57 protein-coding genes, 1 pseudogene, 1 riboswitch and 1 other annotated feature (2 of these 60 running past the window's edge) are annotated in these 57,671 nt (G+C 43.8%); of the genes and pseudogenes, 13 read left to right on the forward strand and 45 right to left on the reverse strand.

Going from position 1 to position 57,671, the window contains the following annotated elements; genetic code table 11:
• On the forward strand, nt 1–153 hold the end of the coding sequence (locus tag KFV11_RS07465) for an MFS transporter (protein WP_254249601.1). 1,029 nt of this gene lie to the left of the window's left edge; the window shows 153 of its 1,182 coding nt (coding positions 1,030–1,182); its start codon lies off the left edge, out of view; the stop codon is at nt 151–153.
• Here KFV11_RS07465 and KFV11_RS07470 read toward each other — a convergent pair.
• Nucleotides 115–885: a helix-turn-helix domain-containing protein gene (locus KFV11_RS07470; protein WP_254249602.1), complete on the reverse strand. Its 771-nt coding sequence runs from the start codon at nt 883–885 to the stop codon at nt 115–117. The genes KFV11_RS07465 and KFV11_RS07470 overlap by 39 nt on opposite strands.
• A gap of 493 nt (nt 886–1,378) precedes the next feature.
• Between KFV11_RS07470 and KFV11_RS07475 the strand changes: the two genes are divergently transcribed.
• The gene (locus KFV11_RS07475) at nt 1,379–1,564 is read left to right on the forward strand and encodes a hypothetical protein (protein WP_254249603.1); all 186 of its coding nucleotides are present in this window, start codon (nt 1,379–1,381) and stop codon (nt 1,562–1,564) included.
• Between the two features lie 101 nt (nt 1,565–1,665).
• Here KFV11_RS07475 and KFV11_RS11755 read toward each other — a convergent pair whose 3' ends face one another.
• The 3 genes from KFV11_RS11755 to yidC all read right to left on the reverse strand — a co-directional run bounded on the left by KFV11_RS11755 (nt 1,666) and on the right by yidC (nt 4,935).
• Nucleotides 1,666–2,982 carry a DUF2785 domain-containing protein gene (locus KFV11_RS11755; protein ID WP_367305161.1) on the reverse strand — a complete coding sequence of 439 codons (1,317 nt, stop codon included), beginning with the start codon at nt 2,980–2,982 and terminating at the stop codon, nt 1,666–1,668.
• Nucleotides 2,983–3,057: 75 nt separating this feature from the next.
• Nucleotides 3,058–4,068, reverse strand: a complete 1,011-nt coding sequence (locus KFV11_RS07490; protein WP_254249604.1) for a S66 family peptidase — start codon at nt 4,066–4,068, stop codon at nt 3,058–3,060.
• A gap of 135 nt (nt 4,069–4,203) precedes the next feature.
• Nucleotides 4,204–4,935, reverse strand: a complete 732-nt coding sequence (gene yidC / locus KFV11_RS07495) for a membrane protein insertase YidC (RefSeq protein ID WP_254249605.1) — start codon at nt 4,933–4,935, stop codon at nt 4,204–4,206.
• A 1,204-nt stretch (nt 4,936–6,139) separates the two neighbouring features.
• On the opposite strand from yidC, the gene KFV11_RS07500 reads away from it, so the two are divergent.
• The 3 genes from KFV11_RS07500 to KFV11_RS07510 all read left to right on the forward strand — a co-directional run bounded on the left by KFV11_RS07500 (nt 6,140) and on the right by KFV11_RS07510 (nt 7,624).
• Nucleotides 6,140–6,313 carry a VraH family peptide resistance protein gene (locus KFV11_RS07500; RefSeq protein ID WP_254249606.1) on the forward strand — a complete coding sequence of 58 codons (174 nt, stop codon included), beginning with the start codon at nt 6,140–6,142 and terminating at the stop codon, nt 6,311–6,313.
• A gap of 415 nt (nt 6,314–6,728) precedes the next feature.
• Nucleotides 6,729–7,031, forward strand: coding sequence for a PadR family transcriptional regulator (locus KFV11_RS07505; protein ID WP_149458411.1), 303 nt, complete (start codon nt 6,729–6,731; stop codon nt 7,029–7,031).
• Nucleotides 7,032–7,033: 2 nt separating this feature from the next.
• Complete coding sequence (locus KFV11_RS07510; RefSeq protein WP_254249607.1) at nt 7,034–7,624, forward strand: DUF2812 domain-containing protein; 591 nt, start codon at nt 7,034–7,036, stop codon at nt 7,622–7,624.
• A gap of 511 nt (nt 7,625–8,135) precedes the next feature.
• On the opposite strand, the gene KFV11_RS07515 is transcribed toward KFV11_RS07510, so the two are convergent.
• The 7 genes from KFV11_RS07515 to KFV11_RS07545 all read right to left on the reverse strand — a co-directional run bounded on the left by KFV11_RS07515 (nt 8,136) and on the right by KFV11_RS07545 (nt 11,775).
• Nucleotides 8,136–8,399, reverse strand: coding sequence for a transposase (locus tag KFV11_RS07515; protein WP_254249608.1), 264 nt, complete (start codon nt 8,397–8,399; stop codon nt 8,136–8,138).
• Nucleotides 8,400–8,456: 57 nt separating this feature from the next.
• Nucleotides 8,457–8,645 (reverse strand): hypothetical protein, encoded by a 189-nt coding sequence (locus KFV11_RS07520; protein ID WP_254249609.1) that lies wholly within the window; start codon nt 8,643–8,645, stop codon nt 8,457–8,459.
• Between the two features lie 391 nt (nt 8,646–9,036).
• The gene (locus KFV11_RS07525) at nt 9,037–9,339 is read right to left on the reverse strand and encodes a hypothetical protein (RefSeq protein WP_254249610.1); all 303 of its coding nucleotides are present in this window, start codon (nt 9,337–9,339) and stop codon (nt 9,037–9,039) included.
• Nucleotides 9,340–9,553: 214 nt separating this feature from the next.
• Nucleotides 9,554–9,799, reverse strand: a complete 246-nt coding sequence (locus tag KFV11_RS07530; RefSeq protein WP_254249611.1) for a hypothetical protein — start codon at nt 9,797–9,799, stop codon at nt 9,554–9,556.
• 20 nt (nt 9,800–9,819) lie between these two features.
• A complete protein-coding gene (locus KFV11_RS07535) occupies nt 9,820–10,335 on the reverse strand; it encodes a hypothetical protein (RefSeq protein ID WP_254249612.1) in 516 nt (171 codons plus the stop codon).
• A gap of 17 nt (nt 10,336–10,352) precedes the next feature.
• Entirely contained in the window at nt 10,353–10,772 is a 420-nt protein-coding gene (locus KFV11_RS07540; protein WP_254249613.1) for a hypothetical protein, read from the reverse strand.
• Between the two features lie 262 nt (nt 10,773–11,034).
• Entirely contained in the window at nt 11,035–11,775 is a 741-nt protein-coding gene (locus KFV11_RS07545) for a TrmH family RNA methyltransferase (protein WP_254249614.1), read from the reverse strand.
• Between the two features lie 169 nt (nt 11,776–11,944).
• On the opposite strand from KFV11_RS07545, the gene KFV11_RS07550 reads away from it, so the two are divergent.
• Complete coding sequence (locus KFV11_RS07550; RefSeq protein WP_149458392.1) at nt 11,945–13,324, forward strand: dihydrolipoyl dehydrogenase family protein; 1,380 nt, start codon at nt 11,945–11,947, stop codon at nt 13,322–13,324.
• 72 nt (nt 13,325–13,396) lie between these two features.
• Here the strand turns inward: KFV11_RS07550 and KFV11_RS07555 are convergent, their stop codons facing one another.
• The 10 genes from KFV11_RS07555 to nrdR all read right to left on the reverse strand — a co-directional run bounded on the left by KFV11_RS07555 (nt 13,397) and on the right by nrdR (nt 23,167).
• Nucleotides 13,397–14,473 carry a M42 family metallopeptidase gene (locus KFV11_RS07555; protein WP_254249615.1) on the reverse strand — a complete coding sequence of 359 codons (1,077 nt, stop codon included), beginning with the start codon at nt 14,471–14,473 and terminating at the stop codon, nt 13,397–13,399.
• 97 nt (nt 14,474–14,570) lie between these two features.
• Nucleotides 14,571–14,984: a YndM family protein gene (locus KFV11_RS07560; RefSeq protein ID WP_149458391.1), complete on the reverse strand. Its 414-nt coding sequence runs from the start codon at nt 14,982–14,984 to the stop codon at nt 14,571–14,573.
• 158 nt (nt 14,985–15,142) lie between these two features.
• Nucleotides 15,143–15,502, reverse strand: coding sequence for a 50S ribosomal protein L20 (gene rplT, locus KFV11_RS07565; RefSeq protein ID WP_149458390.1), 360 nt, complete (start codon nt 15,500–15,502; stop codon nt 15,143–15,145).
• A 29-nt stretch (nt 15,503–15,531) separates the two neighbouring features.
• Nucleotides 15,532–15,732 (reverse strand): 50S ribosomal protein L35, encoded by a 201-nt coding sequence (gene rpmI, locus KFV11_RS07570; RefSeq protein ID WP_012657249.1) that lies wholly within the window; start codon nt 15,730–15,732, stop codon nt 15,532–15,534.
• 12 nt (nt 15,733–15,744) lie between these two features.
• Nucleotides 15,745–16,281 carry a translation initiation factor IF-3 gene (gene infC, locus KFV11_RS07575; protein WP_149458389.1) on the reverse strand — a complete coding sequence of 179 codons (537 nt, stop codon included), beginning with the start codon at nt 16,279–16,281 and terminating at the stop codon, nt 15,745–15,747.
• A gap of 20 nt (nt 16,282–16,301) precedes the next feature.
• Nucleotides 16,302–16,420: a sequence feature (ribosomal protein L20 leader region), on the reverse strand.
• A 44-nt stretch (nt 16,421–16,464) separates the two neighbouring features.
• Nucleotides 16,465–17,946: an amino acid permease gene (locus KFV11_RS07580; protein WP_254249616.1), complete on the reverse strand. Its 1,482-nt coding sequence runs from the start codon at nt 17,944–17,946 to the stop codon at nt 16,465–16,467.
• A gap of 58 nt (nt 17,947–18,004) precedes the next feature.
• A riboswitch (Lysine riboswitch) is annotated at nt 18,005–18,176 on the reverse strand.
• 52 nt (nt 18,177–18,228) lie between these two features.
• Nucleotides 18,229–20,157 (reverse strand): threonine--tRNA ligase, encoded by a 1,929-nt coding sequence (gene thrS / locus KFV11_RS07585; RefSeq protein WP_254249617.1) that lies wholly within the window; start codon nt 20,155–20,157, stop codon nt 18,229–18,231.
• A gap of 285 nt (nt 20,158–20,442) precedes the next feature.
• Complete coding sequence (gene dnaI / locus KFV11_RS07590; RefSeq protein ID WP_149458386.1) at nt 20,443–21,363, reverse strand: primosomal protein DnaI; 921 nt, start codon at nt 21,361–21,363, stop codon at nt 20,443–20,445.
• The gene (gene dnaB, locus KFV11_RS07595; RefSeq protein WP_149458385.1) at nt 21,360–22,694 is read right to left on the reverse strand and encodes a replicative helicase loading/DNA remodeling protein DnaB; all 1,335 of its coding nucleotides are present in this window, start codon (nt 22,692–22,694) and stop codon (nt 21,360–21,362) included. The genes dnaI and dnaB overlap by 4 nt, the downstream gene beginning before the upstream one ends.
• Before the next feature lie 8 nt (nt 22,695–22,702).
• On the reverse strand, nt 22,703–23,167 hold the full coding sequence (gene nrdR / locus KFV11_RS07600; protein ID WP_149458384.1) for a transcriptional regulator NrdR: 465 nt from the start codon (nt 23,165–23,167) through the stop codon (nt 22,703–22,705).
• Between the two features lie 108 nt (nt 23,168–23,275).
• Between nrdR and KFV11_RS07605 the strand changes: the two genes are divergently transcribed.
• Nucleotides 23,276–23,980 (forward strand): GDSL-type esterase/lipase family protein, encoded by a 705-nt coding sequence (locus KFV11_RS07605; RefSeq protein ID WP_254249618.1) that lies wholly within the window; start codon nt 23,276–23,278, stop codon nt 23,978–23,980.
• 141 nt (nt 23,981–24,121) lie between these two features.
• Here the strand turns inward: KFV11_RS07605 and KFV11_RS07610 are convergent, their stop codons facing one another.
• The 10 genes from KFV11_RS07610 to KFV11_RS07655 form a co-directional block, all read right to left on the reverse strand.
• On the reverse strand, nt 24,122–24,718 hold the full coding sequence (locus tag KFV11_RS07610) for an alpha/beta hydrolase (protein ID WP_254249619.1): 597 nt from the start codon (nt 24,716–24,718) through the stop codon (nt 24,122–24,124).
• Nucleotides 24,719–24,723: 5 nt separating this feature from the next.
• Entirely contained in the window at nt 24,724–25,692 is a 969-nt protein-coding gene (locus KFV11_RS07615; protein WP_149458381.1) for a ring-cleaving dioxygenase, read from the reverse strand.
• A gap of 153 nt (nt 25,693–25,845) precedes the next feature.
• Nucleotides 25,846–26,880 carry a glyceraldehyde-3-phosphate dehydrogenase gene (locus KFV11_RS07620; protein ID WP_149458380.1) on the reverse strand — a complete coding sequence of 345 codons (1,035 nt, stop codon included), beginning with the start codon at nt 26,878–26,880 and terminating at the stop codon, nt 25,846–25,848.
• Nucleotides 26,881–26,958: 78 nt separating this feature from the next.
• Complete coding sequence (coaE, locus tag KFV11_RS07625) at nt 26,959–27,561, reverse strand: dephospho-CoA kinase (RefSeq protein ID WP_254250610.1); 603 nt, start codon at nt 27,559–27,561, stop codon at nt 26,959–26,961.
• 8 nt (nt 27,562–27,569) lie between these two features.
• The gene (gene mutM / locus KFV11_RS07630; protein ID WP_149458379.1) at nt 27,570–28,442 is read right to left on the reverse strand and encodes a bifunctional DNA-formamidopyrimidine glycosylase/DNA-(apurinic or apyrimidinic site) lyase; all 873 of its coding nucleotides are present in this window, start codon (nt 28,440–28,442) and stop codon (nt 27,570–27,572) included.
• A 57-nt stretch (nt 28,443–28,499) separates the two neighbouring features.
• Nucleotides 28,500–31,106, reverse strand: a complete 2,607-nt coding sequence (gene polA / locus KFV11_RS07635; protein ID WP_254249620.1) for a DNA polymerase I — start codon at nt 31,104–31,106, stop codon at nt 28,500–28,502.
• A 183-nt stretch (nt 31,107–31,289) separates the two neighbouring features.
• A complete protein-coding gene (pnpS, locus tag KFV11_RS07640; RefSeq protein ID WP_254249621.1) occupies nt 31,290–32,996 on the reverse strand; it encodes a two-component system histidine kinase PnpS in 1,707 nt (568 codons plus the stop codon).
• The gene (locus KFV11_RS07645; protein ID WP_149458376.1) at nt 32,993–33,703 is read right to left on the reverse strand and encodes a response regulator transcription factor; all 711 of its coding nucleotides are present in this window, start codon (nt 33,701–33,703) and stop codon (nt 32,993–32,995) included. Before KFV11_RS07645 ends, pnpS begins: the two co-directional genes overlap by 4 nt.
• Nucleotides 33,704–33,889: 186 nt before the next feature.
• Nucleotides 33,890–35,152, reverse strand: a complete 1,263-nt coding sequence (gene icd / locus KFV11_RS07650; protein ID WP_211359970.1) for an NADP-dependent isocitrate dehydrogenase — start codon at nt 35,150–35,152, stop codon at nt 33,890–33,892.
• A gap of 54 nt (nt 35,153–35,206) precedes the next feature.
• Entirely contained in the window at nt 35,207–36,325 is a 1,119-nt protein-coding gene (locus KFV11_RS07655; RefSeq protein ID WP_149458374.1) for a citrate synthase, read from the reverse strand.
• A gap of 280 nt (nt 36,326–36,605) precedes the next feature.
• Here KFV11_RS07655 and KFV11_RS07660 point away from each other — a divergent pair, with 280 nt between their 5' ends.
• Complete coding sequence (locus tag KFV11_RS07660; RefSeq protein WP_149458373.1) at nt 36,606–37,988, forward strand: amino acid permease; 1,383 nt, start codon at nt 36,606–36,608, stop codon at nt 37,986–37,988.
• 47 nt (nt 37,989–38,035) lie between these two features.
• Here KFV11_RS07660 and pyk read toward each other — a convergent pair whose 3' ends face one another.
• The 8 genes from pyk to KFV11_RS07700 all read right to left on the reverse strand — a co-directional run bounded on the left by pyk (nt 38,036) and on the right by KFV11_RS07700 (nt 48,697).
• Nucleotides 38,036–39,793, reverse strand: a complete 1,758-nt coding sequence (gene pyk / locus KFV11_RS07665) for a pyruvate kinase (protein ID WP_254249622.1) — start codon at nt 39,791–39,793, stop codon at nt 38,036–38,038.
• Between the two features lie 46 nt (nt 39,794–39,839).
• Nucleotides 39,840–40,799 carry a 6-phosphofructokinase gene (gene pfkA / locus KFV11_RS07670; protein ID WP_149458371.1) on the reverse strand — a complete coding sequence of 320 codons (960 nt, stop codon included), beginning with the start codon at nt 40,797–40,799 and terminating at the stop codon, nt 39,840–39,842.
• A 183-nt stretch (nt 40,800–40,982) separates the two neighbouring features.
• Nucleotides 40,983–41,930, reverse strand: a complete 948-nt coding sequence (locus tag KFV11_RS07675; RefSeq protein WP_254249623.1) for an acetyl-CoA carboxylase carboxyltransferase subunit alpha — start codon at nt 41,928–41,930, stop codon at nt 40,983–40,985.
• Nucleotides 41,914–42,789, reverse strand: a complete 876-nt coding sequence (gene accD / locus KFV11_RS07680; protein ID WP_254249624.1) for an acetyl-CoA carboxylase, carboxyltransferase subunit beta — start codon at nt 42,787–42,789, stop codon at nt 41,914–41,916. Before accD ends, KFV11_RS07675 begins: the two co-directional genes overlap by 17 nt.
• Nucleotides 42,782–43,204, reverse strand: a complete 423-nt coding sequence (locus tag KFV11_RS07685) for a FadR/GntR family transcriptional regulator (protein ID WP_246143104.1) — start codon at nt 43,202–43,204, stop codon at nt 42,782–42,784. Before KFV11_RS07685 ends, accD begins: the two co-directional genes overlap by 8 nt.
• A gap of 13 nt (nt 43,205–43,217) precedes the next feature.
• On the reverse strand, nt 43,218–44,447 hold the full coding sequence (gene ystJ / locus KFV11_RS07690; RefSeq protein WP_254250611.1) for an NADP-dependent malic enzyme: 1,230 nt from the start codon (nt 44,445–44,447) through the stop codon (nt 43,218–43,220).
• Between the two features lie 179 nt (nt 44,448–44,626).
• A complete protein-coding gene (locus tag KFV11_RS07695) occupies nt 44,627–47,743 on the reverse strand; it encodes a DNA polymerase III subunit alpha (RefSeq protein ID WP_149458368.1) in 3,117 nt (1,038 codons plus the stop codon).
• 12 nt (nt 47,744–47,755) lie between these two features.
• Nucleotides 47,756–48,697 carry a DHH family phosphoesterase gene (locus KFV11_RS07700; RefSeq protein WP_254249625.1) on the reverse strand — a complete coding sequence of 314 codons (942 nt, stop codon included), beginning with the start codon at nt 48,695–48,697 and terminating at the stop codon, nt 47,756–47,758.
• Between the two features lie 68 nt (nt 48,698–48,765).
• On the opposite strand from KFV11_RS07700, the gene KFV11_RS07705 reads away from it, so the two are divergent.
• Complete coding sequence (locus tag KFV11_RS07705; protein ID WP_254249626.1) at nt 48,766–49,116, forward strand: YtpI family protein; 351 nt, start codon at nt 48,766–48,768, stop codon at nt 49,114–49,116.
• A gap of 12 nt (nt 49,117–49,128) precedes the next feature.
• Here KFV11_RS07705 and KFV11_RS07710 read toward each other — a convergent pair whose 3' ends face one another.
• Nucleotides 49,129–50,424: a DRTGG domain-containing protein gene (locus KFV11_RS07710; RefSeq protein WP_254249627.1), complete on the reverse strand. Its 1,296-nt coding sequence runs from the start codon at nt 50,422–50,424 to the stop codon at nt 49,129–49,131.
• 60 nt (nt 50,425–50,484) lie between these two features.
• The gene (locus KFV11_RS07715) at nt 50,485–51,168 is read right to left on the reverse strand and encodes a metal-dependent hydrolase (protein WP_149458364.1); all 684 of its coding nucleotides are present in this window, start codon (nt 51,166–51,168) and stop codon (nt 50,485–50,487) included.
• A 94-nt stretch (nt 51,169–51,262) separates the two neighbouring features.
• Between KFV11_RS07715 and KFV11_RS07720 the strand changes: the two genes are divergently transcribed.
• Both KFV11_RS07720 and KFV11_RS07725 read left to right on the forward strand, forming a co-directional pair.
• Nucleotides 51,263–52,318: a M24 family metallopeptidase gene (locus KFV11_RS07720; RefSeq protein WP_254249628.1), complete on the forward strand. Its 1,056-nt coding sequence runs from the start codon at nt 51,263–51,265 to the stop codon at nt 52,316–52,318.
• Nucleotides 52,315–52,941 carry a copper homeostasis protein CutC gene (locus tag KFV11_RS07725; protein WP_149458362.1) on the forward strand — a complete coding sequence of 209 codons (627 nt, stop codon included), beginning with the start codon at nt 52,315–52,317 and terminating at the stop codon, nt 52,939–52,941. The genes KFV11_RS07720 and KFV11_RS07725 overlap by 4 nt, the downstream gene beginning before the upstream one ends.
• 48 nt (nt 52,942–52,989) lie before the next feature.
• Here KFV11_RS07725 and ald read toward each other — a convergent pair whose 3' ends face one another.
• Nucleotides 52,990–54,102, reverse strand: a complete 1,113-nt coding sequence (gene ald, locus KFV11_RS07730) for an alanine dehydrogenase (RefSeq protein WP_254249629.1) — start codon at nt 54,100–54,102, stop codon at nt 52,990–52,992.
• A gap of 133 nt (nt 54,103–54,235) precedes the next feature.
• Here ald and KFV11_RS07735 point away from each other — a divergent pair, with 133 nt between their 5' ends.
• The gene (locus KFV11_RS07735; protein WP_149458360.1) at nt 54,236–54,733 is read left to right on the forward strand and encodes a universal stress protein; all 498 of its coding nucleotides are present in this window, start codon (nt 54,236–54,238) and stop codon (nt 54,731–54,733) included.
• 64 nt (nt 54,734–54,797) lie between these two features.
• On the opposite strand, the pseudogene KFV11_RS07740 reads toward KFV11_RS07735, so the two are convergent.
• From KFV11_RS07740 to KFV11_RS07750, 3 genes and pseudogenes are all read right to left on the reverse strand, one after another.
• Nucleotides 54,798–54,905, reverse strand: a pseudogene (locus tag KFV11_RS07740) (hypothetical protein); the annotation flags it as partial.
• A 160-nt stretch (nt 54,906–55,065) separates the two neighbouring features.
• Nucleotides 55,066–56,325 carry an abortive infection system toxin AbiGii family protein gene (locus tag KFV11_RS07745; RefSeq protein WP_254249630.1) on the reverse strand — a complete coding sequence of 420 codons (1,260 nt, stop codon included), beginning with the start codon at nt 56,323–56,325 and terminating at the stop codon, nt 55,066–55,068.
• A complete protein-coding gene (locus tag KFV11_RS07750) occupies nt 56,325–57,095 on the reverse strand; it encodes an abortive infection system antitoxin AbiGi family protein (RefSeq protein ID WP_254249631.1) in 771 nt (256 codons plus the stop codon). Before KFV11_RS07750 ends, KFV11_RS07745 begins: the two co-directional genes overlap by 1 nt.
• A 286-nt stretch (nt 57,096–57,381) precedes the next feature.
• Between KFV11_RS07750 and KFV11_RS07755 the strand changes: the two genes are divergently transcribed.
• A protein-coding gene (locus KFV11_RS07755) for an NUDIX domain-containing protein (protein WP_149458357.1) crosses the window boundary here: on the forward strand, nt 57,382–57,671 show its 5' portion. It continues 139 nt past the right edge of the window; 290 of the gene's 429 nt are visible here — the first part of the coding sequence; it begins with the start codon at nt 57,382–57,384; the stop codon falls past the right edge of the window.

A 57,671-nucleotide genomic window follows, 5' to 3' on the forward strand; every position in this document is an offset into this window, starting at 1 on the left:
TTCAATGCTGTCTTACTCTATACTTCCAATACTTTATCACTGCTGTCTTTTGGATTTACTTCAGAAGTTTTTAATATTCAAGCGATCTATGTCATAGCCTCTTCATTAATGATGCTATCTTCTATATCTTTCTTCATATTGAGACGGACTTAAAAAAGTAAAATGCTTAAACCATTTGGAAAACTGATTATATGAGCTGTAGCCCACTATGTAAGAGATAGCTGTAAAGGTTAAGTTGTTTTTGTTTATCAACTCTAATGATTTTGTTATTCGTATTTGATTCAGATATTCTATAGGTGTCATATTAAAATAAACCTTAAAGATTTTAATGAGATGATATTTACTGTAACTAAATGTATCTGCCATTGACTGTAGTGTTAAGTCATCCATGTAATTTCCTTCAATATACTCTTTTATTTTCTGATGTTCATTATTTTTATAGATAATATTGAAATTCATCATTTTATCAATTAATAACTGGGTTATACAGGATTCTAGATACATATTCTTTGCTTTAACAGATATGTTAGAATCCATTAATCTCGCAAATCGTTTGAAATCATATGAGAAATGAGGAGAAGTCTTTACAGGTAAATCAAAGAAGTTAAGTTCACAATTTAATTCTTTTTTCATATTCGATATAAATAGTGGATTTATCTCAATTAAATATTTATTTTCAATGACTTTTAACTGTTTATGCTGCAAAAACGGACTAAGAGTTAAAAAACTCTCCAATCCAAATCTAGTATCTTTATTCTCAATTTGATAAAGATTATTGGGATGCTGATTAAATATTATTTTATATTTATCATCATTCCTAATAATCGATTCTTCCAAATTATTTGTTCTATTTAAGTACAGTGCATTTTCAGATTTTATAATCAATTAAATATCCCTTCCTTTTACCTTATATTTATAGTTTTGCAATAATCATTATTTAAATCTTGATCTCATTTTAAAACAATTCATATCTTATTATTTTTCATATTTTTAAGTAAGGAATCGATTAATGTAAGCACTATAATCATTAATATCGTTACTATTAAAATTCTGTTTTTTTCATTTTAGCAAATTATTTTTAAACTATGTTTTAATACCGTGTTCATATGACTGGCTTTTTTACGTATTATTTAACCGTAGAAATAATAAAATGACTTTTTGTATGACCGTATGGTTGCAGTAAATCAATGAATCCTTCTACTTTACTTATATTTTTTAATCTGACTTTGAACATATTTTAAAATCGATTCATTGAATATAGAGTACTTATGAAATATTAAGTTCAAGAAGAATAATTTTTCACTTTATCGTTAGTTAATTTATAACAATAATGCTAAAATTATCGTAACAAATTTAATTGTAAAGGAGAAAAGATATTATGGGCTTCTATTATGCCATCTTACTTGTACTTGGTATTTCATTAATGATTTTTGGTTGGAATTACAAAAAGAATATCAATGTTAAAGTCATCGCTCTTGTCTGCTCTGTACTCATGATTGCTTCTTCGTTATTACTGTTTTTACCTGGTTCTGACCTAATATTGGATATTTTAATTAATCAATAGCAATAAAAATTAATTCAAATTTAAAAGAAAGCTGGTTAATAATAATCAGCTTTCTTTTAATTTTATTTAACTTCTGTATTTCTCCATTCTCACAATTCCTTCTATGATTCAATAAGCGTTATTAGCATTTTCTGAAGGACCGGGTGATTCTTAGCACCAAAATAAAGTGATTTAATAAAATCATTCAAGTTCTTTGCTTTCCGGTAATATATAATATCTTTTACTTTAGTTGTTTCAAGTTTATTTTTTATCAATTTTATCCAGTCAACTATATACTGCTCTGTAACTAGACTCTTCTCTAAAAGTTCAATTACTATGTGAGACATCCTCATCTCTTCATCATCGATATAAGGGATATAATCATTTTGCAACCTTGCCAAATTTATTTCGATTCCCTCTAAAATTTCACCATTAAAATTCTTCATATAGTACTGTGATTTGATACATTCTACTATTAAATCAGAAGTATGCGCTGGTGCATGTGCCCATCCTTTTCCATCGACAAAACCTCTTACATCTTTTTCATTGATAAAATAATCAATACTACCTTTGATCAAAACATTATATTCCATTTCAGATAGAAATTTTTCCTGGTTATCAGAATAAACAATCGCATGCAGAAATAATGCACTGAAGCTTCTTTTAAACACATTATCATTATTTTTTTCATTGATTCTATAAGTAAGATTATCGAGACACTCTTTCATCACATTCCTTATTTGAATGACTGTTAATTTACCATTCAATATGATTTCGCAGAATTTGCTATAAACTAAAGCATCTCTAATATCAGGATCTGGATGTCCTATATTACTCATCATTTCATTTATGAGTTGATCCATATCATTTTCAGTTAAATTTGAATTTTCATCATATCTATCTATAAGTATTTTAATCACCTGGTAGCCATCTAATTCTTCAAAATACTTCAAGGCTCTCTTTTCAAGTTCCATCACATAACCTTTCTTAGCTTTACTGTACGCTCTTGTTTCTTCATATTTTTCAGCTAGCTCTTCTTTCTTTGCACTATAAGCGTAAACTTCATTAAGATTTTTCAATAAATAGTCTCTTACAGCAAGATGTCGATATATCTCAGGGTGATCATACTGATAGATATGAATATGATGACTTCTATTTTCCCCACCTTTTCTCAGTAATCTTCTTCCTGGAATCCCCCACTCACCTGCTACATCGTAACCTAACACTTCAAATATACTATTGTAAGTGTCAATTGTTGAAATATCTTTAACCAGCACCATCATATCTATCACTGGTTTTGCCTTCATTCCCCGTACAGCTGTGCTACCGAAATGTTCGAAACGAACAACTTCATCTTTTAAAATATCAAATAGCAACTTACATTCACGTTCAAATAACACTTTCCAGTTTAAATTATAATCTGAAAGCCTTACTTTCATATAAAGTCTCCCCTTTGATAAGAATACTTAAACTTTCAGAATTATATCAACAAACACTTAATCAAACAACTTAATTTAAATAAACATCTGCTTAATCTTTCCCTTGCCTTCTCTACACTCAACAATACCATAGGCACCATTGATAAAAGTGATTTGAGGCGGCATATGACCGCAGTCAATATCGTATATAATTGGTATATTAAGATCCTGAGCAGTATCATCGTATACATCTTGAATTGAATAATCCTCTGTACTCTCAGTCACTCGCGTTCGTCCGAATAAGATACCACTACAGTTATCAAACCATCCTGCGTATTGCATTTGCAGCAGCATCCTTCTGAACTCAGCCGGATTTGCTTCACAGTTTTCTAAATACCATATGACCGGCTCATCTTTAATATATTGTTCTCTGAATGTCTTTACATCACCATAAGGTGTACCAATCAAATGACTGATGACATCAATACAGCCACCTAACAGTCTTCCTTCTATTTTCACCGCTTCTTGATCTACTGATTTCCATTCTGTTGGTGTATCTAAATTAAAAACGCACTCAGTCGGCTGGTTATGGTTCCATTTACTTTGAAATTGTTGAGATGAGTATTGTGTTACTTCCTCATTAACTTTTGTTTTTAGAACTTCAAGCCACATCGCTGTCGTGTCATCAGAGTATTTACCTCGTAAATCGACAAGATTAGTCCCATGTGCTGTTGCTATTCCCGTCTTGAACGTAATAGCTAATAACACTGTACTGATATCAGAGTACCCAAGTACCCACTTCGGTCGGAGTCTGTCATAATCAATCTTGTTCAAAATCTCAAGAGCAAGCTCTCCACCAAAGGGAGGGATAATTAAATCAATTCTATCGGCAGTGAAGAAGTCATTTAACTCTTCTGCCCGCATGATAGAGTCTGTTGATTTTGCTTTATGCTGAGTCATCACCGATTGACCAATGACAATTTCATTTGTATTTTGGAACCTTTTCTTAATATCAACTAAATAATGATGCATAAAATCTGGAAGTCCTGATGAAGGTGCCGTCACACCAATAACCGCATTCTCATTTAATACAGGATATTTAATCATAATAATCCTCCTGGTGATTAATAAATTATTATGATTATAACATTACTTTTTCACTTAATATTCTTCTTATCAAATACAACAATTAAAAAAAGCCGATCTTTAAAGACCGGCTCTGACTTAGTTAACTTTATAGTTTTATGACGCTTCTTCATAATCAAAGTAGCGGTTCGACAAATATTGCTGCAGCATCGCTACAAATGCGCCGGCAGCCCAGTATAGAGGCATAGCTGCAGGAAGCGTTATACCTGGAATTAGTATCATTAATGGACTAATATACGGCAGCATCTTCATCTGCGCTGGTGTATCTTCCGGCATATACTGCATCGAGAGCTTCACTTGAATGTAATATAACAAGGCTGCTGTCAGTGCCATGAATATATCAGGTGTTCCTAAGTTAAACCAGAGAAAGCTCTGGCGTGCGAGTTCGTTGTTATGCGAGATTGCGAAGTACAGGGCGGTTAATATCGGCATCTGAATTAAGACCGGCAAACAGCCGCTGTTGATCGGGCTTGTACCGTTTTTTCTGTGCAGTACTAGAAGTTCCTGCGTATAAACCTTTCGTTCTTCAGGTGTAGCCGCTTCTTTCATTCTTTTGTTGATTGCATCAATCTCAGGTTTGAATTTCTTCATCTGAAACTGTGCTCGTCGCTGCTTCTTGAATGAATAGAACATTAAAGGCATCATCAGTATTCTGACACATAATGTCACGAGAATAATCCCTATCCCATAACTGCCATCAAAAAAGTCAGCAAAGAATTTGATTGATACAACAAAAGGTTCAACTAAAGTCTGATGAAACGCCCGGGGTCCGCATCCACTTAATATAAATACACTTATCACTAATATGACGCTGAATAATTTTTTCAATTTTTCTCCTCCAGTATATTAATTAATTGATTAATATACTGGAGACAGGTCTTCCTCATCTGATAATTTCGCTAGACACCGAATGCGCCACCTTAATATCGGAAACCTCCAGGCAGCGATACATTGGTGGACAATGATTACAGCAGACGGTAATTTGAAGCGGCAGATCAGATTAATCGTGACTTTAATATGAAAGAGAATGTAAAGCAGGGTTACGAGCAACGGCGAAAAAGAAATAAGATAATAAGCAATGCAGCTGAGCATCAGCCCTTCACTTATTAAACTCATCAACCATTCCAACATAAAACCCCTCCCTTCCACTTATTAAATTCATTTTAACATAACATTTACTGGTAATGATAAAGAATCATTATTAGTAAATTGATTGTCGTGTGTTACTTATACACTTTATGTTACAATATTTGGGGAAAGCTCTTAAAAAAGGAGGATGACCTGACATTACACCTGATGTTTTACTTGGAATTGTCACTATCGCAACAGCCATCATACTCATTTATATGATCCTAAAAAAAGTTGATTTTATTTATATTTTCTATACGTCATTTATCTCTTCCTCAATACTTTTTTGCATCCGTCTCTTTATGATGGATTTCACTGCAGGAAGAGCCTTTCTTAAATCATTCAATCCAGTGATTGTACTGATTATCATCATCGCAGCGGTTATACTGGTGAAGGACTTAATAAAAAAGAGACACTAATATGGATAGTATCCAATCAATCAGCACCTCTTACTAACTGTGCCGCTTATTCTCACAATCACCCGCCCGTTCTTATAATGACGACTAAACTCATTGTGATCAGGCACGTCAATTATTACACGAACGCATCAAGAGAAACATTACAATCCATAACGTTCATCAGTGTAGAAAGGACTAACATGAATATAGAAACTCAGAAATTATTTTTGCTGACTGTCTTAATAACTATCGCGAATTTTCTTGTCATCCTGTTCACTCAGGAACTTGATTCATTATATGCAAGAATCTCAAATTTTTTAATACTAGCTCTGTGGTACTATACCGTTATAAAAATCAGACGAGAGCGTCAAGGAAAATAACAGGCATCAGTTTAATTGGAAATAAATTCACTATGCAATGCAATCATCCATAATTTAAATGTAAGAGATATTATATATTAGCGTTTATATTACAAAAATGACATGAATTTTAAAGGAGAATTCGAAATGACAGTTAAAGAATTTTTTAATAGTTTATTAGAAAAAAAATGGACTATGGAAGATCTTTTGTATGTATTCTTATCTTCTTGTGTTGCTAGTATTATCGTTACACCATTATTTGCTTTACCTGTCGGGATTATAGTGTATTATTATTTCTTTTTTGATAATGATGAAGATTGAGATAATACGAACTAAAATACTCATAAATTTTGAAGAAGCATGTAAAGGGCAAACTATAATATTGCTTATCTGTTTTATTGGTTGTAATATTAGCTGATAAAATCAAAAAATAAATAACAATCTAAAGTAGTCACATCGTTGTGACTGCTTTTTATTTTACCCAAAAGGTAATACAAATGATTGTTTACTTTACTGCTAAAATGTCAGGTGATTCTACTTCAATCATAGTCTCTGACTTCTTTAACTTATCTCATATTATAATCCTGTCAATTATCCTTATAGGACAATTAATTATAAACAGTTGTTAATGTTACCAAAAAACTATAATTTCCCATTATTCAGTTGAACTTAGTATTGAAATCTGTTATCCTTATATTAAGTTCAACTGACTAGTCAAACTGCATGAGGAGAAATTATGAAGCATAAACTTTTACCGTTATCTGAAACCATGCACTATATATTACTTGCGTTACGTACACCGAAACATGGCTATGCTATTATGCAGGAAGTTCAGGAGATGAGTGATATGACTGTAATTCTGGCCCCTGGTACTCTTTATGGAGCATTGGACAATTTATCAAAACATCACTGGATTAAACAAGTTGATATCATGGATAGACGTAAAATCTATCATATTACTCACGAAGGATTGGAAGTTTTAGAACATGAGAAAAAACGATTAAATCATATTTTATCTCTGTATGAAATGGAGGATTAATAATGAAGGTTACGAAATGGTTTCTTGATCCTATGAAGCAGGAAGAATGGCTGAATCATATTTTGGCCCAAGGTTATTATCTGACTAAAAAATCCGCTCTTGATAAATATACTTTTCAGAAGACAAAAGAAGATTTTGTGATCAGATTGGATTATCGGGATCATTTTTCAGCGAAGGACTATAACGAGTATCTGATTCTTCACGAAGACATGGGATGGGAATTAGTGAGCGGCAGCAGATTGACAGGCATACATATCTGGCAGCGCATCCGCTCAGGAAACGATGTACTAAACTCTGATAGCTTCTCCAGAGTCCAATACTGTAAGAGAATGATGAACTATACAGGCATGATGGCACTCCTTTTCCTATTCTATTTTTACTTAGGTGCACCTCATTTAAATAAAATATTCTTAACGCCTGGGCTCTGGGATATGCCTAGAGAATGGTTCTGGAAGGCATTTCTATTTGAACTACCTTTCGCCTTAATGAGAATATCATTTCCAGTTTTATTGATTATATTCATCTTCTTCTTTTCGAATAGCTATTATAAATTCTATAAATTGAAAAAGGAAGCTGAGTCTAATTTAAATTAAGAACAGTTGGAACCTGATCTTTGATAAAATAACAATTCAGAAGCTAGCATCTAAAACCATATGTTTAATTGTAAGACTGAATTGTTTCGCTCAATAGTAGGTCTCCTATTCATCATTAGTTGCACAGTTGGTTACTTTACTTACTGGCTAAATAATAAGGATAAGCAAAATAAGTAGGTGACAAAGCCCACTAAAAAACCCATTTCTGTCCTACCAGAAATGGGTTTTGGTGAATCTATTCTTGAAATTTCCTTAAAAACATTGGTCTGTCAACAGATTATTGAACAGTTTTTATTTCTTGATTCTTCTAGTGCCATAACACTTACGGTTGGAGTTGAAGATTCGAACAATTTCATTACTGAGCTCACTGTCAGAATGTACCTTTCCTCCGCCAGTCTGTCTATTCATTTCATAATAATAAGTGCTTCTAGAGATCTGCAGGACTTTGCACATTGCTGATACTGAATATTTTTTGGCATTCTTTCGAATGACATCTATCTTCGTCCCATGATCAGCGCTGCAAGACTAAAATATCATTCTCCATCGTGAGCTGCTGGTTTTCTTTACGTAGTTTTCTCAGTTCTCTTTCTTCATCTGACAGATTGTCAATATGATTGAAAGAACCGGTGGACTGATGATTCTTCACCCATTTGTCCAATGCCGAAGGCGTCAGGTCATATTCGCGTACAATCTCAGACTTTGACTTACCATTTTCAAACAGTCGGACCATCTGTAATTTAAATTCGGGAGTAAATGTTCTTCTAGTTCTTTCCATAAAAAATCGCCTACTTTCTTTGATTTAACAATAACCTCCCTCATAGGAGTTGTCCAATCAAGTGTAGACGATCCAAACCCCGTTCCATTTCTCAAAATGCTCATTAATTGAAGTATAACTATTGATCTGCTCATCATTAAGACCAATTAATCTGCTCTGGTCTACCGCACTTAAAGAATCCCAGTAATGAATAGTAATGAGGTTATTTCCATCAATCATATTCGATCCTGCCTGTACTTGTTCCATTAAAAGTTCTCTTTGGAATGCAACTGTTTGTAGCTCATACCAACCTTCCTACGCAACAATGACAAATTCATAATTTATCTGCCAGGCTTTATAACAGCAGTTTGCATGAATCGAATTATAGATAGTATGGTTCTTAAACTCTGATTTCGGAACTATAACCATGTCCAGAAGCAGATCACTTATCTTATTGTAGAAACTCGATGAAACAAAAAATAAATCCCGCTGTTGTTTAAGTGTTCGGGTCATATTAATCTTCTCTTCTTTCTAGCATAGATTCTTTGAATAAAGCCACACTTAATCGGTTCGGTAACTTCCTTATTCCTTTTATAGATTTATTTTTCATGATTGGTTCTAATTATCAATGCTTCTTTATAAATGATTTTCTCATCAGTCATAATTTCCCTTCTTCTTTATCAACTGGTTTGAACGACTTATAATTATTAATTGTCGGAAATAATGTCATCATATAGAGATACATCACATATAAATCTACTGAAATATAATTGTCTGAATGACTCGCATGATAAATCATTATGCCGGCAATTATGGTATAAAGAACAATACCGGATAAATATAATAGAGGACTCTTCTGCAGAAAACGAAATCTTCTTATCTCACTTGCGATTGTAAACAGAAAAAAGACAAATGAGTAATAGTAGATATACAGAGCGAGTGTGGCATGTTCATCAATCATCGACTCTTTAGATTTAGCATCAAGTACACTGTCATAATCAGCAGAACTGATTATATGTGGAAGAACTAAGCAAATAAGCAACAACACCAAAGTAATCCATTGATGATACTTATAGCGGCTGTCATTGTCCCAGTCTTTGAAGTTAAATGTGTTGGAAAAGTAATAGCTAGTTGAGCTACGTAAATTATACTCGTCGTGAAATTTATCCATCTCATCAAATCCTGATTCCAATATTGATGATTATGATTACAAGGAGAAACACAAACGAGAGCATCACTTTTACTGTGCTTCTTTCAACCCAGGATAAGACAATAATCGTAATCGCTATTCCAAATACAGCAATATCACCCACAATACCTATTTTATAAGGTGTAAGGTTGTTAACGATGAAGCTGATGCCTAAGAGTGCCATGAAGAACATCAGCACTTTATCACCGCTTTTATTTGATTTCTCCTCCATTATGTCCTCTTCTCTATTTATCATGATTCTCGCCATCCCCTCTTTTTAATTTTATTGACGTAGCCAGTATTGGTCATGAAGATTGCGGCATATACAGGCAGCATAACCAGCAGGATCTGAGGCTGCATCTTCAACATCAGCATCGCCATCAGATAAACAGCACTGCCAATAACAGCAACCAAAACGACGGCTATATAAGGTCCAGCGTTCTTTCCCCGTTTATGAAACATCCTGAGTTCCGTCGGCAGAGTTGTTAAAATCAATATGCTTAAAAAGCCGATGATATATACACCCGTTCCAAACGAATCCCAGAACAACTGCCGATCCAGTTCCTTTTGCGGCAGATTATAGAACGCTTCATCGTGTAAGCCATATATAAAACTGTAGATCACCCAGCTTATAAATAGTATTGTAAACAGCGGTAAAAACATGGTTTTATGCTTATCATACATTTGATAGCTGATGGGTGCTTTCGGCTTGAAAAAGTTGCGTCTATAATCCTGCCAGGCCTCTTTGTAAGTGATTTTCTCTGTCATAATTTTTCTCCTGCCGCTTATTTAAAGTAATAGTTACCCAATGTCGTGAAACTCGGTATCAAATATGCCAACATAATTGCGAGCAACGTTAGTTGCTGGTGCGTCATCACTGCATAAATATAATAGCCAAGTATAGCGATAAAAAATATAAGATGCGTCACCTGATAAAGTAATGGCGATTTCCCCCGCATATGAAACATTCTCATTTCAGTCGGATAACTGACAATAGCAACAAGTATCACGGTCACTAGAAAGAACAGAAACCCATTTGAATTTAAATCTGAGGTCATTGTCAATCCAAACATCAAAAGTATGAAGGGCAGAATTGTCAACCGCCCTACCCAAAGCTGATTTTTATACGCTTCTTCCGTAATCGGCGCAGTGAAATTGACCAAATTGCGGAAGTAATCAAGCCATGCTGCTTTAAAGCTGTTCATTAAAAAGCCACCTCCATCCTTATACTGTTAGTATAAATGATAAAGGTGGTATTCAATAGTAATATTTGTATTTTTAAGGAATATTTAATGTTTATCCCACATTATTTAGTGCCTGTCTTATAGTATTGAGAGATGTGATAATGTTTTCTCTCCTATTTGTCTCCAGTCTGCCGACGACTACACCGTTCTATCAGTTATTGAATTAGTGTCTACTCTAATAAAGTCAGAGTTATTTGTCAGACATTTTAGCTGCGGCACTTGATCAGCCTTTGAAATGATACATCAGAATACCGGCGCAGACCCCGACATTCAGGCTTTCTGCCTGGCCGTAAATCGGGACATATAGATTCTCGTCCGCTGCCGCCAGAATCTCTTCGTCAACACCTTGTCCTTCATTGCCGAGCACAATCATGAATGACTCCGGCACTGCTGCGTCTTTATAGTTTTTTGCGTCCTTCAGACTTGTGCCGAATACTTTCCCCGAGAAGTCTTCCTTCACTTCACTGAAGTCTGCTTCTATGACCGGCAGATGGAAGACACTGCCCTGACTCGCGCGCAGCACTTTGTCGTTATAGATGTCGACTGTCCCTTTTGAGATAACGACGCCGTCCAGTCCTGCTGCGTCTGCTGTGCGGATGATCGTTCCGACATTGCCCGGGTCCTGGATGCGGTCAAGATAGACGAGCTGCTTGAAGTCAGCCAGTTCGTGCTGCGGCATATTACAGACGGCGTATATCCCTTGCGGTGATTCTGTCTGAGATAGTTTCTCGGCGATTTTGAATGTGATCTGATACTGCTCCTTGCTCGCTTCCACCATTTCTTCAGAGATATCATCGGGATTGACACTCAGTATGGTCTCCACTTCAAGGCCGCTCTTCACGGCTTCTTCCACCAGATGATAACCTTCCACAAGAAACTGCTGCGCCTTCTTGCGGTCCTTACGCGTATGCAGTTTTGCAATGTTCTTGATTCTCGTATTCTGTACTGATTCGATGAGTTCCATATCATCACTCCATTCACTCTATTGTTATCTTTATTATAAACTAATTCAAAGACGTGAGATACTCGTCATCTATTTCATTATATTGTTATTTTGTCACATTTTAACGGTTGATAATGGATTAAAAGGGAATAAATCTAAAGCAACCTATTTTATAAGGAGGAACCTAATAATGTATGATGTCATATTTATCGGTAGTGGTCATGCAGCCTGGCACGCAGCAGTGGCGCTTGCCAGCCAGAAGATGAAAGTCGCACTGATTGAAAAGGATACGCTAGCCGGCACATGCACCAACTTCGGCTGTAATCCGAAGATTTTGCTTGAGTCACCGTTTGAGGTGCTGGATGATATCGACCGTCTTGGTGATATCTTCACAAACCGTCCTGAGGTGAGCTGGGAGCATCTGATGCGCTACAAACATAAGGTCATTGATCCGCAGAAAGATAGACTCGCTGAAGTCTTCAACAAAGCCGGTATTGAGATCATTGAAGGCGAAGGCTTGATAACAGACGAACACACGGTGAAGGTCGGCGATCAGTCCTATCAGGCTAAATATATCGTCATCGCGACAGGTCAGCGCAGTCATCGGCTTAATATCCCAGGTCAGGAACATCTCCGTGACAGCCGTGACTTTATGGATCTAAAATCATTCCCTGAGCATATTACCTTCATCGGTGGCGGTTATATCAGTATTGAGTTCGCTTCTATTGCGAGCAAATTCGGCTCAGAAGTCCATGTCATTGTGCACTCTGACAAGATTCTGAAAGCCTTCCACCAGCCCCATGTCAAAATGCTGATCGACAAGCTGGAGGAGGAGAACGTTACCTTCCACTTCAATGAAGATACAGAGAAAGTCGAAGAGAAGGATGGCCGTCTGACCTTGACGACCCAATCAGGAACGACACTAGAGACTGACTATATCGTTGATGCGACTGGCCGTGTGCCGAACGTTGAGAACATCGGCCTTGAGACAGTGGGCATCGACTACAGTGATAAAGGGATCAAAGTCAACTCTCATCTGCAGACGTCTGTTCCGCATATTTATGCGAGCGGTGATGTGCTGGACAAATCCATTCCTAAGCTGACGCCGACTGCAAGCTTTGAATCGAATTATATCGCCCTTCAGATCATCGCACGTGAAGCCAAACTCTTCAGTCCGAAGAAAGCGCTCGAACTTCTGCCGATCAAGTATCCGGCGATTCCTTCAGTCGCTTATACTCTGCCCCGTCTGTCACAGGTCGGCATGCCGATCAGCGAGGCTGAGGATAAAGGTTATAAGATCAGGACCATTAAGTTCGGCGAATACATGCGCTTTGAGTATAAGAATGAACTGGATGCTGAAATGGTGATTGCTCTCGATAAGAAAAATCATGTGGCGGGTGCTGCTATCTTTGGTCATAACGCAGCAGATCTCATCAACATCATGACCTTTATCGTCGAGAAGGAACTGTCAGCGAAAGACCTCAATCTGATGATCTTCGCTTTCCCGAGTGAATCAAGCGGCATACTGGATCTCTTGAAGATTGAGATGCTGGACCTTGATATTGAGTGATAAAAAAAGACTGCCTCGGCAGTCTTTTTTTCGCGGTATCTTTTCATCCGATCAGTACAAAAATGATAGCACTTATGATAGATGCTCGTAAGTCTGCTCAATGATCTGGTCTACTCTATCATCCGTGAGTTCAGCGAGCACTGCATTGACCAGTTCGAGCGCACCATTATAGTCACGTCGGTTCATCATTGACACATTGGAGTGGATATAGCGCGTCGGGACACCGATAGATAGAGCAGGTATGCCGTCTAAACTTTGCGCGATGTTCCCGGCATCTGTATAGCCGCCGGTCAGATAATCGAACTGAACCTTGATGTCATGCTTCTCTGCCACATCTGTGACGAACCGTCTGAACGATGGATGCGAAATATGCCACGCATCGATCAGCACAACAATCGGGCCGTCACCCATCTTGGTGCTTCCGCTCATGCCGGGTGTCTTTGTACAGAGGCCGACGTCAAGCGCAATAGCAAGAGACGGCTTCACGGTGTGTGCTGCTGTCTTTGCGCCGCGTGACATCGTCTCCTCCTGCGTGACTGCTCCTGCCACTACTGTGATCTCCTCATTGCTGTATGTTTCCAGCGCCTCAACAGCGAGCGCACAGCCGAAACGGTTGTCCCATGCTTTCGCCAGCAGATAGTCGGGATTCGTCATCACTTCAAACTCACTGTACGGCGTCACGGCGTCACCGATCCGTATACCGGTAGCAAGCACCTCAGCTTTTGAGTCCACGCCGATATCTATGAACATATTCGGGACGCTGGCTGCCTGTTCTTTCTCCTGGACACCGAGTACATGCGGCGGCTTACCACCGATGACCCCTCTGACCGCTCCTCTGCTGCCGGTGATCGTCACTTTCTGGCTGAGCATGACGTTCGCCCACCAGTAGCCGAGGTTCGTGAACTTGATGAAGCCGTCATCAGTAATAGCAGTCACCATAAACCCGATCTCGTCCAGATGGCCCGCCAGCATGACAGCATGTTTCCCTGTCCCTTTCTTTCTGCCGAATATGCTGCCTGTATTATCCTGGATGATATCATCCGCGACCGGTTCCAGGTAGCTCTTCATGAGCCGTGTCATCGGTCCTTCAAATCCTGACGGTGCATTGCAGTCGGTCAAAGCCTTGAAACGCGCTAACTGTTGATCCAAAAAAACATCCCCTTTGTCTGTATTACTCCCAGTATAAAGAGTTATCTGATGATTGCCAACACAAAAAAGGAAGCACTATTGTGCCTCCTTGATCAAACTAGCGATGTGCATTATTGTGAGCGACTTCTTTACCCGGTCTGTTGAATACCGTGCGGTCGACGAATTTGTGGAAGAACAGCCATTCGCCGCCAGTGATTGCTAAAGCAGACAATAAAGAAGGCCAGAACATATCATCATTGTTCCCTGTCAATGCTCTTGCCATCAACCAGATGACTAAAAATGACAGGACTAAATCTGCTAATGATGCAAGGCCGTTACGTTTAGTGAATTCACCAGAACGTCCCGCTTTATTGAAGATGCCGAGGTCACCGAGCAGATAGGCAAGCAGTGTTGTCACTAAACTGATCCATAACGTGTCCATGAACGGCACATTGAAGATTAAAGTCAAAACAATAAACAGAACGAGCGCAATCACGATGAATTTCACGACTAATGCTTTTAAGTGGTCCATCATTTCCCTCCTCTCCTCATTGACGTCTTACTATCAGAAATACCCTGACATTGAGAGGATAAACGAAAAATCGGACATATTCATTCAGAATATATTTATTTTTACAGTTATTCCACATAAAAAAACCGCGGTGCACGTCAGCACTGCGGTTTCGTCTATTATTTATTTAAAGCGTTTTTCGCTTGAGTCACTAACTCAGCAAATGCTTTTTCGTCAGAGATTGCGATCTCTGATAACATTTTACGGTTGATGTCGATGCCGGCTACTTTAAGACCGTTCATTAAACGGCTGTAGCTGATGTCATTCATACGTGCAGCCGCATTGATACGTGCGATCCATAATTTACGGAAGTCACGTTTTTTCTGACGACGGTCACGGTATGCATATTGACCTGATTTCATTACTTGTTGTTTTGCTACTCTGTATAATGTATGTTTTGAACCGAAATAACCTTTTGCTAATTTAATGGTTCTTTTGCGACGGGCACGCGTCACTGTTCCACCTTTAACTCGTGGCATGATAATTCCTCCTTAGTATAATCCTATTATTATTTTACGTATGTTAACATTTGTGCAACGCGTTTTTGATCGCCTTTAGAGACTAATGACGCTTTACGTAATCCGCGTTTTTGTTTAGTTGATTTGTTTGCGAAAAGGTGAGAAGTATAAGCTCTAGAACGTTTCAATTTACCTGAACCAGTTCTTTTAACGCGTTTTGCTCCTCCGCGGTGAGTTTTCATTTTAGGCATTGTATTGTCCTCCTAGTTTTGTTTTTTGTCGACGATTGGTGCGAGCATCAGGAACATCGAACGACCATCCATCTTCGGTTTTTGTTCCACTGTAGCGATATCTTTACACTCATCAGCAAATTTCTCAAGCACTCGCTGACCAAATTCCTTATGCGTGATTGCACGACCTCTGAAGCGGATAGATACTTTAACTTTATCGTTCTTCTCAAGGAATTTACGACCGTTTTTCAACTTCGTATTAAAGTCATTATCTTCAATGGTCGGGCTTAATCTGATTTCTTTGACAACAACAATCTTCTGATTTTTACGTGCTTCTTTTTCTTTCTTCTGCTGTTCGAACTTGAACTTACCGTAGTCCATGATCTTAGCAACAGGCGGTTTAGCGGTCGGCGCAACTAGTACGACGTCCAAATTCACACGTTCAGCGATTTCAAGGGCTTCGAACTTAGTCTTTACACCCAGCTGTTCTCCATCATGTCCGATTAATCGAAGTTCTCTTGCACGGATTTTGTCATTGATTTGCGTTTGATCTTTAGCTATGATTGACACCTCCTATTGGATTTACTCGACGAACAAAAAAAACGCGGGTGCACAAGGCACCCGCAAGACATGTTTAATCATGTTATTTTACCCTGTAACGGCTCGTGGCGTCTTCAGGGTGAGAAGCGGGATGCTTCTACTTGTCCGTTTCGTATTCAACAGACTAAAGTATAACAGGATTAATGACGTATGTCAAACATTAATTTTTTCGTATTCGCTCATATCGTGGGACTGTGATAAGTCGACTTGTGTCAGTGGAATCTTCTTCGTTTTATATTTCAGTTTATGATAGAAGTAGAAGAACAGAAATACCGGGATTCCCATGTAAGTGATCAGGACAGACTTCCATTCAAACTTACCGCCGGTCACAAGATCCACATCCTGCCCCAAAATAACGAGCAGACAGAGCGCAAAGGCAAATAACGGGCCGAACGGGAACAGTTTCGCGCGGTATTTCAGTACAGATAAGTCTTTGTTCTGAGCGTAAAACGCGCGTCTGAAACGGTAATGGCTGACCGCTATACCGAGCCAGGCGATGAAGCCGGTCATCCCGCTTGCAGCGACGATATATTCATAGGCACCGTTAGCAAGGCGCTCGACCAGGAAGATCAGAATCACTACTACAAATGTTGCGAGCAGACTTGGAATCGGCACACCCTGCTTATTCACTGCTGAGAATTTCTTTGAGGCCAGACCGTCTTTACCCATGGCATACAGCATACGTGTCGATGCATACATCCCTGAGTTACCTGCTGACAGGATCGATGTCAGGATGACCGCGTTCATGAATGATGCGGCAAACGCAAGACCTGCATTCTCGAACACAAGCGTAAACGGTGATTTCGCGATATCATCTCCGCCCATCAAGTTCGGGTTGGTGTAAGGGATGATCAGACCGATGATCAGAATCGCGAGAATATAGAAAATCAGAATACGCCAGAACACCTGGTTGATCGCCTTCGGAATAGTTTTCTCCGGCTCTTCTGATTCACCGGCCGTGATGCCGACAAGCTCTGTCCCCTGGAAGCTGAATCCTGCCACAAGGAATACGCCGAGAATGGTCAGGAACGACTGCGTCATATTCTGTCCGAGAAACGGCGCATCTCCCGCTGTAAAGTTTGAGAAGCCGATATACTCGCCGCCGAGAATACCGAAGATCGTCAAGAGGCCGATTCCGATGAATAAAATAACTGTCACTACTTTGACGAGGGCGAACCAGTATTCGCTCTCGCCGTACACTTTCACGCTGAGTGTATTCAGACCGAAAATTATCGCAAGGAACACAAGGCTCCATGCCCATGCCGGCATGAAGTCAAAGACACTCCAGTACTTGATGACGGAACTTGCGATACTGACATCAGCGGCGACCGTGATCACCCAGTTGAACCAGTAGTTCCAGCCGAGGGCAAAGCCGAGGGACGGATCAACAAAGCGCGTTGCATAAGTTGAGAATGACCCTGAAATCGGCAGGTAGGTCGCCATCTCACCAAGACTTGTCATCAGGAAGAAGACCATAAGACCGATGACGGCGAATGCAAGCAGCGCACCGCCTGGACCTGCTTCCCTTATAGCACCGCCTGAGGTCATAAACAGGCCGGTGCCGATACAGCCGCCGATTGCGATCATCGAGATATGCCGGGGCTTTAATTTACGTTGTACTTCTGTATTACTCATATGTCACCTCTCGTCACACAAAAAGAGGTGCACATCCATAGATGCACACCAATATATTGGTTTAAGTAGCGCATCACGGATGTGACAGTCTGACATATCTTCTACGTCAGCCCAGCAGCTCCTTGTTATCATCAGGAGTCACTTCGGCAATGTCACCTTTCGTCCTGCGTCATTTACGTGATACCGTATCTGCAGAGTTACTCATCTTCATTGCAACCTCTACCTCTTTTTGAGGAATATTATATTTTGTTCTACTATACCGTATTAATTACGGTTTCACAACTATTTTTTCAGGCGGATTTCGTCGATGAGCTGCCAGATGAATTCATCGCGCTCCATCGTCAATGATTCTTTCTTGCCGTACTGACGGACATTGACTTCATTATTCTCCACTTCTTTATCGCCGACAACCACCTGATAAGGCACTTTGTTCATCTGCGCCTCACGAATCTTGTAGCCCATCTTCTCCTCACGGTCATCGATATGACAGCGCACGCCCTGTGACTTCAGTTCGTCATACAGCGCTCTCGCATAGTCGTAATGCACTTCGTTCGATACCGGGATGATCTCCAGCTGATTCGGCGCAAGCCAAGTTGGATAAGCGCCTTTATATTCCTCAGTCAGGAAGGCAACGAAGCGTTCCATCGTTGAGATAACACCGCGGTGGATGACGACCGGGCGATGTTCAGCCCCGTCGCTGCCGACATAAGTCAGGTCAAAGCGTTCAGGCAGCAGGAAGTCAAGCTGTACAGTCGATAATGTCTCTTCCTTGCCGAGTGCTGTCTTCACCTGCACATCAAGCTTCGGACCGTAGAATGCCGCTTCACCCGGCGCTTCCTCATAATCAAGTCCCATCTCATCCACTGCTTCTTTCAGCATGCGCTGTGCACGTTCCCACATCTCATCATCCTGGAAGTATTTCTCTGTGTCTTCCGGATCGCGGTAAGACAGGCGGAACTTATAGTCCTTGAACTTGAAGTCTTCATAGACATCAATGACGAGCTGCACGACACGCTTGAACTCATCCTTGATCTGATCCGGACGGACGAAGATATGGGCATCATTCAAAGTCATGCCGCGGACACGCTGCAGCCCTGATACAGCGCCGCTTGCTTCGTAACGGTGCATTGTACCAAGTTCTGCGATACGGATCGGCAGTTCACGGTAGCTGTGCTTCGCGTTTTTGTAGATCATCATATGGTGCGGACAGTTCATCGGACGCAGCACGAGTGACTCGTTATCCATCTCCATCACAGGGAACATATCTTCCTGGTAGTGATCCCAGTGACCGGACGTCTTATACAGATCGACTGACCCCATGACCGGTGTGTATACGTGGTCATAGCCGAGTGCGACTTCTTTGTCGACGATATAACGTTCCAGCTCGCGGCGGATCGTTGCACCATTCGGCAGCCAGAGCGGCAGACCGGCACCGATCAATGGGTTAGTCGCGAATAAATTCAGCTCTTTACCGATCTTGCGGTGGTCGCGCTCTTTGCGTTCCTCAAGAACCTGCAGATGTGCTTTCAGTGCTTTCTTGTCAAAGAAGGCAGTGCCGTAAATACGCTGCAGCATCTTGTTGTTCGCGTCACCGCGCCAGTAAGCGCCTGCAGTAGATAACAATTTGAACTCCTTGATCTTCGCTGTTGACGGTACATGGACACCGCGGCACAGGTCAGTGAATTCACCTTGAGAATATAATGTCACGTTCTCGTCTGCTGGAATCGCATCGATCAGTTCCTGTTTGTACGGATCATCTTTGAACACTTCTTTCGCCTCGTCACGTGAGACGACGCGGCGTTCAATCGCGATGTTCTCTCCGACAATTTGACGCATCGTCTTCTCGATATCCGCTAAATCTTCACTCGAAACTTTATGGTCAGTATCAAAGTCATAGTAGAAGCCTTCCTCAATGACCGGCCCGACACCAAAATGGACATTGCCATAGAGACGCTTCAGGGCCTGTGCCATCAGATGAGCCGTTGAATGGCGAAGGACTTCGATACCTTCTTTAGATTCCGGTGTAATGATTTCGATATCGCCGTCAGTCTCAAGCTGTGTGGACAGGTCCACCAGCTGACCATTGAACTTACCGGCCAGTGCCTTCTTCTTCAGCCCCGGACTGATTGAACCTGCGATCTCTTCTGTTGTCACACCGCTGTCAAACACTTTCTCATTACCGTCCGGAAATTTAATATTGATTTCGCTCATCATGAACACTCCTTTAAATGATTGATTATTTATGAATACAAAAAGACCCCATCCCAAAAGGGACGGAGTCTTCCGTGGTACCACCCTAATCGCCTTGCGGCAACTCTGCATAAGATAACGGTCTTGAGCCGGGCATCGTTTAAATGCCAATAGAAAAAGGGAGTAATGATGCTGCGCTCAGCCGGACTCACACCATCCTCCGGCTCGCTTGATAAGACATCAGCATCATCTTGTCCTCTTATTGTTAAATATTATAGTTCTATTATACACTGACTATTCTATTTTTCAAGAACGGCGATAATTTTTTCCGGACAGCTGATAAGGATCGCTCAGCGCATGAATCCGCTCCATCATCCGGAGCGCCTTTGTCTGCTCGACACCGTTCCTTGTGTTGGAGAAATGATGTTCAAGTTCATCCAGGTTGAAGTTCGACGAAAAGAACGTCGGCAGCTGGTTCATCATACGGTGATGCAGCAGCGGGCCGAGCACTTCATCGCGGACCCACGGCGTCAAATCTTCCGCGCCGATGTCATCGAGCATGAGCACCGGGCTTTTTCTGACACGGTCAAGCTTCTGCTCAAATGTATTGTCACTGAAGCCTGATTTCAGCTCGCGGATGAATTCAGGCACGTAGAAGATTGTCGTATACACATGCTTCTCTTTCAGCTGGTTGGCTATCGCTCCTAGAATGAAAGACTTGCCGGTGCCGAAGCTGCCGTGGATATACATGCCTTTCGCGGGCCTGCCTGCCGCGATATCGTTGCAGATCTGCATCGCCTGTCTGACGATGTTCAGCCGTTCAGTCGTCTCAAGGTCGACCGCATTGATTTTGGCGTTCAATATTTCATAAGGGACGTGCATCGCTGTCACATATTCCTTCATCTTCACTTCTTCTTCGTGGACTTTCTTGTTCGGACATGGTGTATAAGCGATTCTGATACGCTTGTCTTCGACATAAAGAACAGGCGTATGACCTTTGACGAAGTTGATGCACGTGCCATAGCTCTCACAGCGGTCGCACATTTTGGACTGGTCCTTATATTCCTGAAGGATTGATAAGTCCTTATCGATCATCTCGTCCGTCACGTCCGGATGCTCCATTAGAAACGCTCTGATTTCCGCATGGTTCAGCGTCTCCTCTTTCACTTTTGCAATACGTGCTTCGATACCCGGATTGTCTCTTAAAAATGCGCTGAATGGCTTCATCGTTCATCCTCCTTCCAGAAGTTTTTCAGTTCTTCTTCCAGCTTGCGCTTCTCTGCTTCAAGCGCCTGGTCTGTCTCTACTGCGACCGGTGCACTTCCTTCTTTCATCTGACTGACCCAGGCCGGCGTCTTCTCATACGACGGGCGCGTGCGTCTCGGCTTCTGCTCTGATTGACGTTCCGCCTGCTGTTTCTGCAGCTTCTTCACATGATCGTACGCCTGCCTGCTTGATTCGAACTTCAGCTTCTTCCAGTTCGAGGCAATTTCTTCGATGTAACTTTGCGGCAGCTGCATATCATGAGTAAACATCACATACTGCAGCAAAATATTGATGACACCAAACGGCAGCTTCTCCCGTTCCACGATCGACTCGATCATGCGCTTCTGTCTAGCTGTCGGCTCCGACTTGCTGGTCGATGCGAGCATCGCGACCGGACTTGTCGTGTCCATCATCTCAAACCATGACAGCTGTGTCTTATCCTCTACTTCATCAGGCTGCCGTGCTTCAGTGAGCGCAGGCAGGTTGCCTTCGTGCTCCAGCTGATAGAAATCACGGGCGTTTTTCCGCAGTTCTTCATGGGAAATCGTCTGGTCGGCGCTTAACGAGCGGAGAATGATGCGCCGCATCTCTGTCGGCGCGATATCATACAGCACAGACAGCTGGGTGATTAAATCACGCGTTGCTTTCGGCAGCTGTTCCCGCGTAATCAGATTCTGGTTGAGCAGCATTTCGAGCAGGTCGAAGTCGAACGTCTGCTGATGGACCGGGATGCCTAATGAGTCATTCGTCTTGATGATCGTCTCATTGCCTTTGAAAATCCCGGCATCCGGCTCTTTCGGTGTCCCGAAGACATCCATGTAGTTTTTGGAGACATCGCGGTAATCCGTTAAGTCGATCGTATCCGTGCAGAAATGCTTTTTCAGCTGGTGGAACCGCTCTTTGCCGACGACTTGAAACAGAAAGACCGACAGCATCGGATCGTTGAAAAACTGGGCAGGCATGACCGGGCTGATCAGCTTATAGACAAAGCACTGCGCTTCCCCGGTCTTCAAAAACGTCTTCAGCAGCCCGATAGCTTCCAGCCGTTCACGCAGCTGTTCAAAATGGCTTAAGTTCATCTTCAGTTCGTTCAATATTAAATAATGGGTCTCCGGTTCTGACACTTGCCGTCCATTGATGAACTGGCTTAAATACTGATAGACCGCTATACTTTCAAGGCCGATCAGCGGAATGTACAGCCGCTTCAGCACATCTTCTGACAGCGGTGACTGCACATAGTTTGTATGGACGATAAATGAATCAGCCGGTCTTAACCCGGAAAAATAATGCACATCAACACCTACTTCTTGTCTTTATCATTTAATATCCCCTGCATAGTGCTCAGCAGCTGATCCACATCTTTGAACTCCTTGTAAACCGATGCGAAACGAACATAAGATACTTGGTCAAGCTTCATCAGCTCATCCATGACCCGTTCCCCGATATCGACAGAAGATATTTCGTTCTTCCCGCTTTCACGCAGCTGAAATTCAATTTCGTTCGTGATTTTTTCCAGGTCGTCAAACGCAACCGGCCGCTTTTCGCTCGCTCTGACAAGGCCGCCGAGCACTTTGTCACGGTTGAATGCCTGTCTTGTGCCGTCTTTCTTGACGACAATCAAAGGCGCGAGTTCAATCCGTTCAAACGTCGTGAACCGTGCACCACACTGCTCGCACTCACGGCGCCGTCTAATAGCGGTCAAGTCATCTGCATGTCTGGAATCCACAACTTTGGACTGATTATAACTGCATTTCGGACATCTCAAGACATTCACCTCATTCATTGTTATCATCTTATTATACATGATTCACGAACAGTTAAAAACCGTTATAACAACATTAAACGGGGTATAAATGACCAAGGAGGCATCCATATGAGACCTGAACTACTGGAACTTGAGAAATTTGAAGAAGGCAACCCCGTCAACAAAGAGCGGGATAAATTCAACAGAAGAAATGAGGCACTGCTCTATCATAACGACCCGGTCGGCGTGCTGTTCATCGGCGACTCCATCACCGCCTACTGGGACCTTGACAGCTACTTTGAACTGACTAACGGCAAACGGATCATCAACCGCGGTATTTCCAACGACCGGTCGATGTACTTGAAGCGCCGCTTTCAGGCAGATGCCCTGCAGCTGAAGCCGGACTACATCATCCTCTCCATCGGGGTGAACAACACGAAGGACCTCGACCAGCAGCTCGACCAGGAAACAAGCGACCAGCTCGTGCTGCAGATTACACAGGATATTAAAGACATGGTCAGCATGGCAGAGACACAGCACATTCCGATGGCCATCACTTCTGTGACAGCGACCAACCGCAGGCACTTGAAGTCATTCGAGCTGCGGGCTGCAACAATCAAGCGCATCAATGACGAGTTACAGCAGTTCGCACAGCGTCAACGTATTCCATATATCGACTATTACTCGCGTATGACACTGACCGGTGACGTCGACTGTCTCAATCCGGAGCTCTCAGACGACGGCCTGCATCCGCATGTGCTCGGCTATGACATTATGGCACAGACCGTCGTTGACACATTAACAGACGTGCCGCTCAAACTAAAACATCCGTAAAGAGGTGTGCCATAGAATCTCTGTTAGAAGGAATCGCCGCTATGCACTGCTAAGCTCATCGGGACTGAACAAGCACAGAAAAAACCATCCGCCAGATTAAGCCGGATGGTTTATTTTGTCATACCTATGTTCTGTTTGTCTTTACAGCTGCTGATACCACGCTGCCGCCCGCCGCACTTCTTCCTGAGTCAAAGAATGGCCGTGGTGATGCCAGAATAATTCCACTGCCGCTCCTGCTGTTCTTAACGCTTCTGCCAGCTCTTCAGTCTGCTCCGGCGTACAGATGGGGTCGTTTGTCCCTGCACCAATGAAGACATGGATGCCCGACAAGTCCGGCAGCTCGATGTTACGGAGCGGCACCATCGGATGAAACAAAATCGCATGACTTAATGCCTCCTGGTCATGATACAAGAGACTTGCTGCAATATTTGCACCATTGGAATAGCCGACCGCTATGACTTTATCCCGCTTCAAGTCGTTTGCCTCTGCTGCTTCATCGATGAACGCCTTCAGTTCATGCGTCCGCTCCACTAAATCTTCTTCATCAAACACACCTTCAGCGAGCCTTCTGAAAAATCTCGGCATGCCGTTTTCACTGACATTCCCTCTGACACTGAGGACATTGGCAGCCGGGTCAATCAATGCGGCGAGAGGCAGTAGATCATACACATTGCCGCCTGTGCCGTGCAGCAGCAGCAATGTGTTATCCGTTGTTCCCTTGTTCATGATATGATTCATATGCGTCATCTCCCTTTCACGCTTCTCACTGTATCAATCGGTCTGACCTGCGCTTCAATCACTGCGCGTTGTGATTCAAGAAACGGTGGCAGCGACAGTTTCTCACCAAGCGTTTCGTACGGTTCGTCACCCATGAAGCCGGGGCCGTCCGTCGCAATCTCAAATAATAAAGGTGCCGCGAGTCTTGCATACAGCGATTTGAAGAAGAAGCGGTCCACATAGCCTGAGTTCGGCAGACCAAATTCCTGCAGTCTGTCGATCCATTCATTCAGACCGGCTTCATCCGGCACTCTAAATGCGACATGGTGAACCGTACCATAGCCCTGCTGAGCAGAGCTGCTCTCTGCGTCATCAATGATGATAACCGATGCACCGTTCCCGCCCTCAGCTGTCTCAAAGAGATGCGCCTGACCTTCACTCGCCGTCTCCTCAAATAAATAGACCTGCTCAAAAGCTGCTTTGAAAGCCGTGAACTGGCTGACTGCTATAATGACCGGCCCTAAACCGTAAATACCGTAGCGCTCAGGTACCGGCCCATTTTTCCACGGCTCACCGGGAGCTGTGCCGCGGTCATGCTCATCCGAAATAATCTGATAGCGCTGACCGTCAAAATCTTCAAAAGGCAGCACTTTGCGGCCAAACTGCTCTTTAATTCCTTCGTGCTTGACGTCAAACGTTTCAAACCGCTTTAAGTAGTAATCGACTGCTTCATCATCCGGCACCCGGAACGATGTCCGTGAAATTTCATTTGTGCCGTGGACGCCCTGTGGTATACCCGCAAAGTCAAAGAATGTCATATCCGTCCCTGCGTTTCCTTGATCATCGGCAAAGAACAGATGATACGTCTGAATATCATCTTGATTGACTGTCTTTTTGACAAGGCGCATCCCTAAAATATCGTTGAAGAACCGGTAGATTTTCTCGGCACTGCTTGTTATTGCTGTCACATGGTGTATTCCTGTTAATGCTTGCATGTAGTTGACCATCCTTCGATATATTATTTATACTTGGTATAAATAATATATCATTAAATGACTGCTGATGCAACTATTCAGTTTCTGTCATCCCGCTCCAACATAAAACAGGAATCCTGGTCAGGATTCCTGCGCTGTCAATCAGCCTCATTATTATGCTTCTACTAGATCCTCTGATGCTGCATTCAATGCCTCACCCATCAATGATGCCAGTTCAACGACGCGTGTTGAGTAGCCCCACTCATTATCATACCATGCGAGTACTTTCACTTTGCGGCCGCCCATGACGATAGTTGACAGGCCGTCTACGATTGATGACATAGGGTTTGTGTTGAAGTCCACGCTCACTAAAGGCTCGAATGTAATATCAAGGATGCCTTTAAGCGGTCCTTCGCCTGCTTCTTTGAAGGCATTGTTCACTTCTTCAACAGTCACGTCCTGCTTCAAGTCAACGACAAGGTCAACTAATGATACATTTGTTGTCGGTACACGTAAAGCCATGCCGTGCAGCTTGCCTTCTAATTCCGGAAGCACTAATGACAATGCTTTCGCTGCACCTGTTGATGTCGGAATGATGCTCTGTGCGCACGCACGTGCACGGCGCAGGTCTTTATGCGGATTATCCAGGTTTTTCTGGTCATTAGTATAGGCGTGAACCGTCGTCATCAGACCGTTTTCAATCCCGAACTTTTCATTCAGTACTTTAGCGACTGGTGCGAGACAGTTTGTTGTACATGACGCATTAGAGATGACGTCGAACGTTTCAACATCCAGCTTCTTGCAGTTGACGCCGCGGACGATGGTCTGCACATTGCCTTTACCCGGCGCTGTCAGCAGTACTTTTTTAGCGCCGGCTGTTAAATGTGCCGCTGCTTTCTCTGCATCATTGAATTTGCCTGTCGCTTCAATTACGATGTCGATGTTTAATTCTTTCCATGGTAATCGTTCAGGATTTCGCTCAGACACGAGCTTGATCTCCTTACCGTCTACTTTCAGGCCGTTGTCAACCGGCTCTACTTCGAGCTCATATTTACCATGCGTTGTATCATACTTCACGAGGTGGGCAAGTGTCTCAGGCGGATAGCTTGCATTGATAGCTACGATCTCCAGTTCGTTATTTAATGCCGCAGCACGAAATACCATTCTACCGATTCTACCTAAACCATTAATTGCCACTCTTGTCGTCATGTCATCTTCCCCTTATTGTGTTATACTATTTGCTTACAATAGTATAACACAATATAAGTATGATGGAAGCGGTTTCCGCTATTTTTTTTCGTTTCTTTCAAAAAACTGTTCTACAGCTTTTTTGACGTGCTGTTCAAGCGTCTGCAAGTCACCGCTGTTGTCAATGACCACATCTGCACGGGCTTTCTTCTCCTCGATAGCGAGCTGAGAAGCGATTCTTGCAGCTGCTGCCTCCTGAGTCATATCGTTGCGCTTCATCAGCCGTTCCAGCTGAAGATGCTCCGGTACGTAGACGACCCATGCTTCATCGACTGTCGCTTCCAGTTTATTTTCATAGAGCAGCGGGATATCCATAACGACGTGCCGGCCGTTCTGCAGTGCAGCACGCTTCTCAAGTGCCATGATCTCTCTGACCCGCGGATGAATAATGCTGTTTAAGGCAGCACGTTTCTCCGGATCATTGAAGACGAGCTGACCGATATACGGCCGGTTCATTTCACCGTCGATTACTGCTTCCCCGCCGAACACCGCGATGACTTCCTGCAGCCCGTCAGAGCCGGCAGCGACAGCCGTCCTGCTCGCGACATCTGCATCGACGACCGCGAAACCGTAACCTCTCAGTAATTCGGACACTGTGGACTTGCCGCTCGCAATGCCGCCTGTCAATCCTATCACTTTCATCTCTTCACCTACTTCTGACAATGTGTGCAGTAATGCGTGTTCCGTGTGGCGATCACTTTCGCTGTGACCGGGCCGCCGCAAGTACCACATGTTTTACGGCCGTATATATTGAATCGTGTCTGCATAAAGCCTTCCTTGCCTTCTACGTTACGGTAGCTTGATATTGAGGATCCACCGTATTTGATCCCTTCGTTCAATACATGGACGATGGCCTCAAACAGCTCAGTCCGCTTCGCCTTGCTGAGCCGCTTCACTTTATGATTCGGATTGATCCTGGACAGATGAAGTGCTTCACATGCATAAATATTGCCGCAGCCGCTGACGACTGAATGGTTCATGATTGCTTCTTTGATGGTCTTCTCCTGCCACTTCGGCGCTGTCAGCTGATCCAAATAATAGGCCGGCGCCTCGTCGTCGAACGGCTCAGGGGCAATCGCCATGATCTGCGCCGCTGATTCCAGCCGTTCGATGTAGCGCAGCTCGCCGAACCGTCTGATGTCGCTGTAGATCAGCTGCTTACCCGACTGCAGGTGAATAGCGACATGCCAGTGATTGATATAGTTCGGCACCCCGATGTCCTCAAGCCTGTCGACGACAAAATAGGCGCCCGACATACCAAGATGACTGATGATGTAATGTTCATGCAGTTCGTTCTCAAGCGTGAATATCAAGTACTTGCTGCGGCGGTCTAATGCCTTGATCGTACTGCCGATAATCTTTCCTTCAAATGTCTTAAGGTCTATCCCTTTAATAATCGTCTGTTTACCCGCGGCTTTCCCTGCTGTAACTTTGTCAGAGAACGTGACGCCGGTAATGATCTCTCCTAAAATCTTCGGACTAAGTCCGCGTTTGACATGTTCAACTTCCGGTAATTCAGGCATAGCTTCCTCCTGCTTTAACTTTCTCTTGTCATCTCGTCTACCGCTTCAGTTCTCCTGCTACTTCGCATCATACCACGACTTGCCGTAGTCGGATTCGACGAGCAGCGGCACATCAAGCTTCAGCGCATGCTCCATAATATCTTTGACAAATAAACTGAACGCCTCGACTTCTTCCTCCGGCACTTCAAAGATCAGTTCATCGTGCACCTGCAGCAGTAATTCCGCGCTGAAATCAGTGTCTTGTACTGCCTTGTCGTAATTCACCATCGCAAGCTTAATAATATCTGCAGCACTGCCCTGAATCGGTGTATTCATCGCTGTCCGCTCTGCGAATCCACGTAAATTGAAATTGCGGGATGAAATATCCGGGATATAACGGCGGCGTTTCATCAATGTTGCCACATAGCCGTCCTGCTTCGCCTGCTGAATGATGTCATCCATATACTGCTTGACATCCGGAAAGCTCGCCAGATAATCATCGATGAACTTCTGCGCCGCTTTTCTTGTGATGCCGAGTGACTGGCTCAGACCGTAGTCACTAATGCCGTAGACGATGCCAAAGTTAACCGCCTTCGCCTGACGTCTCATGTTCGCTGTCACGTCATCTTTTGCGACACCAAACACTTCCATCGCGGTCTTCGTATGAATGTCCGTGCCCTGAATGAAGGCGTCAGACATCCGCTCATCTCCTGTAATATGGGCAAGGACACGCAGCTCAATCTGTGAGTAGTCCGCGGCAAAGATGACCCAGCCCGGTCTCGATGCGGTAAAGGCCTTCCGGATCTTGCGGCCTTCGTCAAGCCGGACCGGGATGTTCTGCAGATTCGGGTCAACAGAGGACAGACGACCTGTCTGGGCTAACACTTGGTTGAAGCGGGTATGAATCTTGCCGTCTTCACCGATCATCTTCTGCAGCCCTTCGACATAAGTCGACTGCAGTTTCGACAACTGACGGTAGATCAATATGTCATCGATGATCGGATGTTTCCCCTGCAGTGCTTCCAGCACATCGACTGCTGTCGAATAACCGGTCTTTGTCTTCTTGATGATCGGCAGCTGCAACTCCTCAAACAGCACGACACCGAGCTGCTTCGGTGAATTGATGTTGAATTCCTGGCCGGCGTGCGCATGAATCGCTGCAATCAAAGTATCAAGCCGTCCCTGCAGTTCCTGCTGCATAGTGACAAGCTCCTCTTTATTGACTGTGATTCCCTGCATCTCCATCTTCGCAAGCACTAATGCAAGCGGCAGTTCAAGTTCATCGTGGAGTGCCAGCTGCTCATTGTCTTCAAGCTTCGCTGTTAACAGCGCGGCGAGTTCCAGCACTACTGCAGCCTGCTGCGCAAAGTAATCATGCAGGATGTCGTCAGACGGCACCGCCATCTTCGCACCCTTGCCGAAGATCTGGTCGTTTGTCGCAAGCGACTTCCCTTCTAGGCGGGCAATTTCCGCGACGTCGATAATCGTATTGGACGGGTCCAGCAAATAGCTTGCGAGCGTGATATCAAATGCGATTCCTTTAATTTCAACACCGAGCCGGTTCAGCAGCACGGTCGTCTTTTTAGCGTCATAAACTACTTTAGGTTTTGACGGATCCATTAAATAATTAGCTAGCGCCTCATGCGCTGCGACCGCATCACAAGCGACGACTGCGACTTTCCGGCCGTCACTGACAGCGAGCGGCAGAATCTCATTCTTTAAGTAATTGTCTTTAAAGCAGTCGATGAATACACTCGTCCTGCCTGTCAGATCGATTTCTTCGATGGACGACAGTTCAACTGCTGTTTCTTCTGCGCGGGGCGCCGTCTCTATATTGCCAAGCAGCTGCTTGAATTCAAGTGACCTGAACAGTTCCACCTTCTTATCCGTGGAATCGTCAGTAAGCTTCGTCTCAGCCAGGGAGACAGCAAGCGGTGCATCCTGATTAATGGTCGCCAGTTCTTTACTCATCAAGGCATCCGCCTGATGATTCGTCAAATTCTCATGCAGCTTCTTGCCTTTAATGTCATCAAGGTGGGCGATGACCTCCTCGACTGTGCCGTATTCAAGCAGCAGTTTCACCGCTGTCTTTTCACCGATGCCGGGCACTCCCGGAATATTATCAGATGTATCGCCCATCAGTCCTTTAAGGTCGACTATTTTCTCCGGTCCGAAGCCGTACTTATCGTGGACGAACTCAGGCGTATAGTGATCGATATCAGTCACACCTTTTTTCGTGTAGTAGACGGAGACATGCTCGTTGACCAGCTGCGTCAAGTCGCGGTCACCAGTAATGATGATCGTCTTCATGCCGTTCGCCGTCGCTTCTTTGGACAAAGTGCCGATAATGTCATCCGCTTCGTAGTTCGGCAGCTCATAATGTTTGATGTGATACGCTTCTACAAGTTTTCGGATATACGGGAACTGTTCACTCAGTTCCTGCGGTGTCTTCTGTCTGCCACCTTTGTAATCCTGGTAAGTCTCATGACGGAACGTCGTCTTCCCGGCGTCAAACGCCACAAGGAAATGAGTGGGTTGCTCATCTTTAATGATTTTTTCAAGTAACAGGGTGAAGCCGTACACGGCGTTCGTGTGAATACCGGCACTGTTTTTCAGCAGCGGCAGGGCGTAAAATGCACGGAACGCCAGACTGTTACCGTCGATCAGTATTAGTTTTTCGCTCATAATGGCCTCCATTAATTTAGATAACTTTATTTTAACACACCTTAAATGGAACCAAAAAAAATAGACCAAAAAACAAAGGGACGCTGAACGCGTCCCTTTGCCTCTTCAAAATGAAGGGGTCTAGAAATATTATAACAGGTACTGTCTCTTTGTTTGTTAATTCAATGTAATTATTTTATTAAGTTACAGCGCCTTGAATTTTACACGGAAAGTGGAACCGGCTCCTGGTTGACTGTCGACTTCTATCTCACCGTTGAATACTTCAACAATGTGTTTGACGATGGCAAGTCCAAGTCCGGTACCGCCGCTGTCACGGCTCCGCGCTTTATCGACACGGTAGAACCGCTCAAAGATTCGGATCTGTTCTTCTTCAGCGATACCGATGCCGTTATCTTTAATCTCAAGAATAGACAGTCCATCCTGCTGCATCACGCGGACGATGATTTCATCATTGTCAGTCGAATAGTTGATGGCATTCGACAAAAGATTGATGATGACCTGCTTCAGCTTGCTCGGCTCGGCCTGCACCACTACTTCTTCTTCGAGCTCAAGCTTAATTATCAGATTCTTTTTCGCAGCGAGCGACTGTACGACTTCAACGCAGTTCATGACTTTGTCACTCAGATTGACAGGCGTCAGCTGAAGATGATTGTTGCGCTCGATTTTCGACAGTTCAAGCAGCTCACTCACCAGCACCTGTATGCGGTTCGACTCCTTCAATATGATGTTCAGGAACATATCGAGTGACTCAGGGTCGTTTTTCGCACCGTCCAGCAGTGTCTCCGAAAATCCTTTGATTGATGTGATCGGCGTCTTCAGTTCATGCGAGACATTGGCTACAAAATCTTTCCGCATCTGTTCCAGTGTCTTCAGCTGCGTGATATCGTGCAGCACGATGACTACACCTTCCAGCTTGCGTCGTGTTTTGGATAGCACAGGCACAACCGCCGCATCAAAATATTTCTGATGGACGTTGATGGTGATCTCGAGCGTCTCATTGATCGTTTTCTCGGTGGCAATCGCCTCTTTGATCATCTGGTTGATGGCCGGATAAGCAATCGCTTTCTCATAGTAACCAGCAAGAGACGGGCCGTCATTATTGAACAGGCGGTTATACGTATCATTGCTGATGACAACGTCGCCGTGGTTATTGACGAGCAGTAGCGCAGACGGGATGTTCTGGAGCGTCGTCTCCAGCCGGTTGCGCTGCAGTTTCTGCTCATTGTTCAAAGACTGGAGCGTCCGGGCGAGTATATTTGTGCTGATATAGAGATCCTTCGTTTCCGTGACACTGCTTTCCGGCACTCTGACTTTGTAGTTACCTGCTGCCAGCAGCTTCGAAGCATAAGTCACTTCGCTGATCGGCGCGATATAGCTTTTATTGACATAGCGCACAATGATATAGATGACAGGCAGCACAATGAAAAAGATTAACAGCAAATACTCCCACATCTGGGTGATAATACTTTTCAGCTCGCTCATATCGTCTATAAGATAGACCGAATAACCATCCTCATCCTGGATGAGCAGCGCCTGATTGTCATCGTTATAGTCCCGGAAGAACTCGGTTTCCACCGAATAATCCTTCCACGTCTTGAGTCTTTCTTTAAGCTTGATGACGTCCAGGGAATCACTCTTGTAGATGACTTTACCACGTTTTTTAATCATAATCTGGTCAACCGCGGTATCTTCGCTTCTTAAATAATACTGTATATTCTTTTCGTCATTCAGCATATGGATAATATGCTTCGCCTGATTTTTCAGTTCGTGCTTTTTACTGTCAAATATTCTGTCACTTAAAGTTACTGAGAGGAAGAAACCTAGCAAAAGAAAACTTACAACAAATAATGTTGTAAGCAGTAAGAGCAGTCGTTTTTGAAAGCTGATCATAGCGCCTTCGGATTCTCAAGCTTATAGCCCAGCCCGCGGACTGTTTTAATGTATTGCGGCTGCTTAGGATTATCTTCAATCTTTTCTCTCAAGTGGCTGATATGCACATCAACAATGCGTGAATCTCCTGCGAATTCATAGTTCCATACAGAGTTCAGCATGTGTTCCCGCGTAATGACGCGGCCCTGCCGTTCAATCAAATAGATCAGCAGTTCGAATTCCTTCGGTGTTAAGTCAAGGAGCTGATCATTTCTATACGCCTCAAAGTGTTCCGGCAGAATCTTCAGCTTGCCGACGAGAATTTCGCTGCTCTGCTTAATATCGCTGCTTTGTTCACTGACTTGTGAACGTCTCAAAATGGCCTTGATTCTTGCGACCACTTCTCTCGGAGAGAAGGGCTTCGTCATATAATCATCAGCACCAAGTTCAAGACCAAGCACTTTATCGAATTCATCGTCTTTTGCCGTCAGCATTAAAATCGGCACATGGTTCTTCTCACTCCGTACCGCTTTACAAACTTCGACCCCGTCCATCTTCGGCAGCATCAGATCAAGCACAACAATATCAGGACGTTCAGTGAACACTTTATTCAATCCTTCTTCACCATCATAAGCAGTGACGACATCATAACCTGCCTGCTGTAAATTGTATTGTAATAAAGTAACGATAGACTGCTCATCATCAACTACTAGAACTTTCTGACCCATTATATCCCTCCACAGTATCTGTCCACCCCATTATATATTAATTAGAAAACAAATGACTATCATTTATCAACAAACTTCAAAGGATGGTAACATTTCTTTACATTAAATTTACAATAATAGATGTTAAAATTCATTTTTTTCATCAAAAAACGGACACTCTCTCCAAGGAGAGTGTCCGTTCTGCTATTATAGGTTTTTAATGAGTTCGTCAGCAAACTCTGAACATTTCACTTCTGTCGCACCGTCCATCAGACGTGCAAAGTCATAAGTCACGACTTTAGAAGCAATCGTTTTCTCCATTGATTCAGTGATCAGCTGACCAGCTTCACTCCAGCCTAAATGGTCAAGCAGCAGCACACCGCTTAAAATCACTGACGACGGGTTGACTTTGTCAAGGCCTGCGTATTTAGGCGCAGTGCCATGTGTCGCTTCAAAGATCGCATGACCTGTTTCGTAGTTGATGTTCGCTCCCGGTGCAATGCCGATACCGCCGACCTGTGCTGCCAGTGCATCAGAAATATAGTCACCGTTCAAGTTCATTGTTGCGACGACATCAAATTCAGCCGGACGTGTCAAGATCTGCTGCAGGAAGATATCAGCGATAGAATCTTTCACTAACAGTTTGCCGCTGTTTACTGCATCTTCCTGTGCTTTATCAGCCGATTCCTTGCCGTCTGACTCAACCAACTTATCATATTGTGCCCATGTGAACACTTTATCACCGAATTCACGTTCAGCCAGGTCATAACCCCATTGTTTGAAGGCACCTTCCGTGAACTTCATGATGTTCCCTTTATGGACAAGCGTCAGTGACTTGCGACCCTGCTCAAGCGCATAGTTGATCGCCGCACGGACTAAGCGTTCAGTTCCTTCTTTAGAAACCGGCTTAATACCGATACCTGACGTTTCAGGGAAGCGGATATTTTTTGCGCCCATTTCGTTCTGCAGGAATTCGATGACTTTCTTCACGTCATCTGAACCTTCCTTATATTCAATGCCTGCATAAATATCTTCAGTGTTCTCACGGAAAATCACCATGTCTGTATCTTCAGGACGTTTCACTGGTGAAGGCACGCCTTCAAAGTAACGCACTGGACGCAGGCAGACGAATAAATCTAATTCCTGACGTAAGGCAACGTTCAGTGAACGGATACCGCCGCCGATTGGTGTTGTCAGCGGGCCTTTAATCGCGATCAAGTACTCATCGATTGTATCTAGAGTTTCCTGCGGCAGCCATTCGCCTGTTTCATCGAATGCTTTCTGGCCGGCAAGGACTTCTTTCCATTCAATTTTCTTTTCGCCGTTATAAGCTTTTTCAACTGCACCGTCAAGTACTCGTACTGCTGCTTTCCAGATGTCAGGACCTGTACCGTCACCGATGATGAATGGTACGACCGGATTGTTTGGTACGTTAAGTGCACCGTTAGAATTAGTAATTTTCTCTCCCATGATAAACCTCCGTATAATAATTGATAGTGGTAAAACGTGATGTCTTACTGCTGATTAACGTTCAGACACTGGAACATATTTGCGGTGAACATCGCCGACATATTCGGCACGCGGACGGATGATGCGGTTATCCGCATACTGTTCAAGAATGTGTGCGATCCAGCCCGACACACGAGAAACAGCAAAGATCGGTGTGAACAAGTCATGCTCGATATTCATTGAATGGTAAACAGTCGCAGAATAGAAGTCGACGTTTGGCAGCAGACCTTTTTTCTCCTTAAGAATTTCAGCGATTCTGACAGAAATCTCGAACAGCTCTTTTTGGCCTGTTTCATCTGTAATTTTGCGTGACATTTCTTTCAAGTACTTGGCACGCGGGTCACCATTTTTATATACACGGTGGCCGAAGCCCATAATTTTCTCTTTATTGTCAATTTTCTTCTGGATATACTCATCCGTTTTATCAAGAGTACCGATTTCAGTCAGCATCTTCATGACCTGCTCGTTCGCTCCGCCGTGAAGCGGCCCTTTTAACGCGCCTGCTGCTGCAGTGACACCGGAATACATATCTGATAACGTAGACACGGCTACACGGGCAGTGAACGTCGACGCATTCAGTTCGTGGTCCGCGTGCAGGATCAATGCTTTATTGAATCCTTCTTCCTGTAATGGTGTCGGTTCTTCGCCGAATAACATATAGAGGAAGTTCGCTGCATAGCTTAAATCTTTCTTCGGCTTGACGACTTCTTTACCTTGACGGACACGGGCAAACGCTGCGACAAGTGATGCAACTTTAGCCTGTATACGAATCGCTTTATTTAAATGAGCCGCTTCATTGAACTCTTCAGCACGCGGATCGAAATGCGCTAAATAGCTGAGTGATGTACGAAGGCCGGTCATCGGATGAATCTGATCGGTTGCGTAATCTTCAAAATGACTGTACATTCTTGGGTTCAGCACCATATTATCGAACAGCTGATCTTTCAGATTCTGCAGCTCTCCAGCAGTCGGCAGTCTAAAGTGCCATAACAGAAAGATGACCTCTTCGAATGATGCATTTTCAGTTAAATCGTCAATTTCATAGCCTGCATAAGTTAGCTGATCATCAACGATTGAACTTACTTTAGTTTGAGTGGCAACAATTCCCTCTAACCCTTTTGTTAATTCTGACATATCTTAACCCCTCTTTACTATGTTTTATAGTAGAAATGCCAAACTGTAACGGCTTTCACAGTTTCATTATAGCTAATTTCCACCTTTTTGTGAATGAATTCATACATTTAATATTCATTATGATATATGATAAGTTTTACTTATGATGTATTTATTATGATGCAATTATGGGAGATAATCATGCATATACATTAAATCTTTCTTATTTTAATAAATAGTTTGAATTTTTATATAGTTAATATCATAATAAGTTTAGTCTAACAATGAAAAGAGGATTAAAATGAAAGAAAATCAACCATTAGAACATGAGCATAATGATTTACAGCGAACTTTGTCCAATCGACATATTCAGTTAATTGCAATCGGCGGCGCCATCGGGACTGGATTATTTCTCGGTGCCGGAAAGACCATCCATCTGGCCGGCCCATCTATATTATTGACTTATGCAATTATCGGCCTGTTTTTATTTCTGTTCATGCGCGCGCTCGGAGAAATGCTGCTCTCCAATACTAATTACCACTCTTTCACAGATATCGCCAAAGATTACTTAGGTGACTTTGCAGGTTATGTGACCGGCTGGACTTACTGGTTCTGCTGGATTGTGACAGGTATGGCTGAAGTGACCGCGGTCGCTCAGTACATCAATTTCTGGTGGCCGGATTTTCCGACATGGATCTCCGCGCTGATTACAATTGTCGTTCTCTCCGTACTCAACTTGCTGACCGCTAAAATGTTCGGTGAGCTCGAGTTCTGGTTTGCCATCATTAAAGTCGTCACAATTGTGGCTTTAATCGTTGTCGGCATTGTGCTGATCATCATTAGATTTAAAACGCCATTCGGCCATGCTTCCTTATCCAATATATGGTCACACGGCGGTTTCTTCCCGAACGGCATTAAAGGATTCCTGCTCAGCTTCCAGATGGCAGTCTTCAGCTTCGTCGGTATCGAACTGATCGGTGTGACAGCAGGTGAGACGCAGGATCCTCACAAGACGATTCCAAAAGCAATCAACAATGTACCGATTCGTATTCTACTGTTCTATATCGGTGCGTTAGCTGTGATCATATCAATCACACCGTGGAATAGCATTGATCCGCAGCTCAGCCCGTTCGTTGAATTATTCAAGCTGATCGGTATCGTCTTTGCGGCAAGTCTGATCAACTTCGTTGTTATTACGTCTGCATCGTCATCATGTAACAGCGGTATTTTCTCAAACAGCCGTATGCTGTTCGGACTGAGCAAAAATTACTCTAAAGATACAGGTTTCTTTGAAAAGACAAATAAGCAGGGTGTTCCTGCCAACGCTGTTATCTTCTCAAGTGCACTGCTGTTAATTTCAGTGCTGCTGAATTATTTCATTCCGAATGCATCACAAGTGTTCACACTTGTCACTACACTATCAACTGTGTTTTTCATCGTTGTCTGGTCACTGATCATCATTTCCTACATGGTGTATTTAAAACGCAATCCTGAGAAGCATACAGCTTCTAAGTTCAAGATGCCGGGCGGAATGTTCTCAGCAGTCATCATACTGCTTTTCTTCGTCTTTGTATTCGCACTGCTCTTCCTGGCACCTGATACAAGAGTTGCCTTATATTGGACACCATTATGGTTTGTTATTCTGTTCATCATGTACCGTGTGCAGACGCGCAGAAGCCACTAATTATTAAACATAAAAAATGAGCCGCATATGATGCGGCTCATTTTTTGCTATACTTTTGCGTGACCGGCATACACTTTGTTATGTGCCGCATCGACTGTGACTAATGTATCGTTATCCAGCCTGCTGAAAATATTGTCTACACCTACGATAGTTGGTTTACCTAATGTCAGACCGACGACTGCGGCATGACTTGTCAATCCACCTTCTTCTGTGACGATTGCCAGTGCCTGTTCGATATAAGGCACCATATCAGCGTCTGTAGACTGTGTGACGATGATAGCAGATGATAAGTCTTTACCTTCTAGTTCATCCGCTTCTTTAACAGCAACGACACGACCGACTGCTGAATTACGACCGATACCTTGTCCAGTTGCCAGTTCATCGCCCACAAGCTGAATCTGCATTAAGTTTGTCGTACCTGCTTCGCCGGTCGGAACGCCGGCAGTAATGATGATCAAGTCACCATTGTCAACTGTCCCTGTTTCAATCGCAGCTTCTGCCGCACCGTTCAGCAATTGATCAGTCGTTTTTCTACCTTCTTTCACTAACGGCAGTACGCCCCAGACAAGCGTCATATGTCTCGCTGTCTCTTCATAAGGTGTCACTGCAACGATATGGGCATGAGGACGGTATTTAGAGATAGTAGTCGCTGTATGCCCGCTTTCTGTTGCTGCGACTATCGTCTGCACATTCAAGTTGAGTGCCGTATGAGCAACAGACACACCGATTGCGTTGACCATCGTTGTTTCTGTCATTTTAGTGCGGTCGCTCAGCAGTTTCTTGTAATCCTGTGCTTCTTCTGCCGCATACGCGATATTGTGCATTGTGCGGACAGATTCCACCGGATAAAGCCCTGCTGCTGTCTCCCCGGACAGCATGACAGCGTCAGAACCGTCATAGATGGCATTCGCAACGTCACTTGCTTCCGCTCTTGTACAACGCGGATTACGCTGCATAGAATCAAGCATCTGTGTTGCTGTAATGACCGGCTTACCTAATGCATTACATTTTCTGATTAAGTCTTTTTGCACTAACGGCACTTTTTCTGCCGGGATTTCGACACCCATATCCCCGCGCGCTACCATCAGACCATCTGATACAACAAGAATTTGGTCGATATTTTCTATGCCTTCTTCATTCTCAATCTTCGGAATGATGTGGATGAAGTCACATTGACGTTCTTCTAGAATCTTTCTGATTTCAAGCACGTCTGATGCCCGTCTGACAAATGATGCCGCAATGAAGTCGACTTTCTGTTCAATACCGAATTTAATATCTTCAGCATCTTTATCAGTGATTCCCGGCAGATTGACTTTAACGCCCGGTACATTGACACCTTTTTTGTTTTTCAGTTCACCGGCATTGATGACATCACAGATGATTTTCCCTTCATCGTGGTTGATTGCTTTCACATTAAGTTCAATCAGCCCATCGTCAAGAAGAATAGTGGAGCCGACATGAACATCATCAATCAGCTGGCTGTATGTCACAGAGAATTCTTCCGGCGTTCCTGTCACTTCAGACATATTGACCGCTACAGTGGAGCCTTTTGTCAGTTCGATTCTACCGTTCTCCATATTATGTGTACGGATTTCAGGTCCTTTAGTATCGAGCAGAATAGCTACTGTCTTATTCAGTTTATGTGCTGCTTGCCGGATATTGGCAATCCGTGCTGCATGTTCTTCGTGGCTGCCGTGTGAGAAGTTCAAACGCGCTACATTCATTCCTGCTTCGATCAGCTGTTCCAGCATTTCCGGTGCTTCTGAAGCAGGTCCTATCGTACATACGATCTTAGTTTTTCTCATGGGTCATGAGCCTCCGTCAATTAGTTATTTTAATGATGCTGCATATTTAAATCGAAAGTTCATTCGTCAGTCGATACATTCTTTCGTCAAGGACGTGCTGCGTGGAGAAAATATCTTCGAATTTCGTCTTAGTCAGCTTGTTGTTCTGAATGCCGACTGCAAGTCCGGATTCACCTGCCATCAGCAGTTCGACAGCGTAAGCGCCTAAGCGTGATGCCAGTACGCGGTCCACGCCTGATGGTGAGCCGCCGCGCTGCATATGACCCAGCACAGAGACACGTGTATCAACATTGATATACTTCTTGAGCTGGTCAGCACACTCCTCTCCAGTCATCACGCCTTCAGCGACGATGATGATGGAATGTTTCTTGCCGCGTTCAATCCCCTGCTGGATTTTGTCAGCGACTTCCTTGATATCTTTCTTATGCTCAGGAACAAGCACAGTCTCAGCACCGCCTGCCAGCGCAGACCAGAGCGCGAGATCACCTGCGTCGCGTCCCATCACTTCAACGATGAACGTCCGCTCATGACTTGACGCCGTATCACGGATTTTATCGATAGCATCGATGATCGTATTAAGTGCCGTATCAAAGCCGATCGTAAAATCTGTCCCATTAATATCATTGTCGATAGTGCCTGGAATACCGATTGTTTTGATGCCTTCTTCACTTAACCGCTGCGCTCCTCTATAACTGCCGTCGCCACCGACGACAACCAGCCCTTCAATGCCAAGCGCGTTAAGATTATCAATCCCGCGCTGCCGGACTTCTCTATCTTTAAATTCCGGACATCTAGCTGATTGAAGAAATGTACCGCCGCGCTGAATCTTATCTCCTACAGAACCGCGCTCCATCGGTTTAATATTGTTGTTCAGCAGACCGAGGTATCCTTGGTAGACACCATAAACTTCCACATCATGGAACAACGCTTTTCTTACGACTGCACGAACGGCAGCGTTCATTCCCGGTGAGTCGCCACCGCTTGTCAATACTGCTATTTTTTTCATAGAAAAAGTCCTCACTTTAAAGTTCATATTTACTATTAAATTACCATAAAATAAAGGGTTATTCCATTAAAAGAGGTGTATTCACGCTATGTAAACGTTTTATGGTCCGCAATAATGAAAGAAGCTTACCTGCGCCCTCATCATTCATTAAAATGCAGACGAGCACCGGTAAACTTCTTCATATTATTCTTCAAACTGGCCGATAGTGCGATATTTGTTATAGCGCTGGTCAAGCAGCTGGTCTGCGCTGAGTTCGCGCAGCTCGCTTAATGACTGCTCGAGCTGCTGATTAATCAGCCGGCTCTGCTGTTTGACGTCCTGATGTGCACCGCCGAGCACTTCTTCAATCAAATAGTCGATAACGCCCAGTTCCAATAGGTCAGGACCTGTGATTTTCATCGATTCAGCTGCACGCTGAGCTTGCGCGCTGTCTTTCCAGAGCAGCGCTGCCGCACCTTCAGGAGAGATGACGGAATAAGTGGAGTTCTCAAGCATGAGTAAGTGGTTGCAGACGCCGAGACCAAGTGCGCCGCCGCTTCCTCCTTCGCCGATGACAATGGAGATGACCGGTACTTTAAGGCCTGCCATTTCCACTAAGTTGCGGGCGATGGATTCGCTCTGTCCGCGCTCTTCAGCTGCTTTCCCTGGATAAGCGCCTTTCGTATCGATGAAGCAGATGACCGGACGGTTGAACTTCTCCGCCTGTTTCATAAGCCGCAGTGCTTTACGGTAGCCTTCAGGATGCGCCATACCGAAGTTACGGTAAATGTTGTCCTTTGTATCTTTACCGCGCTGATGGCCGATAACTGTAACCGGCATCCCTTTGTACAGTCCGATGCCGCCGATCAGTGCCGGGTCATCTCTGAACGTTCTGTCACCATGAAGTTCAATGAACTCATCAAAGATTTCCATGATGTAATCAAGGGACGTCGGACGCTCTCCCAGCCGTGCGATCTGCACACGCTGCCATGGCGTCAAGTTAGCATAGATCTCGACAAATTTTTCATGGCGTTCCTGCTGCAGCTGGCTGATTTCACCTGTCAGGTCCACATTTTTATTCACCATATATTTTTCGAGGTCTTTTATTTTATTGTCCAGTTTGACAAGTGGTTTCTCAAATTGAAGTACCATTGGATTTACCTCCATGCATTAATAGAAGCTGCTTCAGAATGTCCCGCATATTTTTACGGTGCACAACTTTATCGAGCTGTCCGTGCTCAAGCAGAAATTCAGCAGTCTGGAAGTCATCAGGAAGCTTCTCGCCGATCGTCTGTTCGATGATGCGTCTGCCGGCAAAGCCGATCAGGCTCTCCGGCTCAGCCAGATTGATATCACCGACAGAAGCAAAGCTCGCGCTGACGCCGCCTGTTGTCGGATGCGTCATATAGGAAATATATAACAGACCCTGGTCGCTGTGACGCTTGATCGCCACGCTTGTCTTTGCCATCTGCATGAGTGACAGAATCCCTTCCTGCATCCGTGCACCGCCGCTTGCTGTGAAAATGACGAACGGCAGTCTGTGCTCTGTACAATGGTCAATGATGCGGCATATTTTCTCACCGACAACAGAGCCCATCGAGCCCATACGGAATCTGGAGTCCATCACACAAATACCAAGCGGCATGCCGTCAATTTCTCCTATCCCGGTCACAATGGCTTCATTCAGCTCTGTCTTTTTCTTATCTTTCTCAAGTTTCTCAAGATAGTCCGGGAAATCAAGCGGATTGGCAGACGTCATGCCGGCATCAAACTCTTTGAAGCTGCCTTTGTCGACAATCACTTGAATGCGCTCATGAGCTGTCAATGCCAGATGATAATCACAGTTCGTACACACATTTAAGTTCTTTCTCAGTTCCTTCGTATACATGATTTTTTTGCACTTCGGACACTTAGTCATAATACCTTCAGGGACATCAGTGTCCTTCATATTCTGAACGACAACATATTTTCTCTTCTTATTGCTTGACCGCTTAAAAATATCTTTAAACATCTGTATCCTCCTGCTCATTAAAGGCACGTTCATAATGCCTCAGCAAATTACCGACCCGGGTCATGATGAAGTTATCCGAACCCGTCTCAGTCAAATGATGCTCTATCACTTTCTTGAACTCTGTAATTTCATTGATCTGCTTATCCGATGAGATCAAGTAGCTGCCGATGAGTTCAAATAATTGATGGTCGTCCATATTGGAGAGAAAAGTTCCTTCTCCTCTTTTTGTCGAAATGATACCAATCAGTTCCATTGCCCGCAGCGCTTCTCTGACACTGGACCTGCTGATATTCAGTTTCTCACTTAAATAGCGCTCAGAAGGCAGCTTGTCTCCTGGTGATAAATGGTTATCCATTATAATTTCCTGCAGTTCATGAACAACAGAGACGAATCCTTTCTGCTGCTTTTCAGTCAAGGTCTTCCACCTCTTATTCTAAATCCGACAGGTCGTAAGTCTTGTTCTCGACATCATCAGGATTGACTTTAATACGGCTGACGCCTGATTCCATGGCCGCTGTTGCGACTGCTTTTGCTACGCTCGGCGCGACGCGTTTATCAAACGGGCCCGGAATGACATAATCTGGTTTAAGTTCATCGTCACTGATCAGCTGAGCGATCGCTTCAACAGCAGCACGCTTCATGTCTTCATTGATATGTGTCGCGCGGACATCTAATGCACCGCGGAAAATACCAGGGAAAGCCAGTACATTGTTGACCTGGTTCGGAAAATCAGAGCGTCCCGTCCCGACCACTTTAGCACCCGCTGCGATCGCTTTGTCAGGCATGATCTCAGGATTTGGATTCGCCATCGCAAAGATGATCGGGTCTGTCGCCATCGTTCTGACCATCTCTTCAGTCAGCGCGCCTTCAACAGATACACCGATGAAGACATCAGCGCCGTTAATCACATCATGCAGTGACCCTTCTACTTTGTCCTTATTCGTCCACTGAGCGACTTCATCTTTCGTCGGATTCATGCCGTTGCTGCGTCCTTCAAAAATCGCACCGCGTGAATCACACATCACCATGTTTCTTACACCGTAGCTGTACAGCAGTTTGACGATGGCGATACCTGCTGCGCCTGCGCCGTTCAATACGACTTTAATATCGGCAAGCGTACGTCCTGTCAACTTCAAGGCGTTCAGCAGACCCGCCACTGTGACAATCGCTGTCCCGTGCTGATCGTCATGGAAGACAGGGATATTCGTCTCCTTCTTCAGACGCGTCTCAATCTCAAAACAGCGCGGCGCTGAAATGTCTTCCAGGTTAACGCCGCCGAAGTTCGGTTCAAGCAGCTTCACCGTCTCAACGATTGTATCTACATCCGTCGTTTTCAGTGCAATCGGAAATGCGTCAACGCCGGCAAATCCTTTGAATAGTACTGCCTTACCTTCCATAACCGGCAGACTTGCCTCAGCCCCGATATTGCCGAGACCAAGCACTGCTGTTCCGTCAGTGACTACGGCTACTGTGTTACCTTTCATTGTATAATCGAATACTTTTCTCTCATCTTCAAAGATTGCTTTGCATGGCTCTGCCACACCCGGAGAATAAGCGAGTGACAGATCGGCGCCATTTCTCACGGTAACTTTGGATTTGATTTCAAGCTTGCCCTGCTTGACTCTATGTAAATATAATGCATCATCTTTCAGTGACAATTTCTTCATCCTTTCGACTTCAGCTTTGTATCGGTCATTAGATTATACAACCAATTGAACAGCTGCTGACAGCGTCTTATCCGGGTCACCCGGCACCTCATTTCAGCAGTCATCAAAAATAGCCGTAGTGGTCTGACCACTACGGACTACTATATCATAAAGACCCGCCATATAAAAGGTTAAATCACCCGTATCATTTCCGGCGGATAAGTTTCCAGCAGCTGTCCTGCGGTCGTTTTATCGATCATCGCGAGCTGCTCGCTGGTCCCGGTTGCCATCGAATATTCAAACAGCTTGATCGGACCTTGTCCGAGTGGTAATTCAGGCTTTTTCAGCACATATATTTCCTTCAGCTGATTCATGTAATGTGTCTTGAACGAATCGAACGACTGCACCATGTCAACAATGAGCTTTTCTTTATCGAACTTGCCCTTGATGACGACGACTGCATTTTTCTGCAGAACCGCTTCAACTGTCTTAAAGACATCAGGGAAGATGACAAGCTCCAGTTCCTTCACCCCGTCCATTACTTTTGCGAACGCCATGGGCTGTCCTTTCTTCGTCCGGATTCGCCGCACTGCGCTGACTGCTGCCAGTATATAGCGGCCCGCCGCTGCCTGCTGAATCTGGTAGAGCGGCAGATAGAGATGGGCGCTGAACAATTTCTCAACCGGATGCTCTGACAGAAAGAAGCCGAGATGGTCAAATTCTAAAGCCGCCTGCTGCTCTTCTGTCATCTCCTCGTGATGCCGGTACTTCTTCTTCAGACTGAAGCCGAGGTCTTCCAGGAAATGATCACCTTCCGTCCGGCCGCCTGTATTCAATGCCTCGTCGAGCGAGGCAAGCAGTGTGGCCCGGTTCAGCTCAAACTCATCAAACGCCCCTGTTAAAATCAGTGCTTCAAGCACCGGCCGCGTCACAGTTTTTGCCGGCAGGCGATGGATTACATCATACAAGTCAGTAAACGGACCATTTTTCCGTTCGTCAATAATGTCCATCACTGTTCTATAACCGATTCCTTTGATCATGCCGAGTGACAGTACGACAGAACCGTCGACTGCTCGAACAAACCAGTGGGAGCTATTGATGGACGGCTTCGTATAAGGGATGTTCTTAGTTTTCAGCTCGCTGATAAAGGCTGCTGTCTTATCCTCGCTGCCGATGACATTACTCATAATAGCGGCATAGAAAAAGGCCGGGTAATGGACTTTCAAATACATCATTATATAGGCGATCTGGCTGTAAGCTACAGCATGTGCTCTCGGAAACCCGTAATCCGCAAACTTCAGAATCAGCTGATAGATCTGTTCTGCCGTCTCCCGGTCGTAGCCGTTTGTCTCACTGCCTGCGATGAAGTGCTGCTTCTCCGCTTCAAGGACATCGCGCTTCTTCTTGCTCATCGCCCGCCTTAAATTATCCGCTTCACCTAACGAGAACCCCGCAAACCGGCTCGCGATCTGCATAATCTGCTCCTGGTAGATGATGACGCCGTATGTTTTACCGAGAATCGGTTCAAGGTCAGGATGAAGATAAGTGACCGGTGCTCCGTGACGTCTGTCGATATAGAGCGGAATCTGCTCCATCGGTCCCGGCCTGTAGAGACTAAGCACGGCAACGATATCTTCAAAACTCTCCGGCTGAAGCCGTCTTAAAACATTTCTCATGCCTTCTGACTCCAACTGGAAGACACCGCTCGTATCAGCAGCTGACAGGCCGCGGAAGACGTCTTGATCATCATAGCGGATAGTATCTGTCGTCAATTTAATGCCCGCCTGATTCAGCACGCGCTGAATAATCGTCAAGTTGCGGAGACCGAGAAAATCGATCTTCAGCAGGCCGAGCCGTTCTACTTCCGTCATTGTCCACTGCGTCAAGTTGATGCCGTCCCCCGGCAGCAGCGGGACGTAGTCTGTCAATAGCTGGTCATGGATGATGATGCCTGCTGCATGAGTTGATGTATGACGCGGCAGCCCTTCCAGCTGACAGGCAATCTCAAACCACTGCTGATGGCGGTCATCCTTATTGACAAAGGCCTTGAAGTCATCAAGCTGATAAGCATCATTAAGTGTCAGGCCAAGCTTCTTCGGCATAAGATGGGATACATACTTCAAGTCGTCATCACTGAACTGCAGTATCCGTCCGACGTCACGCATGACAGCCCGGGCCAGCAGATGGCCGAAAGTGACGATACCACTCACATTGAAAGCCCCGTATTTATCGATGCAGTAACGGATGACTTCTTCGCGCCTTGTATCTTCAAAGTCGATGTCAATATCAGGCATAGTCACCCGTTCAGGATTCAGAAAACGTTCAAAGAACAGCCCGTGTTCAATCGGATCGATCATCGTGATGTTAAGCAGGTAGCTGATGAGTGAGCCGCCTGAAGAACCACGCCCCGGTCCGACAAGAATATGCTGGGATTTGGCATAGTTGATTAAATCACCGACAATAAGGAAATAATCGCTGAACCCCATTTGAGTGATAATACGATATTCGTGCTGCACGCGCTGTTCGTAGCGCTCATCGAAATGCTTGATTTTCTGACGGCCGTGCTCAATCAGCGACCATAAATAATCATCGCTTGTTTCGTTGTCAGGCGTCTTAAATTTCGGCAGCTTTTGCAGCGCTTCAATCGTCACATGACATAGTGCCGCAATCTCTTCCGTCCGCGCCATATAGTCTTCGTTGATGTCAAGCGCTGCCAGCTGCTCACATGTCTTAAAATAGTCATCGCCGGTCCGGTTACCGAGGGACTCAAGCATTAGTTTTTCATTGCTGTCAATCGCCTGCAGGACCGTCAAGTCTTTGAGACCGGACGGCTTCATATAACGTACAGCCGCTAAATAGACTTTCTTGTCATCAGCCACTGCTGACAGATGGCAGGCGTAGCTCTCATCATCCACAAGATGACTGAGGGCAGCAGGCAGTTGCTTGAAAATAACGACGGTCTGCTGACGATAGCTGTCAAACAGCGTCAGCGGCACAGTCGTGAGTCCCTTCAACTGAATCTTCGAAGACAGCTTCAGCAGATTATCATAGCCGGTCTGGTTCTTTGCAAGAATGACCGCATCAAATTCATGACTACCGTCAGTCAAGTGAACCGTCATGCCGATGATCGGCTTAATCTGCTCTGCTATGCACGTCTCATAAAACGCCTGGACACCAAACAACACATGCGTATCCGTTAAGGCGAGAGCGTGCTGGCCATCTGCCTTCGCTGCTGCTGCAAGCTCTTTAATTCTTATCGTGGACTGCAATAAGTCATAGCAACTATGAATATTCAGCTGGACGACCATACGCTCTCTCCTTTACTTCACTGTCTCTTTCAGCTCACGCACCAGCTGCTCAAACGCTTCTCTGCTGTAGACTGTGGCACCGCTCGCCAGCGGGTGGCCGCCGCCGTTATAGCGGGCTGCCAGCTCATTGATGACTGCGCGCTTGCTGCGGATGCGCGCTCTGATCTGATCTCCTTCATCCACTGCGAACACCCATGCTTCAATGCCTGCCACATCACTCATACTGTTGACGAAGAGCGCAGCATCAGATGCTGTGATATCAAACTGCTCCAGCACATCCTGCGTGATAAAAATAAAGCCGACATGGTCTTCATAGCTGAAGTGCTGCAGCACGTAGCCCTGGAAATGAATGCTCTTCAGCGGCCGTTCACCCATTTGGTTCAGCAGCGTCGTATGATTGATATTATATTTCAGCAGCTTTGAGGTAATCTCCATCGTGCGCGGCGTCGTGTTATTAAAGAGGAATCTTCCGGTGTCCCCTACAATTCCTAAGTAGAGGTATATAGCGACCTCCTGGGTAATATAATCCTCGCCGTAGCCGCATAACAATAAAATCTCATAGATCATCTCACTCGTTGATGACGACTTCGTATCGACAATGTTCAGTTCCCCGTACTGGTCGACCGGCGGGTGATGGTCAATCTTAATCAAATATTTGCCTGCTTGATAATGCTCCCCATCGATGCGGGGTGCATTGCCGGTGTCAAGTACGATAACCAGTGCCTCTTCATAGTCCTCGGGCGTCACTTGATCCATGCCGCCGAAAAACTGAAGGCTGTCAGGCATATCACCGACGGCCAGCACTTTTTTACGCGGCCACATTTTGTGGAGCGCTGTTTTCAGTCCAAGCTGTGAGCCTAGTGCGTCAGGATCCGGGCGGACGTGACGGTGAATGATGATCGTATCATATAAATTCAGCATATTCTGCAGTATCTTGATTTGTTGGTTATCCATAATATCTCCTAAATATCGTTTTACAGTTTTTATCGTCATTGCTATAATGCAGTTGGAGGTCGTTCGTTATGTGGCAGACAATTTTTCCTTATATTATTTCAGTGACTGTATTGATTATGATCATCACCTTCATGCTTTCACTGTATCAGTTCGCTAAATATTTCCGTACAAACCGCGACGTGAGACGTGCATGGCACCGGGCGCGCGGCAGAATGATGTTCGGCATCTTTATGATTGCTTTTGCCGGCAATCAGCTCCTGCTGTTCTCAAGCGCTGTGACTTATATCATCTGTGCAGTGCTGATTGTTTTCGGACTCGCCAATATCAATTATGGTATTAAAGCAGGCCGCTACTTTGAACAGTATTTTGATGAGGAAGATCGAGCTTGGGCAGAACTCGACAAAGACAAGAAAGCTTAAGGCTTTCTTTTTTTATGCTTCAATCAGCTGACACATCAGCATGGCCTTCGCGACTGTTTCCTGCTTGGTGCATATATCCACTTCCAGCTTCGCAAACTTCCGGCCGGAATCCAGCTGCAGCAGCACGACCGACAGTTCCGAATCGATAGGCACAGTCTTCAGAAAATAAATGTTCAGACTTTCAATGAGAATCTCACGCTTACGTTCGCGCTTCATCGCATGCTTCGTTGCTTCTTCAATAATGGCGACAAATACCGATTTACTGACCGTGCCGAGGTTGCTCGACATTTGAGGCGTCATTCTGACAGTGATATCATTGCCTTCAAAGCGCATATATTTCAGCACCTGGTCATTGATTGTGTGCCCGATCTGCGGCTGACGGTCTGCTGACTGCATCGCCAGCAGCACATCTTCACGCGTGACGATCCCAGTCAGCTTGTGCTGTCTTGAGATGACCGGCAGAAGTTCAATGCCTTCCCAGATCATAATATGGGCGCATGCAGCAACTGTTGAATTCTCTGATACAGTAATCGGGTTTTTAGTCATCAGCTTCTTAATCTTGACACTGTTGTCCTGGTCGATAATATCTTTATGTGTGACAATGCCGCATACTTTCTGCTGCTCATTCAGCACGGGAAAGCGGGTATGCCCGGATGACACGGATAATTCCTTCCAGTCACGCACTGTATCGCTGTCATAAAGTACGCTCGTCTTGTCAGCGGCAATCAAAATCTCTGCGACAGACAGTACTTCCTGTTTAATCAGCTGGTCGTAGATCGCGCGGTTGATCATGTTGGCGACTGTAAACGTGTCATAAGTAGATGAGAGGATAGGCAGTCCTTTCGCATCAGCCAGCTGCCGGATGGATTCATCCGCTTCAAAGCCGCCGGTGATCAAGACTGCAGTATCCTTTTCAAGGGCGATCTGCTGGACGTTCGGCCGGTTACCGACGATAAGCAGCGTATTCGCCCCGAGATATTTCGCTACATCTTTCTCTTCCATTGCGCCGATAGCGAACTTGGCAAGTGATTTATGCAGTCCGCTTCTGCCACCGAGCACCTGGCCGTCGATAATTTTGACGATTTCAGCAAATGTCAGATTATCGATGGTCTCACGTGTCTTCTTCTCGATTCTCACTGTACCGACGCGTTCTATCGTCGACACAATCCCTCTGTTCTCGGCATCTTTGATTGCCCGGTAAGCCGTTCCTTCTGATACTTTTAAATCTTTGGCGACTTGTCTGACAGAAATCTTGCTGCCGATCTTCAACCCTTCAATATGTGCAATAATCTGCTCGTGCTTTGTCATGCTGTCACCTCAAACTACATTCATTAACCAGGGCTCAACGCCCTGTTATTTGTTTATCAACTATAATACTACTGCTTCACCGGGCTTCAGTATGTCGACCCGTGTTTTCACCTGTGCTTTGAATTCCTCAGGGTCCTGCTTGATCAGTTCAAATGTATCATAATGAATCGGCACAGCAATCCGCGGCTTGATCAGCTCGTTCACTGCGTAGCTCGCATCATCAATTCCCATCGTGAAGTTATCACCAATAGGTACGAAGCAGAGGTCAACCGGATGACGTTGTGCGATGAGCGCCATATCAGAGAATAATCCTGTATCGCCGGCATGATAAATCACCTGTCCGTCTATAGTGAAGATGAGTCCGCACGGCATGCCTAAATAAATAATCGTGCCGTCTTCTTCAGTGAATGAATTGCTGTGAAAGGCCTGCACGAACTTCACTTTACCGAAAGCAAACTCACAGTTGCCGCCGATATTCATCGGACGCCCGTTCTCCACGCCTTTAGTGCTCAAATAGTGAATCGTCTCCGGCAGGGCGATCACAGTAGCCCCCGTGCGCTTCGCGATAGCGACGGTGTCTCCTAAATGGTCACCATGAGCATGTGTCAGCACAATAAAGTCCGCTTCAACTTCGTCCGCCTTTAAATCCGATAACGGGTTTCCAGTAATGAATGGATCGACGATGACATGCTGTCCATTCGCTTCAAATGTAATGCAGGACTGGCCATGATAGATAACTTCCATTAATAACACTCCCCTTGATAATATAACTTTATTATACATGAACACCGGTCTATTTGATATGATTGTACATGACAGATATTGAAAGGAGATCATTATGCAAATTGAAAAAATCAACTACCTCAGACAACTGCTGAACGGGAGACTGGATGCGTTATGGATTACTAATCCGGAGAACATCAACTACTTGACAGGGTTTCTGTCCAATCCTCATGAACGGCTGCTCGCCCTGTTGATCACTGAAGATGCACTGACACTGTTCGTCCCTAAAATGGAAGTGCCGGCAGCTGAAGCCGTATTCACCGGTACAGTCATCGGTTATCTTGACACCGAAAACCCGTACACGCTCAGTGCCTTCTCATTCAAGAACATAGGGATTGAAAGCGAGCATCTATCAGTGAAGCGGCTCGAGGAACTGAAATCCTATTTCAATATGGACGGCTACGTCAGCATCGACCAGACAATCAAAGACTTGCGGAACATCAAATCTGCAGCTGAGCTTGACATCTTGAAGGCCGCTGCACGCTATGCTGACCAGGCAGTGGAAATCGGTGTCCAGGCGCTGACAGAAGGAATCAGTGAGATAGAAGTCGTGCGTCACATTGAAGCCGCGATGCTGAAGATCGACGGTATCACGGCAATGAGCTTTGACACGATGGTATTATTCGGCGACCATGCAGCGCTTCCTCACGGGACACCGGGCAGCCGCACACTGAAAAACGGAGAATATGTATTGTTTGACTTAGGAGTTGTCTATAACGGCTACTGCTCAGACATCACAAGAACAGTCGCTTTCGGTGAAACAGCACCGCTTCACGACACAATCCATGCCATTGTCACAGAAGCAAACAACCGCGCCATCCAACTCGTCAAACCCGGCGTCCGTATTGCAGACTGCGATGACGCGGCCCGCAGCTATATTACAGAGCAGGGCTACGGCGACCAGTTTCCTCACCGCCTCGGCCACGGCCTCGGCATCAGCGTCCATGAGTTCCCTGACATTTCGTCAGCAAATGATGACTGCTTCAAGGAAGGCATGGTCTTCACGATTGAACCCGGAATTTATGTTGAAGGAGAAGTCGGTGTCCGTGTCGAAGATGATCTCGTCGTCACAAAAGACGGCTGCGAAGTGCTGACGCGTTATCCGAAATGATCAGGGAAGCAGTCGTTGAAACGTTCCCTGAAGTGGTTGCTGCGGTCAACCGCGGGGCTGACCGTATTGAACTTTGCGCCAATATGAATGTCGGCGGCACGACGCCGAGCTACGGCATGGTCAAATGCGCCGTCGACTACTGTCATCATATGAATGTCGAAGTCGCCGTCATGATCAGACCGCGCGGCACTTTCACTTATGATGTATTCGAACAGGAAGTGATGCGGCAGGACATCATCGAATATACAAAGCTCGGTGCAGACTACTTTGTGTGCGGCGCACTGACAGCGGACAGCTCGCTGGATGTACTGACCCTCCAGAAACTGATGAGTGTCACACATATCCCGTTCGTCATGCATATGGCATATGACCATATTCCTAAGCATCAGCAGCTGAAAGCGATGGACCAGTTGATTGAACTCGGTGTCATCCGCCTGCTGACACACGGCTCGGCTGATGCTGCGACTTCCATACTTGATAATATCAGTCAGCTTGCCCGCCTGCTCGTCTATTCAAAAGGCAGACTAGAGATCATGCCTGGCGGCAGTCTGACCAAGGATAATGTGGAGCAGCTCATCAGTCAGATTCCGTTCCAGGAAGTTCACGGCACGAAAATCGTCTAGACAACAAAAGAAGCAGGATCTCCGCTGAGGTCCTGCTTCTTTATTATATTATAATAATGTTTTTGCTTCGCGGTACTCAAGCCCCTGGTCTTTTGCTACCGCTTCAAATGTGACAAAACCATTCAATGTGTTGAGCCCTTTATACAGTGCCGGGTTCTGCTTGACGGCTTCGACATAACCTTTGTTGGCAATCTGCAGCGCATAAGGAATAGTCGCATTGTTCAGTGCCATTGTTGACGTTCTTGGGACAGCACCCGGCATGTTCGCTACTGCATAATGAACAACATCATATTTCATGTAAGTTGGATCATCATGAGTGGTAATGCGGTCTGTCGTTTCAAAAATACCACCTTGGTCAATCGCAATATCGATGACCACAGAACCCGGTTTCATACCTTTGACGACTTCTTCTGTGACGAGCTTCGGCGCTTTAGCACCTGGAATCAACACCGCACCGATCACAAGGTCACTCTCTTTCACGCTTTCATCGATATTAAACGGTGTAGACATCAACGTCTGCACGCTGTTACCGAACAGGTCATCCAGCTGCTGCAGTCGATTTGGATTTAAGTCAAGGATGGTTACTTCTGCGCCAAGACCTACGGCCATCTTCGCAGCGTTCGTGCCTGCCTGGCCGCCGCCGATAATCGTCACTTTCCCTTTGTGGACGCCTGGGACACCCGCAAGCAGAATACCTTTACCGCCGTTTGTTCGTTGTAAGTACTGCGCGCCGAGCTGTGTCGCCATACGTCCAGCTACTTCGCTCATCGGTGATAACAGCGGCAGGAAGCCATTGTCCAGCTGCACTGTTTCATAGGCGATGCCCACTACTTTGTTGTCCAGCAGTGCTTTTGTCAGTTCCGGCTCCGGTGCAAGGTGGAGGTAAGTAAACAGAATTAACCCTTCTTTGAAGAAGCCGTATTCAGATGCCAGCGGTTCCTTTACTTTCATGACCATGTCAGCATTCCATGCTTCTTCAGCAGTAGCTGCAATTTGACCGCCTGCTTTAACATAGTCTTCATCGGTAAAGAATGAACCCATGCCAGCCGCTGTCTCGACAACCACTTCATGACCGCTTTCCACTAATGAATAGACGCCTGCCGGTGTCAATGCCACACGGTTTTCATTATTCTTGATTTCCTTAGGTACACCAATCTTCATGTTGTTCTGCCTCCTTAATATGGTTCACATTCATAGTAACATTTCATTTTGAAAACGCAACCATTTATTATAGCACTGCCATAATTTGTGTTATAATAAAAGTGTAGTAAAGAACGATTCAGGAGGGATTTTTATGTTACAGTACAAAAACATCTTAATTGCAGTCGACGGTTCCAGTGAAGCGGAATGGGCATTCAATAAAGCTGTTGAAGTTGCAAAACGTAATGACGCCAAACTCTCCATCATCAACGTCATTGACACTAGAAGCTATGCAAGCGTCGAAGCATATGACCGTTCCATCTCTGAGCGTGCCGCAAGCTTCAGCAGCTCACTGCTTGACGGTTACAAAAATGCAGCTATGGAGCGCGGTGTCACTAAAATTGAGACTTATACTGAATACGGTTCTCCGAAGACAATCATCCCTAAGAAAATTGCTAAAAAACTCGGCGTCGACTTGATCATGTGTGGTTCTACAGGTTTGAATGCCGTCGAACGCTTCATCATCGGTTCTGTCTCTGAAGCCATTGTCAGACACGCCGAATGTGACGTGCTGGTCATCCGAACTGAGATTTTACCGGATAATTTCGAACCGGAAATTGCGACAGATGAATTCATGCAGCAGGCGAAGTAACAAAAAGAGCGCGGGGCATCACTTGAAGGTGATGTCCCGCGCTCTTTATTAAATGATTGATGAATTATGCTAAGTGACCGAATTCCATGACGTCACGAGCAATCATGACTTCTTCGTCAGTCGGAATGACCATAACTTTAACCGGTGAATGTGGATAGTTGATGAATGCTTCTAAATCAATATTTTAGAGACAACTATAAAGAATTTACTCTCAAATAGTAGCTTATAGTATTGATTACAGTCAAGAATTTAATCAATTATTAAGTGTGTAGTTGATTACAATAGCCACTGACTATAGACAAACCTTATTAACAGTAAAAAATAAAAATTTGTCATTTAAATAATTCCTCTCGAACTATCTCGAACGATTCTATTTCTTGATTATTATTAAAGTTTTCAATTTTTTCTTCATCCTTAATGTCTTCTATAAAATATTTATTCAATATATAGCTATTCTTCTCTTTAGATTTTTCAATTTTTAATTCTATTTCTTCTTGACTATTACTAATAACTTTATTAATTTTTACATTTAATATTTTATACCATTCATTTAAAGAAAAATTACAATCAAAAAGATTTATGTCTTTATTAGTATATCCACCAATAGCCATAAGATTACCTTTTTTAGAATAAGCCTCAAAAATTTCTTTTTGCTTTAATGTTTCTTCTGTATTATTTTTTAGAGTTAAAGTTGAATTTTTATAATTATATTTAATAGGCAGATTCAAAACTAATGATATAAGAAGATGCTCAACCATTTCTGCGTCTTCTTTAGAAATAGGAAAATTAATTTTGAATTTTTGATTATTTAAAATTTTATGATGCACTAGTAATTCTTCTAATTCTTTAACTTTATTCCAAAAATTCACCCTACTTGTAACTGTATTTTTTTGCTCTTCAGTAGCCGCTGATTTCAGTTCAACATACTCTTTTATATTAACATTATTCATTCTCACATTTTTATTCATAACTTCTTCTTGACTTATAAATCCATCTAACACTTCATCGATAGCAAGTTTTCCCTCCATTTTACTTACAAATGAAAAATCAATTTCATTAGGTCTTATTAAAATAGATATTATTTGAATATCACTTTTATATTCATACTTTTTTTCTTCTTTACTATTATTCGGTACTCTATTTAACGTAAAACTTTTAGAACCTATTTCAATGATATGATTATCATCTTCCTCGAAATCTTGTGCTTTTACTATCATTTTAATATCTTGTTCTGTACCATTTTTACTAATCATATATTTGTTTATTGGAATCTCAAGATCATTTACTCTAAAAGTTTTTAAGTTATTATTATCCAATGATAGATATATCTGAGAGTTATATAAATATTTTTCAAAGTCATCTAATGAATGAATATCTTCTGGAAAATCTTCAGGTTTAGTAAATTTAAAATTAATTTTTTCAACATCGGCTGGTACTAATGACTCTAATTGTTTATCAAACTTATATTTAAAATTTACATTATCTATATCTGTTGTTAATGACTCCTCCTTAACTTTCTTAGTATAGAACTCTTCTAATTCTTCTGGATAAGAATTTTCATTTGATAAGATTTCTTCAAGGTCTAGTTCCATTAATAATCCTCACTTTCCTCTATTTTCCTTATTTTTGTATAAAGTAATATTTTTTCTTCATCTGTAATATTAATTTCTTTAATAACTTCTATTATTTTCTTATATTCTGTTTGATCAGGGACAACTATATATTTTATATCATCTATTGTAAATTTTAATTGTAATTCATCTATTTCTTTCATTGCATCACTTAAGTGATTAAAATTATATTCTGCTTCATCAGCGATATAAAATTGTTTGATAGTCGTAAATTTTTTAGATAATTTAGGTATAAATCTCCATTCTTGTTCGTCACTGAATAGCCTTATTTCACCATTTTGACTTCCTACTATTTCTTTAGAGTAAAAACAGTAATTAAATACATAGCTGTAAAGTTCATTATAACCTAATGAATTTGCTAAATTTGAAACTTTTTTTAATTCATTTGTAATATCGCAATTTCTAATAACATAGTGTATAGGAGTAATATTATTTTTTAAACCCCATTCTTTTGTTAATGCTATACCATAAAATCCATATTCTTTAACATGATTATCTATTCTTGAGAAACCTATATCACAAAAACAGACCATAGGCACTTGTAACTTTTTAATTTCTTTACCATTAAAACTAAGTCCCATATATTCATAGTTTTCTTCACTAAATCTTGGACTCAAAGCTAAATTTTCCAAACTTTCTCTCAAATATTCAAATTTTTTCATATATTTAATTAACATATTCGCATTAAGTGAACTACTTGAAATTGAATCATAATACTGCTTATTATCCATCTAACTGTTTACTCCATTTCTCAAATTTTTCAGCTAATTTTATATGAAATACATACTTAATCATTCTTTTTTCATACTAATATCCTTATGTCTATTGTGATTTAATTTTACAACACTTTTCATGTTCATTAATAATTATTTTCAACAAAAAAACAAAAACAGTTTATTTAGAGTACTTTCAAATTAAACATGTGATTTGAGCTTTTTTCTGCTTACTTACACCTATTTTAATGAGTACAATGCTATAATTATTGTTCGTATAATATTTTCAATAAGGGGTGTTGATATGAAGACTTTTGGGAAACGTAATCACGACTTGAATTACTGGAAAAGAACTGGTGCTTATGCAGTTATTCAGAATGAACATGGAGAATTTTTGTGTGTAGAAGACTCTGATGGATATTTATTTTTAGTTGGAGGTGGCATTGAAGAAAATGAATCACCTGAACTTGCACTACTGAGAGAAAGTGTTGAAGAAACTGGTTATGAAGTTCAAATTATAGAATTTATCGGTGAAGCAGAAAAGCATTGGGTGTCAGCTAAATATCCTAATGATTCTCAACACAATATCGGAAT

The sequence above is a fragment of the Macrococcus equipercicus genome (assembly GCF_024205945.1).
Lineage (GTDB): Bacteria > Bacillota > Bacilli > Staphylococcales > Staphylococcaceae > Macrococcus > Macrococcus equipercicus.

Excerpts from the sequence above, each read along its gene's own strand:
- KFV11_RS07475 (WP_254249603.1), top strand. The coding sequence starts at position 1,379 with ATGGGCTTCTATTATGCCATCTTACTTGTACTTGGTATTTCATTAATG.
- KFV11_RS11755 (WP_367305161.1), bottom strand. The coding sequence starts at position 2,982 with ATGAAAGTAAGGCTTTCAGATTATAATTTAAACTGGAAAGTGTTATTT.
- KFV11_RS07490 (WP_254249604.1), bottom strand. The coding sequence starts at position 4,068 with ATGATTAAATATCCTGTATTAAATGAGAATGCGGTTATTGGTGTGACG.
- KFV11_RS07500 (WP_254249606.1), top strand. The coding sequence starts at position 6,140 with ATGACAGTTAAAGAATTTTTTAATAGTTTATTAGAAAAAAAATGGACT.
- KFV11_RS07505 (WP_149458411.1), top strand. The coding sequence starts at position 6,729 with ATGAAGCATAAACTTTTACCGTTATCTGAAACCATGCACTATATATTA.
- KFV11_RS07510 (WP_254249607.1), top strand. The coding sequence starts at position 7,034 with ATGAAGGTTACGAAATGGTTTCTTGATCCTATGAAGCAGGAAGAATGG.
- KFV11_RS07515 (WP_254249608.1), bottom strand. The coding sequence starts at position 8,399 with ATGGAAAGAACTAGAAGAACATTTACTCCCGAATTTAAATTACAGATG.
- KFV11_RS07520 (WP_254249609.1), bottom strand. The coding sequence starts at position 8,645 with ATGGAACAAGTACAGGCAGGATCGAATATGATTGATGGAAATAACCTC.
- KFV11_RS07525 (WP_254249610.1), bottom strand. The coding sequence starts at position 9,339 with ATGATTGATGAACATGCCACACTCGCTCTGTATATCTACTATTACTCA.
- KFV11_RS07530 (WP_254249611.1), bottom strand. The coding sequence starts at position 9,799 with ATGGAGGAGAAATCAAATAAAAGCGGTGATAAAGTGCTGATGTTCTTC.
- KFV11_RS07535 (WP_254249612.1), bottom strand. The coding sequence starts at position 10,335 with ATGACAGAGAAAATCACTTACAAAGAGGCCTGGCAGGATTATAGACGC.
- KFV11_RS07540 (WP_254249613.1), bottom strand. The coding sequence starts at position 10,772 with ATGAACAGCTTTAAAGCAGCATGGCTTGATTACTTCCGCAATTTGGTC.
- KFV11_RS07545 (WP_254249614.1), bottom strand. The coding sequence starts at position 11,775 with ATGGAACTCATCGAATCAGTACAGAATACGAGAATCAAGAACATTGCA.
- KFV11_RS07550 (WP_149458392.1), top strand. The coding sequence starts at position 11,945 with ATGTATGATGTCATATTTATCGGTAGTGGTCATGCAGCCTGGCACGCA.
- KFV11_RS07560 (WP_149458391.1), bottom strand. The coding sequence starts at position 14,984 with ATGGACCACTTAAAAGCATTAGTCGTGAAATTCATCGTGATTGCGCTC.
- rplT (WP_149458390.1), bottom strand. The coding sequence starts at position 15,502 with ATGCCACGAGTTAAAGGTGGAACAGTGACGCGTGCCCGTCGCAAAAGA.
- rpmI (WP_012657249.1), bottom strand. The coding sequence starts at position 15,732 with ATGCCTAAAATGAAAACTCACCGCGGAGGAGCAAAACGCGTTAAAAGA.
- KFV11_RS07580 (WP_254249616.1), bottom strand. The coding sequence starts at position 17,946 with ATGAGTAATACAGAAGTACAACGTAAATTAAAGCCCCGGCATATCTCG.
- thrS (WP_254249617.1), bottom strand. The coding sequence starts at position 20,157 with ATGAGCGAAATCAATATTAAATTTCCGGACGGTAATGAGAAAGTGTTT.
- dnaI (WP_149458386.1), bottom strand. The coding sequence starts at position 21,363 with ATGAAGCCATTCAGCGCATTTTTAAGAGACAATCCGGGTATCGAAGCA.
- KFV11_RS07605 (WP_254249618.1), top strand. The coding sequence starts at position 23,276 with ATGAGACCTGAACTACTGGAACTTGAGAAATTTGAAGAAGGCAACCCC.
- KFV11_RS07610 (WP_254249619.1), bottom strand. The coding sequence starts at position 24,718 with ATGAATCATATCATGAACAAGGGAACAACGGATAACACATTGCTGCTG.
- KFV11_RS07615 (WP_149458381.1), bottom strand. The coding sequence starts at position 25,692 with ATGCAAGCATTAACAGGAATACACCATGTGACAGCAATAACAAGCAGT.
- KFV11_RS07620 (WP_149458380.1), bottom strand. The coding sequence starts at position 26,880 with ATGACGACAAGAGTGGCAATTAATGGTTTAGGTAGAATCGGTAGAATG.
- coaE (WP_254250610.1), bottom strand. The coding sequence starts at position 27,561 with ATGAAAGTGATAGGATTGACAGGCGGCATTGCGAGCGGCAAGTCCACA.
- mutM (WP_149458379.1), bottom strand. The coding sequence starts at position 28,442 with ATGCCTGAATTACCGGAAGTTGAACATGTCAAACGCGGACTTAGTCCG.
- polA (WP_254249620.1), bottom strand. The coding sequence starts at position 31,106 with ATGAGCGAAAAACTAATACTGATCGACGGTAACAGTCTGGCGTTCCGT.
- pnpS (WP_254249621.1), bottom strand. The coding sequence starts at position 32,996 with ATGATCAGCTTTCAAAAACGACTGCTCTTACTGCTTACAACATTATTT.
- KFV11_RS07645 (WP_149458376.1), bottom strand. The coding sequence starts at position 33,703 with ATGGGTCAGAAAGTTCTAGTAGTTGATGATGAGCAGTCTATCGTTACT.
- icd (WP_211359970.1), bottom strand. The coding sequence starts at position 35,152 with ATGGGAGAGAAAATTACTAATTCTAACGGTGCACTTAACGTACCAAAC.
- KFV11_RS07655 (WP_149458374.1), bottom strand. The coding sequence starts at position 36,325 with ATGTCAGAATTAACAAAAGGGTTAGAGGGAATTGTTGCCACTCAAACT.
- KFV11_RS07660 (WP_149458373.1), top strand. The coding sequence starts at position 36,606 with ATGAAAGAAAATCAACCATTAGAACATGAGCATAATGATTTACAGCGA.
- pyk (WP_254249622.1), bottom strand. The coding sequence starts at position 39,793 with ATGAGAAAAACTAAGATCGTATGTACGATAGGACCTGCTTCAGAAGCA.
- pfkA (WP_149458371.1), bottom strand. The coding sequence starts at position 40,799 with ATGAAAAAAATAGCAGTATTGACAAGCGGTGGCGACTCACCGGGAATG.
- KFV11_RS07675 (WP_254249623.1), bottom strand. The coding sequence starts at position 41,930 with ATGGTACTTCAATTTGAGAAACCACTTGTCAAACTGGACAATAAAATA.
- accD (WP_254249624.1), bottom strand. The coding sequence starts at position 42,789 with ATGTTTAAAGATATTTTTAAGCGGTCAAGCAATAAGAAGAGAAAATAT.
- KFV11_RS07695 (WP_149458368.1), bottom strand. The coding sequence starts at position 47,743 with ATGGTCGTCCAGCTGAATATTCATAGTTGCTATGACTTATTGCAGTCC.
- KFV11_RS07700 (WP_254249625.1), bottom strand. The coding sequence starts at position 48,697 with ATGGATAACCAACAAATCAAGATACTGCAGAATATGCTGAATTTATAT.
- KFV11_RS07705 (WP_254249626.1), top strand. The coding sequence starts at position 48,766 with ATGTGGCAGACAATTTTTCCTTATATTATTTCAGTGACTGTATTGATT.
- KFV11_RS07710 (WP_254249627.1), bottom strand. The coding sequence starts at position 50,424 with ATGACAAAGCACGAGCAGATTATTGCACATATTGAAGGGTTGAAGATC.
- KFV11_RS07715 (WP_149458364.1), bottom strand. The coding sequence starts at position 51,168 with ATGGAAGTTATCTATCATGGCCAGTCCTGCATTACATTTGAAGCGAAT.
- KFV11_RS07720 (WP_254249628.1), top strand. The coding sequence starts at position 51,263 with ATGCAAATTGAAAAAATCAACTACCTCAGACAACTGCTGAACGGGAGA.
- KFV11_RS07725 (WP_149458362.1), top strand. The coding sequence starts at position 52,315 with ATGATCAGGGAAGCAGTCGTTGAAACGTTCCCTGAAGTGGTTGCTGCG.
- ald (WP_254249629.1), bottom strand. The coding sequence starts at position 54,102 with ATGAAGATTGGTGTACCTAAGGAAATCAAGAATAATGAAAACCGTGTG.
- KFV11_RS07735 (WP_149458360.1), top strand. The coding sequence starts at position 54,236 with ATGTTACAGTACAAAAACATCTTAATTGCAGTCGACGGTTCCAGTGAA.
- KFV11_RS07745 (WP_254249630.1), bottom strand. The coding sequence starts at position 56,325 with ATGGAACTAGACCTTGAAGAAATCTTATCAAATGAAAATTCTTATCCA.
- KFV11_RS07750 (WP_254249631.1), bottom strand. The coding sequence starts at position 57,095 with ATGGATAATAAGCAGTATTATGATTCAATTTCAAGTAGTTCACTTAAT.